57 protein-coding genes (2 of these 57 cut by a window edge) are annotated in these 57671 nt (G+C 43.9%); 9 read left to right on the forward strand and 48 right to left on the reverse strand.

What is annotated here, in order from left to right; translation table 11 throughout:
* From KI210_RS00245 to KI210_RS00345, 21 genes are all read right to left on the reverse strand, one after another.
* Positions 1 to 283: the 5' portion of a stealth family protein gene (locus KI210_RS00245; protein ID WP_212779885.1), read on the reverse strand. The gene continues 719 nt to the left of window position 1, outside the view; 283 of the gene's 1002 nt are visible here — the first part of the coding sequence; it begins with the start codon at positions 281 to 283; the stop codon falls past the left edge of the window.
* 21 nt (positions 284 to 304) lie between these two features.
* Positions 305 to 1603 (reverse strand): glycosyltransferase, encoded by a 1299-nt coding sequence (locus KI210_RS00250; protein ID WP_246487290.1) that lies wholly within the window; start codon positions 1601 to 1603, stop codon positions 305 to 307.
* Between the two features lie 53 nt (positions 1604 to 1656).
* Positions 1657 to 2817 (reverse strand): beta 1-4 rhamnosyltransferase Cps2T, encoded by a 1161-nt coding sequence (gene cps2T / locus KI210_RS00255; protein ID WP_212779887.1) that lies wholly within the window; start codon positions 2815 to 2817, stop codon positions 1657 to 1659.
* Positions 2817 to 3464: an acyltransferase gene (locus KI210_RS00260; protein WP_212779888.1), complete on the reverse strand. Its 648-nt coding sequence runs from the start codon at positions 3462 to 3464 to the stop codon at positions 2817 to 2819. The genes cps2T and KI210_RS00260 overlap by 1 nt, the downstream gene beginning before the upstream one ends.
* 67 nt (positions 3465 to 3531) lie before the next feature.
* Positions 3532 to 4191: a sugar transferase gene (locus tag KI210_RS00265; protein ID WP_212779889.1), complete on the reverse strand. Its 660-nt coding sequence runs from the start codon at positions 4189 to 4191 to the stop codon at positions 3532 to 3534.
* A 22-nt stretch (positions 4192 to 4213) separates the two neighbouring features.
* Positions 4214 to 4984 (reverse strand): tyrosine-protein phosphatase, encoded by a 771-nt coding sequence (locus KI210_RS00270; protein ID WP_212779890.1) that lies wholly within the window; start codon positions 4982 to 4984, stop codon positions 4214 to 4216.
* Positions 4985 to 5018: 34 nt separating this feature from the next.
* Positions 5019 to 5756 (reverse strand): CpsD/CapB family tyrosine-protein kinase, encoded by a 738-nt coding sequence (locus KI210_RS00275; RefSeq protein ID WP_212779891.1) that lies wholly within the window; start codon positions 5754 to 5756, stop codon positions 5019 to 5021.
* Between the two features lie 10 nt (positions 5757 to 5766).
* Positions 5767 to 6624 (reverse strand): YveK family protein, encoded by an 858-nt coding sequence (locus KI210_RS00280; protein WP_212779892.1) that lies wholly within the window; start codon positions 6622 to 6624, stop codon positions 5767 to 5769.
* Between the two features lie 16 nt (positions 6625 to 6640).
* Complete coding sequence (locus KI210_RS00285) at positions 6641 to 7636, reverse strand: LCP family protein (RefSeq protein WP_212780078.1); 996 nt, start codon at positions 7634 to 7636, stop codon at positions 6641 to 6643.
* A gap of 365 nt (positions 7637 to 8001) precedes the next feature.
* The gene (locus tag KI210_RS00290; RefSeq protein WP_212779893.1) at positions 8002 to 9423 is read right to left on the reverse strand and encodes an oligosaccharide flippase family protein; all 1422 of its coding nucleotides are present in this window, start codon (positions 9421 to 9423) and stop codon (positions 8002 to 8004) included.
* Between the two features lie 248 nt (positions 9424 to 9671).
* Complete coding sequence (locus KI210_RS00295) at positions 9672 to 10733, reverse strand: LCP family protein (protein ID WP_212779894.1); 1062 nt, start codon at positions 10731 to 10733, stop codon at positions 9672 to 9674.
* A gap of 184 nt (positions 10734 to 10917) precedes the next feature.
* Positions 10918 to 11847 carry a thioredoxin-disulfide reductase gene (gene trxB, locus KI210_RS00300; protein WP_212779895.1) on the reverse strand — a complete coding sequence of 310 codons (930 nt, stop codon included), beginning with the start codon at positions 11845 to 11847 and terminating at the stop codon, positions 10918 to 10920.
* A gap of 78 nt (positions 11848 to 11925) precedes the next feature.
* Positions 11926 to 12945 carry an NAD(P)H-dependent glycerol-3-phosphate dehydrogenase gene (locus KI210_RS00305; RefSeq protein WP_212779896.1) on the reverse strand — a complete coding sequence of 340 codons (1020 nt, stop codon included), beginning with the start codon at positions 12943 to 12945 and terminating at the stop codon, positions 11926 to 11928.
* Positions 12946 to 12989: 44 nt separating this feature from the next.
* Positions 12990 to 13826, reverse strand: coding sequence for a prolipoprotein diacylglyceryl transferase (gene lgt / locus KI210_RS00310; RefSeq protein WP_212779897.1), 837 nt, complete (start codon positions 13824 to 13826; stop codon positions 12990 to 12992).
* Positions 13827 to 13829: 3 nt separating this feature from the next.
* A complete protein-coding gene (hprK, locus tag KI210_RS00315; RefSeq protein ID WP_212779898.1) occupies positions 13830 to 14789 on the reverse strand; it encodes an HPr(Ser) kinase/phosphatase in 960 nt (319 codons plus the stop codon).
* Complete coding sequence (locus tag KI210_RS00320) at positions 14786 to 15079, reverse strand: hypothetical protein (RefSeq protein ID WP_212779899.1); 294 nt, start codon at positions 15077 to 15079, stop codon at positions 14786 to 14788. Before KI210_RS00320 ends, hprK begins: the two co-directional genes overlap by 4 nt.
* Before the next feature lie 9 nt (positions 15080 to 15088).
* A protein-coding gene (prfB, locus tag KI210_RS00325) for a peptide chain release factor 2 (RefSeq protein WP_212779900.1) occupies positions 15089 to 16205 on the reverse strand; the annotation gives its coding sequence in 2 pieces (ribosomal slippage) (positions 15089 to 16132 and positions 16134 to 16205; 1116 coding nt in all).
* A gap of 135 nt (positions 16206 to 16340) precedes the next feature.
* Positions 16341 to 18740 carry a preprotein translocase subunit SecA gene (secA, locus tag KI210_RS00330; RefSeq protein ID WP_212779901.1) on the reverse strand — a complete coding sequence of 800 codons (2400 nt, stop codon included), beginning with the start codon at positions 18738 to 18740 and terminating at the stop codon, positions 16341 to 16343.
* Positions 18741 to 18870: 130 nt separating this feature from the next.
* A complete protein-coding gene (hpf, locus tag KI210_RS00335; protein ID WP_212779902.1) occupies positions 18871 to 19416 on the reverse strand; it encodes a ribosome hibernation-promoting factor, HPF/YfiA family in 546 nt (181 codons plus the stop codon).
* Positions 19417 to 19496: 80 nt separating this feature from the next.
* A complete protein-coding gene (locus KI210_RS00340) occupies positions 19497 to 20177 on the reverse strand; it encodes a ComF family protein (RefSeq protein WP_212779903.1) in 681 nt (226 codons plus the stop codon).
* The gene (locus KI210_RS00345; protein ID WP_212779904.1) at positions 20174 to 21445 is read right to left on the reverse strand and encodes a helicase-related protein; all 1272 of its coding nucleotides are present in this window, start codon (positions 21443 to 21445) and stop codon (positions 20174 to 20176) included. The genes KI210_RS00340 and KI210_RS00345 overlap by 4 nt, the downstream gene beginning before the upstream one ends.
* Positions 21446 to 21489: 44 nt before the next feature.
* On the opposite strand from KI210_RS00345, the gene KI210_RS00350 reads away from it, so the two are divergent.
* Positions 21490 to 22161 carry a YigZ family protein gene (locus KI210_RS00350; RefSeq protein WP_212779905.1) on the forward strand — a complete coding sequence of 224 codons (672 nt, stop codon included), beginning with the start codon at positions 21490 to 21492 and terminating at the stop codon, positions 22159 to 22161.
* 28 nt (positions 22162 to 22189) lie between these two features.
* Here the strand turns inward: KI210_RS00350 and KI210_RS00355 are convergent, their stop codons facing one another.
* The 14 genes from KI210_RS00355 to KI210_RS00420 all read right to left on the reverse strand — a co-directional run bounded on the left by KI210_RS00355 (position 22190) and on the right by KI210_RS00420 (position 39301).
* On the reverse strand, positions 22190 to 23368 hold the full coding sequence (locus KI210_RS00355) for a glycosyltransferase family 4 protein (RefSeq protein WP_212779906.1): 1179 nt from the start codon (positions 23366 to 23368) through the stop codon (positions 22190 to 22192).
* Between the two features lie 113 nt (positions 23369 to 23481).
* A complete protein-coding gene (gene rny / locus KI210_RS00360) occupies positions 23482 to 25113 on the reverse strand; it encodes a ribonuclease Y (RefSeq protein ID WP_212779907.1) in 1632 nt (543 codons plus the stop codon).
* A gap of 178 nt (positions 25114 to 25291) precedes the next feature.
* Entirely contained in the window at positions 25292 to 26398 is a 1107-nt protein-coding gene (recA, locus tag KI210_RS00365; RefSeq protein ID WP_212779908.1) for a recombinase RecA, read from the reverse strand.
* Positions 26399 to 26563: 165 nt separating this feature from the next.
* Positions 26564 to 27124 carry a CDP-diacylglycerol--glycerol-3-phosphate 3-phosphatidyltransferase gene (pgsA, locus tag KI210_RS00370; RefSeq protein WP_212779909.1) on the reverse strand — a complete coding sequence of 187 codons (561 nt, stop codon included), beginning with the start codon at positions 27122 to 27124 and terminating at the stop codon, positions 26564 to 26566.
* A 30-nt stretch (positions 27125 to 27154) separates the two neighbouring features.
* Complete coding sequence (locus tag KI210_RS00375) at positions 27155 to 28198, reverse strand: helix-turn-helix domain-containing protein (RefSeq protein ID WP_212779910.1); 1044 nt, start codon at positions 28196 to 28198, stop codon at positions 27155 to 27157.
* Between the two features lie 62 nt (positions 28199 to 28260).
* Positions 28261 to 28989 carry an elongation factor P 5-aminopentanone reductase gene (ymfI, locus tag KI210_RS00380; protein ID WP_212779911.1) on the reverse strand — a complete coding sequence of 243 codons (729 nt, stop codon included), beginning with the start codon at positions 28987 to 28989 and terminating at the stop codon, positions 28261 to 28263.
* Positions 28989 to 30227: a M16 family metallopeptidase gene (locus KI210_RS00385; RefSeq protein WP_212779912.1), complete on the reverse strand. Its 1239-nt coding sequence runs from the start codon at positions 30225 to 30227 to the stop codon at positions 28989 to 28991. Before KI210_RS00385 ends, ymfI begins: the two co-directional genes overlap by 1 nt.
* Positions 30224 to 31435, reverse strand: coding sequence for a M16 family metallopeptidase (locus tag KI210_RS00390; RefSeq protein WP_212779913.1), 1212 nt, complete (start codon positions 31433 to 31435; stop codon positions 30224 to 30226). The genes KI210_RS00385 and KI210_RS00390 overlap by 4 nt, the downstream gene beginning before the upstream one ends.
* Before the next feature lies 1 nt (position 31436).
* Positions 31437 to 33875 (reverse strand): FtsK/SpoIIIE family DNA translocase, encoded by a 2439-nt coding sequence (locus tag KI210_RS00395; RefSeq protein ID WP_212779914.1) that lies wholly within the window; start codon positions 33873 to 33875, stop codon positions 31437 to 31439.
* Between the two features lie 2 nt (positions 33876 to 33877).
* Positions 33878 to 34270, reverse strand: coding sequence for a DUF1149 family protein (locus KI210_RS00400; RefSeq protein WP_212779915.1), 393 nt, complete (start codon positions 34268 to 34270; stop codon positions 33878 to 33880).
* Positions 34270 to 34830 carry a tRNA (uridine(34)/cytosine(34)/5-carboxymethylaminomethyluridine(34)-2'-O)-methyltransferase TrmL gene (trmL, locus tag KI210_RS00405; RefSeq protein WP_212779916.1) on the reverse strand — a complete coding sequence of 187 codons (561 nt, stop codon included), beginning with the start codon at positions 34828 to 34830 and terminating at the stop codon, positions 34270 to 34272. The genes KI210_RS00400 and trmL overlap by 1 nt, the downstream gene beginning before the upstream one ends.
* A gap of 53 nt (positions 34831 to 34883) precedes the next feature.
* Complete coding sequence (locus tag KI210_RS00410; RefSeq protein WP_212779917.1) at positions 34884 to 36077, reverse strand: AI-2E family transporter; 1194 nt, start codon at positions 36075 to 36077, stop codon at positions 34884 to 34886.
* Positions 36078 to 36085: 8 nt separating this feature from the next.
* On the reverse strand, positions 36086 to 36466 hold the full coding sequence (locus tag KI210_RS00415; RefSeq protein ID WP_212779918.1) for a PTS glucitol/sorbitol transporter subunit IIA: 381 nt from the start codon (positions 36464 to 36466) through the stop codon (positions 36086 to 36088).
* A 78-nt stretch (positions 36467 to 36544) separates the two neighbouring features.
* Complete coding sequence (locus KI210_RS00420) at positions 36545 to 39301, reverse strand: cation-translocating P-type ATPase (protein WP_212779919.1); 2757 nt, start codon at positions 39299 to 39301, stop codon at positions 36545 to 36547.
* A gap of 191 nt (positions 39302 to 39492) precedes the next feature.
* Here KI210_RS00420 and KI210_RS00425 point away from each other — a divergent pair, with 191 nt between their 5' ends.
* Both KI210_RS00425 and KI210_RS00430 read left to right on the forward strand, forming a co-directional pair.
* Positions 39493 to 40515, forward strand: coding sequence for a lactonase family protein (locus tag KI210_RS00425; RefSeq protein ID WP_212779920.1), 1023 nt, complete (start codon positions 39493 to 39495; stop codon positions 40513 to 40515).
* 21 nt (positions 40516 to 40536) lie between these two features.
* Positions 40537 to 41226: a TVP38/TMEM64 family protein gene (locus tag KI210_RS00430; RefSeq protein WP_246487292.1), complete on the forward strand. Its 690-nt coding sequence runs from the start codon at positions 40537 to 40539 to the stop codon at positions 41224 to 41226.
* A 34-nt stretch (positions 41227 to 41260) separates the two neighbouring features.
* Here KI210_RS00430 and KI210_RS00435 read toward each other — a convergent pair whose 3' ends face one another.
* The 4 genes from KI210_RS00435 to yjbM form a co-directional block, all read right to left on the reverse strand.
* Positions 41261 to 43039, reverse strand: coding sequence for an oleate hydratase (locus tag KI210_RS00435; RefSeq protein WP_212779921.1), 1779 nt, complete (start codon positions 43037 to 43039; stop codon positions 41261 to 41263).
* Positions 43040 to 43145: 106 nt separating this feature from the next.
* A complete protein-coding gene (locus KI210_RS00440) occupies positions 43146 to 44027 on the reverse strand; it encodes an RluA family pseudouridine synthase (RefSeq protein WP_212779922.1) in 882 nt (293 codons plus the stop codon).
* Positions 44014 to 44817 carry an NAD kinase gene (locus KI210_RS00445; RefSeq protein ID WP_212779923.1) on the reverse strand — a complete coding sequence of 268 codons (804 nt, stop codon included), beginning with the start codon at positions 44815 to 44817 and terminating at the stop codon, positions 44014 to 44016. Before KI210_RS00445 ends, KI210_RS00440 begins: the two co-directional genes overlap by 14 nt.
* The gene (gene yjbM, locus KI210_RS00450; RefSeq protein WP_212779924.1) at positions 44814 to 45446 is read right to left on the reverse strand and encodes a GTP diphosphokinase; all 633 of its coding nucleotides are present in this window, start codon (positions 45444 to 45446) and stop codon (positions 44814 to 44816) included. The genes KI210_RS00445 and yjbM overlap by 4 nt, the downstream gene beginning before the upstream one ends.
* Before the next feature lie 78 nt (positions 45447 to 45524).
* Here yjbM and KI210_RS00455 point away from each other — a divergent pair, with 78 nt between their 5' ends.
* Complete coding sequence (locus tag KI210_RS00455; RefSeq protein ID WP_212779925.1) at positions 45525 to 46142, forward strand: CYTH domain-containing protein; 618 nt, start codon at positions 45525 to 45527, stop codon at positions 46140 to 46142.
* An 86-nt stretch (positions 46143 to 46228) separates the two neighbouring features.
* Complete coding sequence (locus KI210_RS00460; protein WP_212779926.1) at positions 46229 to 46843, forward strand: DsbA family protein; 615 nt, start codon at positions 46229 to 46231, stop codon at positions 46841 to 46843.
* Positions 46844 to 46855: 12 nt separating this feature from the next.
* On the opposite strand, the gene KI210_RS00465 is transcribed toward KI210_RS00460, so the two are convergent.
* From KI210_RS00465 to ykzS, 6 genes are all read right to left on the reverse strand, one after another.
* The gene (locus KI210_RS00465; protein WP_212779927.1) at positions 46856 to 47716 is read right to left on the reverse strand and encodes a competence protein CoiA; all 861 of its coding nucleotides are present in this window, start codon (positions 47714 to 47716) and stop codon (positions 46856 to 46858) included.
* A gap of 84 nt (positions 47717 to 47800) precedes the next feature.
* Complete coding sequence (locus KI210_RS00470) at positions 47801 to 48631, reverse strand: adaptor protein MecA (RefSeq protein WP_212779928.1); 831 nt, start codon at positions 48629 to 48631, stop codon at positions 47801 to 47803.
* 88 nt (positions 48632 to 48719) lie between these two features.
* The gene (gene spx, locus KI210_RS00475; RefSeq protein ID WP_212779929.1) at positions 48720 to 49118 is read right to left on the reverse strand and encodes a transcriptional regulator Spx; all 399 of its coding nucleotides are present in this window, start codon (positions 49116 to 49118) and stop codon (positions 48720 to 48722) included.
* A gap of 195 nt (positions 49119 to 49313) precedes the next feature.
* Entirely contained in the window at positions 49314 to 51044 is a 1731-nt protein-coding gene (gene ptsP, locus KI210_RS00480; RefSeq protein WP_212779930.1) for a phosphoenolpyruvate--protein phosphotransferase, read from the reverse strand.
* The gene (locus KI210_RS00485) at positions 51044 to 51310 is read right to left on the reverse strand and encodes a phosphocarrier protein HPr (RefSeq protein ID WP_212779931.1); all 267 of its coding nucleotides are present in this window, start codon (positions 51308 to 51310) and stop codon (positions 51044 to 51046) included. Before KI210_RS00485 ends, ptsP begins: the two co-directional genes overlap by 1 nt.
* Positions 51311 to 51422: 112 nt before the next feature.
* Complete coding sequence (gene ykzS, locus KI210_RS00490; protein WP_212779932.1) at positions 51423 to 51608, reverse strand: protein YkzS; 186 nt, start codon at positions 51606 to 51608, stop codon at positions 51423 to 51425.
* A 192-nt stretch (positions 51609 to 51800) separates the two neighbouring features.
* Here ykzS and KI210_RS00495 point away from each other — a divergent pair, with 192 nt between their 5' ends.
* Both KI210_RS00495 and KI210_RS00500 read left to right on the forward strand, forming a co-directional pair.
* Positions 51801 to 53978 carry an ATP-dependent Clp protease ATP-binding subunit gene (locus KI210_RS00495; RefSeq protein WP_212779933.1) on the forward strand — a complete coding sequence of 726 codons (2178 nt, stop codon included), beginning with the start codon at positions 51801 to 51803 and terminating at the stop codon, positions 53976 to 53978.
* Between the two features lie 120 nt (positions 53979 to 54098).
* Positions 54099 to 54380, forward strand: coding sequence for a DUF1827 family protein (locus tag KI210_RS00500; protein ID WP_212779934.1), 282 nt, complete (start codon positions 54099 to 54101; stop codon positions 54378 to 54380).
* Positions 54381 to 54452: 72 nt separating this feature from the next.
* Here KI210_RS00500 and KI210_RS00505 read toward each other — a convergent pair whose 3' ends face one another.
* Positions 54453 to 55091: an NAD(P)H-binding protein gene (locus tag KI210_RS00505; RefSeq protein WP_212779935.1), complete on the reverse strand. Its 639-nt coding sequence runs from the start codon at positions 55089 to 55091 to the stop codon at positions 54453 to 54455.
* 185 nt (positions 55092 to 55276) lie between these two features.
* On the opposite strand from KI210_RS00505, the gene KI210_RS00510 reads away from it, so the two are divergent.
* Both KI210_RS00510 and KI210_RS00515 read left to right on the forward strand, forming a co-directional pair.
* Positions 55277 to 55420, forward strand: a complete 144-nt coding sequence (locus KI210_RS00510; RefSeq protein WP_212779936.1) for a hypothetical protein — start codon at positions 55277 to 55279, stop codon at positions 55418 to 55420.
* Positions 55421 to 55500: 80 nt separating this feature from the next.
* The gene (locus KI210_RS00515; RefSeq protein ID WP_212779937.1) at positions 55501 to 56250 is read left to right on the forward strand and encodes a nucleoside phosphorylase; all 750 of its coding nucleotides are present in this window, start codon (positions 55501 to 55503) and stop codon (positions 56248 to 56250) included.
* A gap of 31 nt (positions 56251 to 56281) precedes the next feature.
* On the opposite strand, the gene KI210_RS00520 is transcribed toward KI210_RS00515, so the two are convergent.
* Positions 56282 to 57466 (reverse strand): DUF438 domain-containing protein, encoded by a 1185-nt coding sequence (locus KI210_RS00520; protein WP_212779938.1) that lies wholly within the window; start codon positions 57464 to 57466, stop codon positions 56282 to 56284.
* Positions 57466 to 57671, reverse strand: the 3' portion of a protein-coding gene (locus tag KI210_RS00525) for an iron-sulfur cluster assembly protein (RefSeq protein ID WP_212779939.1). It continues 358 nt past the right edge of the window; the window shows 206 of its 564 coding nt (coding positions 359–564); its start codon lies beyond the right edge, outside the window; its stop codon occupies positions 57466 to 57468. The genes KI210_RS00520 and KI210_RS00525 overlap by 1 nt, the downstream gene beginning before the upstream one ends.

Raw genomic sequence — 57671 nt, forward strand, 5'->3', positions numbered from 1 at the left:
TAATTTGTGAATGATCTATAATTGTTACCTTTGAATAGTCTTCATTTAGCCAATCAGGCTTTTGATTATCCGTTACCACATAGACATGATTGACCCAAGGAGCAAACTTTTCTACCCCTCTAAACCAAAATTTAAAAGTTCCCCAATCTCTATAAGCTTTATCTGAACTCATTTTTTTATGCAGATCATCTACATTATTTTCTGCTTGGCCATATTTATTTTTCTTTTCCAACCATATTGGATCAGCACCATCGACCCAAGTTACGACGAAATCAATCTTCATACCAAACACCTTACTTTAAAATTAAACTTCAGCCTTACCATAAAAAACATCAATAATATCTTTACAGTGATCGCCAATCTTATAATTCAAATGAAGATTGACTACACTTTCTCTATATTTAATAAGATCTCTAGGTGAATTTAGCATTTTCAAAATGCTATTGTATAAACTTTTTTTATCTTCAAAAACCCAATCTTTAGGCAATAGATCTTTTGCACCAACATTTGAAGACACTAAGCACGGAGTTCCCTGTAGTAGGGACTCTAAAACAACGAACCCAAAAGTTTCATGCCATTTACTCGGTAAAACAACCACAGACATTTTTTGAATATCATCCTGAAGTTCTTCAAATGGCACAATACCATGGTTAACTACGTTCTTGTTGGTAAAGAATTCATCTTCTCGAATGTCCCCAAAAAAATGTGCTTCAATGTTATCAGATTTTGAAAGCAATCCTGACAAGACATCCTTTAGATCATAAAAACCTTTTTTTTCATCATACGGACCTATGTATGCCAACCTTAACTTTGTAACATTGGAATTTCTATTATTGGTTTTAAACCGATTATCCTTCAATCCGGCATGAGTAATTGAAATTGTCTTACCTTCAACATTTGGAAAATACTGTCTAAAGTAGTCTTCTGCCACCGAACTAACAAAGTGAAACTTGGTAATTTCGGAGAACATTGCCATATAATATTCTCTAAGTTTCAATCTGTTTTTTGCTCTTTCAGGACTCAGCAGTGATTCTTGATCTTCAGGTGATGGAATGCTTGTCTTTGCTGAGCCTCTTAATCTCTTGATTAATTTGGTGTTTTTTACCTGCTTGTATAGGTGGCTCTGCATCACAAACAATTTCTTTGACGATGGGCCTGGCATACAGAGCATACAGTCATAGCTGCATTTTTCGCTTCGAAGTTCTTTTAAGGGAGATTTGCTCAAAGTTTTAGGACATAATCCATAAAAATCATGGGTCGTATAAACCGTCTTTATTTTCTTTGCGTTAAGGTAATCTAAACACTCTTTTGGTAATCCCATCAAGGTATGTATATGAAAGACATCGGGATTAACATTTGCGATAAAATCAGTAAATTCTTTGATATCCCTTTCTTCCATCAATGATTGCTCATCACTAACACCTAAGCCCAGTGTTACAGGTAGCGGATTCTGCATTTCATAAACCTGAAAGTTGAAGTCAGAATTTTCTTTAACTAAATGCAATTTATTTTTTTGAAAAAGACGGATTTTCCCAGGATATAGCAAATAAACTTCGTTCGTTTTTCCTAATTCTTGCGAAATATCAAGGCTATATTGTGGCAAACCGCCTCTTCGGTAAGGCGGTAATCCAAGCGTATACTCAACTATTTTCATTCTTACTGTAAAAATTGGTCCTCGTATCTCTTAACAATCTTTTCCCAAGAATATTCATCTTGGACTCGTTTTTTCGCAGCTTTACCAAAATCATCAATTTGCTCTTGAGTTAATTTAATTGCCTCTTCCAGCAAATTCTTTAGTGAGCCATTTTCTTTTGACCAATATAAAGCTGCATCTTCCCCTACTTCATGATTGAAACCGACATCATAAAGGAGATTCAATTTTGTACTGCCTAATGCTTCAAGTAATGAAGGGTTCGTACCACCTACAGAATGCCCATGCAAGTATCCAAAGGCGTTTTCTCTTATATATTTCAACAGGTCCTTGTCATAAACAGTACCAACGAATTTGACCCGTTTATCTTTATCAAAATGAGTTTTTTCTTTCAGCTCTTCATAGAATTTATTCTTCTCAACATTAGTGATAATAACTAAATCTTGCTTTACATCACTAGCCATAAATTCACGAATCATGGTTTCGTAATTGTTTTCTGGCACAAAGCGTCCAACAATCAAAAAGTAATTGTTTTCCTTTATATCAAATTTTGAAAACCATTCTCTAACTTTGGAATCGTCTTGTGAAAGATTTGACGAATTTATATCTGCACCATAAGCAATGAAGGTAGTATTTGGCTTGTATTTTGCATAAGTGGTTTGAATGTACTTTTCAATATTTTTACTGTCACAAACGAGCAGATCAGCATTTTTTACCATGCCGCCCTCACTAACTTTCCAGTATTTTCTTACCGGTTTTGACCATTTTGCTCTAAGCCATTCATGACCATCTGGGTTAACCCAAACTTCAAAACCATATTTGTGAAACTTAGGAATGTAGCTTTTGATAAAAGGACCGATTCGACAAGCTAAAATATAAATTAAACCATTACGCATGTTGTTAGCCTTAATTTCTTTTAAGGCCCAATCTAAAGCTTTAAGATCATAAAGAATCGCTTTAGCGCCACCAATATTAGGTATATGGATCTCTTGGCAATCTGCCCCATTATAGTCGTAGTGGCGTGTTTCTTTATTAAAAGTCATGCATGCAACATGATACTTGATATTCTTATTTTCTTGTCGGGTTACCAAATTATCAACAAAAGTTTCATAACCACCATATTGGGCAGGAATACCCTTTGAACCAACTATAAATATATCCTTCATTATCTCTCTCTTATTACTCTCGACTTTTTATTATAAACAATACTATTTTGAGGAACATCTTTAGCGACTAGAGTTCCAGCTCCGATTACAGATCCTTTTCCGATGGTGACACCGTCCAGAATTATCACACCACTACCAATCCAGCAATTGTCTTCAATAGTGATACCTTTGTTATTTACACCTTGGTATTTGATATCTACATCTCGATTTGTGAAATTATGATTTTCAGCAAAAAAAGAGACTCTTGGTCCAACCATAACATCTTTGCCAATTTTTATAGGTCCAGAACAGCCAACAAAACCAAAGGGACCAATAGACGAATGCTCTCCCATTTCTAAACCATATCCGATATTACCAACGCCATAATAACTAGAAGGTCTAATTTCAGTATAACGCCCAATCGTCACATTATCCCCAAAATGAAGCCCGTTTGTAGACAAACCATGGATTTCTGAATAATCTTCAAATTTTACATTCTTTCCACAAAATATTGAGGCACGATGACTGATGTGTACAGATTTACCAACAAATATTTTCCCACTTTTGTGTACTCCCAATGTAAAGAAACCCCTTAGCAGTTTCTTAGCGGCATTCTTATAAATAATAATTTTATCTAAACTCTTAACTGATTCGCTAATATTTACCATTCTTCACCATTCATTCATTATCTAGATTAAAGCCAGTTGACTAAAACAGCCAACTGGCTTTAAATTTTTAATACGCACCATTAGGCTTAATAATTACCCCAATAGTTCGTACCAATATCGTGAAATCGTACCAAAGACTTCTTTTCGAAATATATTCAAGATCTAATTCAACCATTTGCTGAAAAGATGCATCGTTACGCAGGGTTACTTGCCAAAGACCGGTACATCCTGGTTCAACTAATAATCGCAATTTATCATAGTCAGTATATTGCGCAACTTCTCTTTCCAGAGGTGGTCTTGGGCCCACCAAGCTCATGTCACCGCACAGTACATTCCACAATTGAGGCAATTCATCGATGCTATATTTTCGAATAACTTTTCCCACTTTTGTTATTCGAGGATCATCTTTCATCTTAAACATTGCACCATCAACTTCATTTTGACTGATGAGTGATTCTTTCATTTTATCGGCACCAACGCACATTGACCGAAACTTCCACATTTTAAATGGTTTTTCCCCTTTACCCAATCTAGTCTGTGAATAAAAAATTGGTCCACCATCTTCATGTTTAATACATATAGCAACTATTAAAAATACTGGAGATAAGACTATTAAAGCAATTGCACTAATAATAAAATCAAATACTCTTTTGAAAAACATATAAATGTGGTGACTATTTACTTCATCTGGATTCAATCCTACATGTCGAGTAGATTTTTGTTCCATTTATACTCCCCCTTAGAGTTAGTTAAAATAGCCAAAAGCGTTTTTTCTTTTTTATTGGTTTCCAATACATTTGAACCGGTTCACCATTAATAATTGCCTTTGCGTTATCCTGATATTCTCTTGCTTTATCGACGCCAAATTCTTTGGACATTTTTTTATAAGCTTGATCAAGTTCATAATCGCGTTTTGCAAGCGCATGAGCATCCGAAGCAAAGGTTACTCCCTGACCTGCTGCAATCAAACGCTCTGTAAACTCCTGAACAGTCTTTCCGAAAGTTCCAACATAAGAACTGGCAGTGATCTGGGTCAAGCACCCGCTATTCAATAATCTTTCCAATTTAGTCGGATCATTGATAATGGCAGTATTCCGCTCAGGGTGTACTATAACTGGTGTGATTCCTCGAGATATTATTTGGAAAATCATTTTTTCCGTATAAGCTGGTACATCTTCACTAGGAAATTCCAACATCATATAGGTGTTGTCTTCATCTGCATAAAGAATATCATCATTATCAATAGCTTCTAGTAAATCACCATTAATACGAACTTCCTGTCCAGGGAAAACCTTTAGTGGAATATTGTTTTCCTCGAGTTTCCGCTTAAACTCTGATGTATACCTTAATACGTCATTTCGATGATTTACGTAACGGCCATTCATATGGTGTGGAGTCAGCAGTGCATATTCAATTCCATTTTCAACCGCAGCTTTGGCTAAACCCAAAGAGGTCTCCATATCAGGTGATCCGTCATCAATACCTGGAAGTATATGGCAATGCAAATCTATATATCCCATTTTCTCCACCTACTGTTTATCCCAAGTGTAACCACTATTTATCCGAAGTGTAACCATAACCATAACCGTAACCGTATCCCGAATTTTTGCCTTTATGATCATTCATTACGTACCCTAAGATATTCGTCTTGCTTAATCTGAGCATGTCGACAGTACGAGCAACATCGTCTTTTCTGGTTTTACCTTCTCGAACCACTAATACAAGGCCATCCAAATGAGCAGATAAAACTTGCGTATCTGGTACTTCTAAAATAGGCGGAACATCCAATACCACAATATCGTAAGCATTTCTCACGCTTTGCACAAAAGTATTCATCCTCTCAGAACTAAGTAATTCTGATGGATTGGGTGGGATAGGCCCACTAGTTAAAATTGACATATTGTCAATTCCTGATTTTTGAATAAAGGTATCTAATCTTATTTGAGAATCATGACTAGATAAAATTGTGGTCAATCCTTGTCGGTTTGAAAGTCCAAAAGTCTTATGTATGGTTGGTCGACGCATATCTGCATCGATAAAGAGTACTTTCTTGCCTTCCAAAGCCCAAGTAACTGCCACGTTTGCTGTAACGGTGGATTTTCCTTCACTTTGGTGGGCTGAGGTAAATGCTACAGTCTTGATTTCATGGTCTACGCTCATGAAATGAATGTTGGTCCTGATAGTTCGAAACTCTTCTGAGGTCGGACTTGTGGGATGAGCTACTGTGATAAGTTTTACACCATTATCGATGCTATCAGTACTAGGTTTTTTCCTAAACCAATCAAATGCCATTGTTCTCCTCCTAAACTCTATGTTTGCTTGAACGCTTTGGCTTCAATGCTGACATATTGCGTACACTATCCTCAAGTTCAATATGAGAAACGACACCTAAATTTGTCAAGCCCATTTCTTGTGTCATAAAGGTATCATCGCGAACGGTAACATCAAATAGTTCTCGTAAGACAATAATTAGAATACTTATTACAAAACCAGCTAACAAACCCACTGCCACATATAATTTAACTCGTGGAGAAGATGGTCTAGTTGGCGCAACAGCTCGAGCGACGATTGTTACATTTTCAACCGACATAATTTGAGCAATTTTCTTCTTAAATACTTTTGCAGTCGTGTTAGCAATCGCTTTGGCCCGCTCAGGGTTAGTATCGACTACATTTATGGAAAAGACTTGAGAATTTTGATTGCTTGATACAGAAATTTCCTTTGCCAGGGTTGCTTTACTTACGTTGTAAGCCTTGCCACTCTGCTCATAAACAGCCTTGGTAGCTTTCTTAACTAATTTTTTTGTACCGTCTGACAAAGTTTTGTATTTTGCCGGCTGAGCTTTTTTAACCAGCTTAGTAGGATGTGCCAACTCACTCTTGGTATCACTCAAAATAACATCATTTTTGATAAGATCCTTGTAGGTTGTAATTACTTGGATACCAGCTTGTTGAGCTTGATAAGCTTGACCGGCATCATTTTTATTAGTCTTTTGGTTTACTAAGACCTGTGTGCTAGCTGTATATTTAGGTGTTATAGCTATCTCAGTATAGCCCCAGGCAAGCAAACCTAAGCCTACTGTCCAGAGGACAATGCTCAAAACATGTTCTTTTAAAAGCGTAAGCAATCTACGCAAGTCGATCGTGTTTTCAGTATTCAATTTAATATTTCTCTCCCTACTCTACTGTTTTGGTTTTCAATCCCAAAGACTTTCTAACCTCATTACTTACTCTTTGGCGCTCACTCTTTGAAACTACTTCAAATGATACACCATCAATATTCGACGTAGTTCCTTGAGCATGGTCCGACTTAATTGTACCTAATGCTGAACGGTAGCTAGTTGCTAATTTGAGCATTGAGTTCAAACTTAGGTCAGTCTGAACTTGCTTAGATACCGAATCCAAAAACTCATTATTGAGCAATGTTCGATAAGAGGCAGATTCCTTAAGCAGCGCCATAACAACCAAACGCTGTCTTTCTTGACGTCCATAGTCCCCTCTTGGATCATCATATCGCATTCGACTGAAGGCCAAAGCTTTTTTGCCGTTCATGTGGTAAGTGACATTTTTCTTAAAGCTATAACCTTCATAGCTAAACGTCAAAGGTGATTTAACGTCAACGCCTCCTACTTGATTGATTGCCTTTTCCAAACCGCCCATGTTTATTAAGCCATATGCATAAATTGGAACACTAAATTCATTCTTAATTACAGAGATAGTTTCATCTACTCCTCCGTAAGTATATGCTGCATTAATCTTTGAAGGGGAATATTGGCTATACCCGGGAAGATTAACCTTCATGTCACGTGGAACGCTGACAATTAATGTCTTATGTGTTTTAGGGTTCAACGTGATCATCATGATCGTATCAGTTCTTCCCTTATAGCTACGCCCAAGCGCGCCGGTATCAGTCCCCATCACTAAAATACTTATTGGCTTTGAGGCATTCATCTGACTTGTCAAACCACTGGTAGTCTTATTTGATTTGTTATACATATTATTCGAAGCATTTCGGACGTTCCGATAAGCCAGAACTCCAAAACAAGCTAACACTACCACCACAAATATTGCTAAGACTCCCAGCCATTTTAGCCAGCGCTTGTGATGACGGTGATGGTGGTGGTGATGGTTTCTATTTATACCACTACTACGTTTTATTTCTTCGCTCACGATTATCTCCCAAAACAACGTTACGAAATCTAACGAACCTATTCTATCCAAAAATTGGTTCAAATTGTCAAGATTCTATCGAATCGAGCAACTCAAAATAGTATACCATGTTTCTTTGATATTTAAATATCAAGTTCAATTTTACTTTTTAAATCAAAATAAATAGTTCAAAACATTTTTAATCCTAAATATGAAATATTGTTCATCGAAGTTTATTACTGCTGCCTTCCTTTTAGCAATATTTTTAGTTATAGATGAACACATCAATTCAAAAAATATTTTTCACAGCTTGATTATAAATAAACTGAAGGCATGAATAAGAAAAATAAAAAAAGTAACTGCATTTTCAGTTACTTTTGAGGTGAAAACTATTTTCGCTTTTTAATAATCTCTTTGGCATAGAATAAAATTTTTGGTCTTGTAATTATTATCATGATCGCATAAACAATTACTCCAATTAGAACTTCAATAACCATGGTAAACAAATTAAAAGTCCATAAGTTGTTCAAGTAAAACACAATTGCAAACATTACCACGCCACTAATAAGATATTTAAAAAAGTCTTGGAAGAGCCGAACAAAATGCAAATCATGTCGAACCATATATAATTGATAACTTGTAACAACCGCCTCTGATAGCACGGTTACTGCCATGCCGCCCTTCAAACCGAAAATTTTTGTAAATGGATAAATGGCAATAGTACTAAAAACCGCAGCTGCCACTAGCGTTTTGGTAAAATCATTTGTTCTTTTTACCGGTAGCAAATACTGGATACCAATTGCATTGGACCATGCAATTAAGACGATATTTATTGCTTCGATCATCATCACAGGTCCAACTGGAGCAAATTTTCTTCCATAGAAAAATGGTGCCAATTTTAGCGAAATTGCTGCCAAACCAAAAGCCATTGGGATTGCAATCAATGAAACAAAGTCAAACGATCTGTAAAGTATTTCCTTTACCTTTTCATGATTTCCCTTTGCAAATTCATTAGAGGCTTTTGGCAAAATTACAGTACCGGTCGCTGTAACAATTGCTAATATAGCTTGAACTATTTGGTCTGAATTATTATAGAAGCCAGTCGCCGTTGCCCCAACTACCACACCAACAACCGTCTTATTAAGCGTCGAGTATAATTTTGTAGCAACTGAGGGGATAAATAGCACAATTGATTCTTTCAAGTGCTTTAACGGCCTTAAGTCCTTTACGTTTACTGGAACCAAAAGTCTTTTTAGCGTTGGCCAAAGGGTCAAATTTCCTAAGAGCAACGAAAAAGCATTAATCAAAATATAGATCCAAGTATCACCAGCGTGCCGCACAAAGACAAAAATGCTGATAAAACTGACTAATTTTACTAGAGTATTTCGCGTTACAGTTCGCTTGAAATCTTCTATCCCAACGTAAAGCCAAGAGATATCAAACATCCCGGCGATAATGTTGACACTTTGCAGCCAAAGTAAAAAGTAATACTTACCGTATAGTTGAGTAAAAATTGCAAAAATCACCAGCGTAATTAGGGTCATTGCGAATTTTACAGACTGAATTTCCCAAAAGGTTTTGGACATTTTATAGCGATCTTTACGGACATATGCAATCTGCCGATCGCCATAATAGGCAACCCCAATACTTGCTATCAAGGTAAACCAATTAATAATTGAAAAGGTGAATGAATAATCTCCATAACCTCTCGGACCCAATACCCGTGAAATGTAGGGAGAAGTAATTAAAGGCAGGATAATTGCTAGTAGCTGGTAGGATGCATTATACAAATAGTTTTTGATAACTCTCACGATGTGTCTTTACTTTCCTTCTTCTCACTAGGTCAAATGACCTAAATCATTAAATTTGATAAACTCAAATAATTATTATAGCCCTACCTTGCACTGAAAGAAAAGAGTATGACTAGTTTAAGAAGCTAGTAAGTACAAATACATGAATTCTTTTCTTAACGAATCGTATTGACTAATACTTTTCAAACAGCACTGTTTTAAAAAAATCTCTAAAATTAAGTCTTAAAAACCTAATTTAGAGATTTCTTTTAGTTTCTCATAACATAACTAGCGGCATTGGCTTTAACTGTAACAGTATTCAAGTCCAGAGCCTTTCTAAGCTCATCAGAAACTCGTTGTCGCTCAGAACGACTAACCACTTCAATTTCCATTACGCCAAATTGTGGGTTATTAGTTTGCTTACTTACACCCTGTGCGTGATCAGTCTTGACATTCTTGTTAGCCTTACGATAGTCCATTCCTATCTTGTACATTTGCCCCATAGTTAGATCAGTTTGCATTTCACTGGAAATGGATTTCAAAAATTCTGAATTTAACAAAGTCGAAGGGGAAACAGATTTCTTCAATAAGGCCACCACGACCCGCCGATCACGTTCTTGACGACCATAGTCTTGTTCAGGATCTCCATGTCGCAATTGGGCAAAGGCTAATGCTTCTTTACCATCCATATGGTAAGACTTGCCTTTAACAAAGTTATATCCCAAATTGCTAAATGTCAGAGGTGAAACCACATCAATACCGCCAACTTGGTCGATAGCTTTCTTTAAACCGCCCATGTTAATTAGCATGTAGCCATCAATTGGTACACTGTAGTATTTATCGATGGTTTTAATGGTTTCACTAACTCCACCCAAAGTGTAGGCAGAATTCATTTTGGTGACGCCGTATTGCTTATAGTCTGGGAAAATAGCATTGGAGTCCCGTGGAATGCTGACAATTGTCGTGGATTCCTTTTGCGGATTTATTGACATCATCATCATGGTGTCAGTTCGACCTTTATAATCCCGCCCTAATGCACCGGTATCGGTTCCTAAAAGCAAAATATTGATTGGTTTTTTCTGCTTCAGTAAATTGTCTAAACTTCTACCTTTGTTGCTCGTAGTTGTCTTAGCAACGGGATTATACATGGTGTTGGTAGCATCCCGCACATTGCGATACATCATTACGCCAATTACGCCAGCTACTACAAGCAAAAGGACAACTATTACGCCAACCCAGCGCCAAATCTTTTTTCTTCGATGATGGTGGTGATGATGGTGTGAATTAGCATTTGTATGCCGCGTTATGTTTGGTTCTTTATTTTCGCTCATAATTCTCCCCAAAGGATTTTAAATTCTAGTAATTATTCAAGTGAATAATTAATCAACTACTAGAGTATAGTACAAAAAATTTCCTAGCACAGTATAACATGAAATCAATGTGTATAAACATCTATTCAATAATTAAATATTCGCAAATAAAAAACGATTGCCGCAGCAATCGTTTGTTTTCTCTTTACTTTACTCGTAATTCTTGCAGGTACTTGTAAGCGCCTTGGCCGGCAATACTGCCGTCGCCTACCGCATTGGAAATTTGGCGCAATTCTTTTGCCCGGACATCCCCGAGGGCAAAAATTCCTGGCACGCTAGTTTCCATCGCCTCATTGGTCTTTACCCAGCCATGGTCATCCAAAATCCCTAAGTGTTCAAATGGCTTGGTTTGTGGCACGGTACCAACATAAATGAAGACGCCGCCGACTTTCAAGATCTTCTCTTCGCCAGTTTCCTTGTCCTTGTACTTAACGCCGGTTACTCGGTTTTCATCGCCGACAATTTCTTCGGTTTGCGCATTCCAGACAAAATTCATCTTATCATTGGCAAAGGCCATCTTTTGCAAGGTCGGTTGAGCCCGCAATTGGTCGCGCCGGTGCACCACGGTCACGCTCTTAGCAAGTTGGGCGAGGTAGAAGCCTTCTTCAATGGCTGAGTCGCCGCCACCAATAACGGCAATGTCGTCGCCTTTAAAGAAAGCCGCGTCGCAGACCGCACAGTAGGAAACTCCGCGGCCTGAATATTCTTCTTCGCCAGGCACGCCCAGCTTCTTATGGTCGCTCCCTGTTGCAATAATTACTGCTGGTGCCGTATATGACTCAATGTCCGTCGTGACGGTCTTCAGATTGCCATCAACCGTCACACTCTGCACATCGCCATATTCAAAGTCTGGTTCAAACTTCTTGGCAGTTTGATACATTTTTTCGGCCAATTCTGGGCCCTTAATTTCGCTAAAACCCGGATAGTTGTCAATTGCATCAGTATTGTTCATTTGACCGCCGTAGGGGCCGCGATCAAGCATCAGGACCTTCAAGTTGGCCCGGGCTGCATAGAGAGCAGCCGTCATCCCGCCAGGACCGGCACCAATAATAATTACGTCATATTCTTTGGTCATGCTAAGCACCTCTTTATTAATCTTACTTTTAGTAAGTAATATGTTACCCCATGCTGGGAATAAGTGCAAGAGTTTTGCTTACAGACGAATTTCAGGCTTAGGACTTCTGCCCATCATTTGCTTGATTTCTTCATCTACATCGGCATTTTCATAGCAAACCCGGTAAACCGCTTCGCTGATTGGCATGTCGATATCTTTTTCTTGAACCAGTTCATGAACGGCCTTGACAGTCGTTGCACCTTCAACTACCTGTCCCATGTGTTCAACGATCCAGTCAAGGTGCTTGCCTTCGCCTAATTGCTTGCCGGCACGCCAGTTCCGAGAGTTGACGGAAGTACAAGTTACGATCAAATCACCAATCCCAGACAAGCCACTGAAAGTTTGGGCTTGCGCACCAAAGTATTTCACGCCCAAGCGGGTAATTTCAGCTAAACCACGAGTCATTAAAGCAGCCTTGGCGTCATCGCCGTAGCCCTTGCCGACTAAAATTCCGGCCGCAATCGCAATTACGTTCTTAACTGCTCCGCCGACTTCCACACCAATTAGATCATTGTTAGTGTAAAAACGGACGTAATTGTTTGAGAAGAGCTTTTGCACGAGCTTGGCGTTTTCTTCATTCGTTGAAGCACAAGTGATTGCCGTCAGGTCCTTTTGCGCAACATTTTCAGCGTGGCTTGGGCCAGAAATTGCGACAATCTTGTCGGTGTCGTTAGGATAAATTTCTTCAGTCAAAATGTCGCTAATCAGCTTCTTGCTGCCGGGTTCAATCCCCTTAGTAGCAGTTACTAAAAGCGGCTTGGTACCAAGCTTGTCCAAGATCGGTTTAACATTCTTAGCAACGATTCTAACTGCCTTGGTTGGCAAAACAAACAATAATAAGTCTGCGCCTGTAATAGCCTCTTCCAAGTTGCTGGTTGCTGGAACGTTCTCGTTTAATTTCCAGTCTTTCATGTAATGACTGTTAGTATGATGCTGGTTGATTTCTTCATTAACAGCGTCGATGTTGCCGTAGAGAACCACATCATTGCCATTATCTGCCAACATTGAGCCTAAAACTGAGCCCCATGAACCGTTACCTAAAACTGCAATTTTTGTCATAATTTTTCTCTCTATTCTTTCTAGTAAAACATTACTGTTCTATTTTAATCCCTACTGTAAGGATACTTCAAACCGCTGCCGTCTAAATACCATTTCGGCTTGACCACCTTACGCCGATATATCCACAAGGCTAGCGCACCGAAGAAGAGCACCACGCTTAGGGCTTGCGACACGCGGATCGTGCCAAACAGCATCAAACTATCGGTCCGCACCCCTTCTACAAAGAAGCGCACGACGGCGTACCACATAACGTAGGTCATAGCGACCTCGCCCTGCTTGAATAAATGCTGGCGGTGGCGCAAGGACAAAATGATGATTAGTCCCAGCAAATTAAGCGCCGATTCATACAAGAAGGTTGGCTGATAGTAAGTACCGCCAATTTTCATTTGCTGAATTATGAAGTCCGGCAAATGCAAGCTCTGCAAAAAGCTGAGACTTGTGGCAGCACCGTGGGCTTCTTGGTTGACAAAGTTGCCCCAGCGGCCTAAAACCTGCGCCGCCATCACGCCTGGCGCAATAATGTCCAGCATTAAAAATGTCGGCAGCATCCGCTTGTAGCAAAATACCACTAAAACCAAGAGACCAGCAATCAAACCGCCATAAATGGCGATCCCGCCGTTCCAAATCGCAATAATTTGGCCGGGGTTTTGGGAATAATACGGCCACTCAAAAATGACATAGTAAATTCTTGCCCCCACATAGCCCAGTGGCACCATCCACAACAGGAGGTCAATAAAGTCGTCAGCAATGATCTGACGCTTTTTTCCCTCGTTGATTGCCATCCAAGTGGCCAGCAAAATGGCAAAAGCCATGTTGACGCCGTACCACTTTACGCTCAGGTTGCCGATTTGAAAGGCCACCCGATTAATTACTAATTCCATTGATTACTTCGTTCCCTTTGCTTGATTTTTCTTTGAATTATCGGCAATCATCTTGGTTAGGTTGTCGTCAAATTTTTGCGTAGCATCATAGCCCATCTTCTTGGCCCGGAAGTTCATGGCAGCTACTTCAATAATAATTTCCAAATTGCGGCCCACCTTAACCGGAATGGTAACTTGTGGCACTTCTACGTTGCAGATTTCCATGGTATCTTCATTAAAGCCTAGGCGGTCATAGTTGGCTGATTGGTCCCAATTAACCAGGTTAATTACCAGCTGAATTTCAGCTGAATCTTTCACCGCTCCTGCCCCAAACAAGTTCATCACATCAATAATGCCGATCCCGCGGATTTCCATCAGATGCTTGAGAATTTGCGGAGCTTCGCCGACAACCGTTTCATGGTCTTTTTGGTAAACATCCACCCGGTCGTCGGCAATCAAGCGGTGACCGCGCTGAACCAGGCCAAGGGCGGTTTCGCTTTTACCAACGCCACTGGCACCGCGCAGCAAGATCCCCATCCCTTTAATTTCAACTAAAACGCCGTGGATCGATTCGCGCTTGGCGAGTTCTTCACGCAGATATTGCGTCAGCATCCCGGAAAGATAGGTCGTGCTCTCACCCGAAGTTAAAATCGGGATCTGGTGGGCTTCAGCTGCCTCTTTTAATTCTTTGGGAATCGGCAAGCGGCGTGAAATCAAGAAGCACGGCGTCTTGGGGGTGCACATTTTTTCAAACACCTTAACCAAGGAATCATGATCTAACATGGCCGCATAAGAAATTTCCGTCCGGCCTAAGAGCTGAATTCGTTCGGCCGGATAAAAATCAAAGTAGCCGGTCAATTCCAGCCCTGGCCGATAGATATCCGACACCGAAATGCTTTTTCCTTCCAAGTACTCCTGCCCTTGGTAAACATGCAAGACATTGTTATCTGCAATCAGTTGCGATAAAGTTACGGTTTCACTCATTTTTTCGCCTCATCATCATCTACATCTTTAACATGCACGTCGCGAGCCTGCTGACGGCCATCATCTGGTTCATCCGGATCATTCAAGTTGAAAAAATCATCAGGCGTTAGGTTCGGCTTCTTAGTTTTGCCCATTTTAACGCGGATCCAATAAATCAACCAAATAATCAGGCCTGCCACAATAATAATCGGCAACAGATAAAGTGCCACTTGGACCGCCAAGCCGATCAGTGCCAAGATTACGATTGCCCCTGCGATTAAGAGGAGCCATTGCTTCCAATTTAATTTCATATACGTCACCTAGTCAGGATTTTCCTGGCTTAATAACCATTGCAAATAAGCGTAAATAAAGCCATCCAGTTTGCCATCCATCACGCCGCTGGTATCAGCTGTTTCATAGCCGGTCCGCAGATCTTTGACCAAATTATAGGGGTGAAAGACATAGCTGCGGATTTGACTGCCCCAGCCGATTTCTTTTTGCTCACCCTTAAGCGCGGCCTTTTCTTGCCGCTTCTTTTCTTCTTCCAGGTGGAAGAGCTTAGCCCGCAGCTCATTCATCGCGGTTTCTCGGTTCTGCAATTGCGAACGCTGGGCTTGACTGGTAGTCACAATACCTGTTGGCAGGTGGGTGATCCGCACGGCACTAGAGGTTTTGTTAATGTGCTGACCACCGGCACCGCTGGAGCGATAAACATCAATCCGCAAATCCTTCGGGTCGATGGCGATTTCGATTGAATCATCTACTTCTGGAATAACTTCCACCGAAGCAAAGGAGGTATGGCGCCGCTTATTCGAGTCAAATGGCGAAATCCGCACCAAACGGTGGACGCCATGCTCGCTTTTTAATAAGCCATAGGCATTGGCGCCGCTGATTTTAATTGAAGCACTCTTTAGGCCTGCCTCATCCCCGGCTTCATAGTTGTTCAATTCGAACTTCAAGCCTTTGCTTTCGCAATACCGCTGATACATTCTTAAAAGCATCTGCGCCCAATCCTGGGCTTCAGTGCCGCCGGCACCCGGGTGAATTTCCATCAGGGCATTATGGCCGTCATATTGGCCCGACAAGAGCAGATCCAATTCATAATTGGCAAAGGCTTCCTCTAGCTCCTTTAAGCTATCAGTCGCTTCTTGGGCTAAGTCAGGATCAGCTTCTTCCGTTAGCAGTTCAACCATGGCCGCTTCGTCAGCCAATCCGTCCTGCAATTTGCTAAAAGAATCCTTCTTCTCTTTGAGCTTGTTGGTTTCATTGATCAATTCCTGTGCAGCTGCTTGATCATCCCAAAAGCTCGGTTCAGCCATCTTATGCTCATTTAGGGCAATGCTTTCAGTAATGGCATCTAAGTCAAAGAGACCCCCTAAAGTGGTCTAATTTGGCTTGCAACTTAGTTAGTTCACTTTGAATTTCGCTTAGTTCCATAATATATCCTCTCAAACATATAATCTGACCTTATCTTATCAAAAAATAGCGGACAAAAACCTGAATGATGGAAATTTTAGCAAAAAGAAAAAAGTCTGGGGCTGTTCCCCAAACTCTTCTAAATTTTGCCATTAATTACCGGGTTAAGTTTTCTCTGATTTCAGCCTTTAAGAACAGACGGGTAACGTCAAATTCAATGTTGGAAATCATTTCTTCAAACATCCGGTAACCTGAATCTTGATATTCAACTAATGGGTTCAATTGACCATAGCCCCGTAAACCAATTGATTGCCGCAATTGGTCCATGGCATCGATGTGGTCAGTCCAGCGTTCGTCAACGACCCGCAGGATTACCACCTTTTCAAATTCCAGCATTTGTTCTGGATCATTAAAAACTGAGGCCTTTTGGTCATAGTTGCGTTCAGCTTCTTCATATAATTGCTTCTTCAAATCAGCAGCTGAGATTTCCTTAAAGTCAATCTTGTTGGTAAAGTCTTCCGAAGCAATCGTTGAACTGATGAAGTCGCGCAAACTGTCGATCCGCCAATCTTTCCGATCGCCGTTAGTGAACATGTCGACTTGACTGTCGATTGTCCGCTTGATCATTGGCATTAAGACATCTTTCAAAGACTTGTCTTCTTCAATGACCTGCATCCGTTCACCGTAGATGATTTCCCGCTGAATCCGCATAACATCATCGTATTGCAGGGTTTGCTTACGCGTGTCGTAGTTGTTGCCTTCGACCCGTTTTTGGGCACTTTCAACTTGGCGGGTAATCAAACGACTTTCAATGACCTTGTCGTCATCGTTATCGCTCAAGCGGTCAAGGAAGTCCTTCACCCGATCGCCCCCGAAGCGCTTCATCAAGTCATCTTCTAGTGACAGGTAGAAACGAGTTTCACCAGGGTCACCTTGACGACCTGAACGACCACGGAGCTGGTTGTCAATCCGGCGAGATTCGTGTCGTTCAGTCCCGATTACGGCTAAACCGCCTAATTCTTTTACGCCAGGCCCCAGCTTGATGTCAGTACCACGACCGGCCATGTTGGTGGCAATCGTAACGGCCCCGCGTTGCCCCGCGTTCATGATGATGGCAGCTTCTTTGGCGTGGTTCTTAGCGTTCAAAACGGCGTGCGGAATGCCGGCTTTGTCCAAAAGCTTGCTCAAAAGTTCTGAGCTTTCAATGGCAACCGTACCCACCAAAACTGGCTGGCCTTTTTCATGACGCTTGGCAATATCAGCAACAACGGCGTTAAACTTGCTTTCCAAAGTTGGATAGAGCACGTCCGGGTTATCAATTCTGGCAATTGGCCGGTTAGTTGGAATAGTGATAACTTCCATGTTGTAAATTTCACGGAATTCTTCTTCTTCCGTCTTGGCCGTCCCTGTCATCCCGGAAAGCTTTTTGTACATTCTGAAGTAGTTCTGGTAGGTAATCGTAGCTTGGGTCTTGGATTCTTCTTGAATCTTGACGTTTTCCTTAGCTTCGATGGCTTGGTGCAGCCCATCTGAGTAGCGCCGACCTTCCATTACCCGACCAGTGAAGGAGTCAACGATCAAAACTTCACCGTTTTGGACAACGTAGTCGATATCCTTCAGCATGATGTAGTTAGCCCGCAAGGCTTGGTCAATGTGGTGAACCAGCTTTTGGTTTTCAACATCATACAAGTTTTCCAAGCCAAAGTGTTCTTCGGCCTTCTTAATTCCTTGCCGCGTTAAGGAAATGGTCTTGGTTGGCCAGTCAATCTTGTAGTCGCCGTAATCCTTGGTGTCATCGGCATCATCGTCTGACTTGTCTTCAGTCAATTTCTTGACAAAACGGTCGGCTCTAATGTAATCACCAGTTGCTTGTTCAGCTTCACCAGAAATAATCAATGGCGTTCTGGCTTCATCGATCAAAATTGAGTCAACTTCGTCGATGATGGCATAATTCAATGGTCGTTGAACCATTTGTTCCTTATAAACCACCATATTGTCCCGCAGGTAGTCAAAACCTAATTCGGAGTTGGTTGAATAAGTAACATCGCAATTATAAGCTTCACGCTTTTCATCAGGGGTCATGCTGTTTAAGTTCAAGCCGGTACTCAAACCTAACCAGCGGTACAATTGCCCCATTTCGCTTTCGTCACGGCTTGACAAGTATTCGTTAACCGTAACTACGTGAACGCCTTTGCCTTCTAGCGCATTCAGATAAACTGGCATGGTAGCCGTCAAGGTCTTCCCTTCACCGGTCATCATTTCGGCAATGTTACCGTAGTGCAGCGCAATCCCACCCAAAATTTGGACGTGGAATGGGTACAAGCCCAATACGCGCTTAGCGCCTTCACGGGCAACCGCAAACGCTTCTGGCAATAAGTCGTCGAGCGTTTCGCCGTCCTTGATGCGTTTTTTGAATTCATCGGTTTTGGCTTGCAGTTCTTCATCTGAAAGCTTGCTCATTTCGTCAGCATGAGCTTCAACCTTATCTGCAATTTTTTCGAATTTCTTTAGTTCTCGCTTATCAGCGTTATAGATTTTCTTTAAAATGTTTGCCATTCAATCGGTCCTTATTGTCGTAAAGTCTAAAAATACAGGCTAATTTTATCATAAATGCCGAGAAAAATAAAACCTTGCCCGGATTCGGACAAGGTTCATTAATCATCAGTTTGCTTTAGTAAATTACAATTTATTCATTCGTTTCAATTAAGCCATATCGGCCGTCGTTTCTGCGGTAGACAACGCTGGTACCGTTGGTTTCAGCGTCTTGGAAGACGAAGAAATCATGTTCCAACATGTCCATTTGCAAAATTGCCTCTTCCGGATCCATCGGCTTCAAGTTTACCTGCTTGTTGCGCACAATGTCAAAAGCTTTGCTTTCTTCCTTTGGTTCTTCCGGGGTTTCAACAAAGAAATCCTGCAGACCCTTTTCACGACTCTTGCGGTTTACCCGCGTCTTGTACTTTCTGATTTGCCGTTCCAGCTTCTCAGATACAAAGTCAATACTCCGATACATGTCATCGGTAGTTTCTTCAGCACGCAAAACCAGGTAAGGCAAAGGAATCGTAACTTCAACTTTGGCTGTGTGATCACGGTAAATCTTTAAGTTTACGTGAGCGATCACATCTTGGTTCAGTTCAAAGTACTTCTCGAGTTTCTTCAAACGCTTTTCAACATAGTTTCTTAAAGCATCTGTTACTTCGACATTTTCTCCACGAACATTGTACTTTAACATATAAGATTCTCCTTTCTCCGCTACGCGGTTTTTCTTTACACCTTTATTATACCAAATTAGTGTAAGCGTTTCACTGAAATCTAGCGACAAATTGTGAAAGACTTGATTTTAGCGCTTGGAAAAGCTCTGCGTAAGCAGTCGCGAGCGTGATAAAGCGTGCGACCGGTAGTATAAATGTCATCCAGCAATAAGATTTTGCTGATACTTCTATTGTAAATAGGATAGTTTACATCTGCAAGCACAAAGCCTTGCTCAGCCTCTAGGCGCTCCTGCCGGCTGCGCATCCCCTGGGCACCTTGACCGGGGATTTTGGTCAAAAGCGGCTTTAAGGCGTAATTGCCAAAAATCGCTTCAATTGTGTCAAAGCCCCGCTTAGCTTGATGTTCCGGCGAAGTCGGAATCGGCACCAAAAGCCAGTTTGGCAAAGGCGGCAAGAAGCTGGCTAAAACCTGGGCGAGTTGATAGTCGCCGTACCTTTTATATTGCACCATCAAGTCGTGCATGGCCTGGTCATAATGATAAAGGCTGCAATTAACCAGCAAATCGCCGTCATAGATTTGCTCCCAGCGCTGGCAATCGCGGCATAATTGGGCCGTCTGTTGACTGCGACCGCAAGCCGGACAGCGAATTGGCCCAAGCGGCTGAAACAATTTTTGACAATGGGGACACAAAACTGCTTCATGAAAAGCCTGAAAGGAAAACAGCCTGACTAAATCAACTGGCGGCAGAAAACAATTCCCACATAAAAGGCACACTCTCATTGATTCATCTCCTGGATTTCCTGCATGGCTTGCCGAATATTATGGGTATAGCGATGGTAACAAAATAATACCAAGCCCGTCGGGTCATCACTCGCCCGTCCCACGCGGCCAGCAATCTGCACCAAGGAACTAGCACTATAGATGCGGTCATCAGCTGCTAAAATTATCACCCACACATGCTTAAAAGTTACGCCCCGCTCTAAAATTGTCGTCGTCACCAATATTTCTAATTCGCCCCGGCGAAATGCCTCAACCTTGCTAAGTCGTTCCGGATCAGCCGCATGAACTCCGGCAAGCTTTAGCTGAGCAAATTGCGGATCAGCCTTGATGGCGGCCAAATATGCTGGAATTTCGGTAATTTTCGGCACAAACAACAATAAGGGGTGACCAGCTTTTATTGCCCGGGAAATATGCTCCGCTAATTGCGGATTAAGTCTGCCATGGTTGAGATATGGCCTTAAAAATAGCTTTTCCCTGGGCACAGGCAATTTTTGCCCGTGAAACCGGCGCTTAAGCGTTAATTTGGCGACTTTGCCTTGATTAATCTCTGCTAGCAAGTCACTGGTTGGCGTAGCCGTTAGGTAAACCGTGACGCCCGCAGTTTTGACGGCATTTTTGGCACCAAAATGCAGCATGGGATCACCAGCGTAAGGAAACGAATCAACTTCATCAATAATGAGCAAGTCAAAGGCCCGGTAAAATTTTAACAACTGATGCGTGGTCAGCAAGGTTAATTGCTCACACCCTGGTTCTGCTTCTCGCTTGCCGTGATAGCAGCCCACCTTGATTTGGGCAAAAGCCTCCGCCAGACGCGGATAAAGTTCATTAATCACGTCAATTCTTGGAGCAGCGACAGCCGCCCGCTTGCCATCTGCTAGACAAGCTGCCAGCAAAGGAAACAGCATTTCGGTTTTGCCAGCCCCGGTTACAGCATGGACTAGCGTGGTTTTACCCGCATGATAGTTGTTAACCAATGCTTGACTGATTTTGGTTTGATGCTTGGTCAGCTTCCCTTGCCAGGTCAAGGGCGCGGGATTTTTTGGAAAAACTGCTGTTGCCAAATTGCGCACTAACACCTGGTCTTCACTCACTCGTCCGATCCCCAGACAGGAGCGACAATATCGCTTTCGGCTCGGCAAGTAGGCTAAGAGCTGACTGCCACAACGCTGACAGCGATCAGCTTGAATTGCTGGAACTTTTTCACAAGTGCTAATTGTGGTAATATCCTCTTGATTAGCCAACCATTGGCGTCCAATTAATTCATCCATAAAAACCTCCTCAAGAGTAATTACGCAAAAAAGGAAAATTTTTCATGAATCAAGAAAAAAATTATTTAACCCTCAAGGAAAATGGTCAACATGAACTGGTCATAAAAAAGAGTCGCTTCATTGCTAGTCTTGCTAGAACGACGTCCGTTGATGAAGCCAAGGCCTTTATTCAAAAAATCAGCAAACAATATCACGACGCTACCCACAACACCTATGCTTACACCATTGGGCTTAATGACGAACAAGTTAAGGCTAGCGACAATGGAGAACCTTCCGGCACTGCGGGCGTGCCAGAATTAAAGGCTTTGCAGCTAATGGGCTTAAAAGATGTGACCGTGGTGGTAACGCGCTACTTTGGCGGGATCAAACTAGGAGCTGGCGGTTTAATTCGGGCTTACTCAAATTCTGTCACCGAAGCCGTGCAAAAAATCGGCGTTGTTAAACGCGTTCGCCAGCAAAACGTAAGTTTTGAACTCAGCTACAAGCAATACGATCTGGTCAACCATTATTTAACTGAACACAATATAGCAGTTGCGTCTACTGATTACGGCGCCGCAATTACCATCGAGGTCTTTTTAGATGAACCTGCAGTAGCTGCTTTTGAACAGGATCTGCTTAATTTATTGAGCGGACAAGTTGCATTTAAGAAAGGTGCGCTTAAGTATCGCGAAGTTCCTGTCGAAGCTCACAATTATCATGAAACTGACCTGGATTAAAAAATGGAGTTCCTACGGAACTCCATTTTTATTTGGTTTCGTCCTGTTTTTCTTTAGCTGGCTTCTTCGCCTTTAGTTGTTCGGGCTTCTCATCACCCAAATGCCAAACCTGGACCTTAGGATCGACAACCGTGCGCTGGTTGATCAGTTTTTGGATCAGATGCAGGATCGGTTTGTATTTATCGCCAAGCAAGCCGATCGATTCCACAAAAATTTCCAGGCCAATAATCAAGGCAATGCCCAGTGGCCAGATCCCCCAATTCGGTGAGAGCAGCAACAAGAGTGAAAAGAAGGAAAAGATTAGGGAAATCGCATAAATTACCAAAACCGTCTGCCGATGGGTCAAACCCATCCGCATTAATTGGTGATGCAGGTGGTGCTTGTCAGCTTGTGAAACTGGTTTATGGTTCAGTTTGCGCCGAATCATGGCATAGATGGTATCAGTAATTGGCACGCCCAAAATAATGATCGGCACCACCATGGAAATAAAGGTGATATTCTTTAAGCCTTTCAAACTCAAGACCGAAATCATAAAACCAACATACAAGGCACCCGTATCGCCTAAAAAGATGCGGGCTGGGTGGAAGTTATAGGGCAAGAAGCCTAACAAGCAGGCTGCTAGCATAAAACACATAATCGGCACGTAAATTTGCCGGTTAGGAATAAAATAATAAGCCACAATGCCCATGGTGGTCAAAGAAATCATGGACACCCCGGTTGCCAGCCCGTCCAGCCCATCAATCAGGTTGACAGCGTTGGTGAGGGCGAGAATCCAAAAGATGGTAATGGGAAAACTCCACCAGCCTAAATTGATCACCTGATGAGACAGGGGCACATTGATTTCATTCATTTGAATGCCTGCCAGGAAATAAATTACCAAGGCAGCCAAAAAAATCCCCAGCATTTTTTGCCGTGGCTTAAGTTCCAAAACATCATCAATCATTCCAGTCAGGATGATAATACTGGAAGCTAGTAAAATAGAAAATGTTTCATGGGTCGGAAATTGTTCCCGAAACAAGATAAACGTGCCAATATTGAAAGTAACAAAAATCCCCAGCCCGCCGATGGTAGGCATCGGTTTCTTGTTTACCCGCCGGGCATTAGGATTATCAACTGCACCTAAGACAAAAGCCAGCCGCCGAATAAAAGGCGTGATGGCAGCTTGGATAATCACCAAGAAAAAAAGTTCAACAATAATCTTAAACATATCATGCTGCTTTCTACATTTTATAAAGCATATTATACAAGTTGTGGATATTGAGTACAAACCCGAAAATAAACAAACAGAGCCTCCAGCTAAATGCTGAAAGCTCTGTTAATTTATTTAGCAATGGTAACTACCCGTTTTTCACGGATTACCGTAATCTTGATATTTCCTGGGTAATCAAGTTCTTTTTCAACTCGTCGTTGAATATCCCGGGCTAGAATAATCGTCCGGTCATCGGAAATTTCCTCAGGTTTAACCATTACCCGTACTTCACGTCCCGCTTGAATTGCATAAGCTTGCTCCACTCCTTGGTAGGAGTTAGCAATATTTTCAAGATCAGTTAAGCGACGGATATAGTTTTCAAGACTCTCGCTGCGTGCTCCCGGCCGGGCTGAGCTAATCGTATCAGCTGCGACTACTAAGTCGGCAATAAACGATAGCTTCGGCACGTCGCCGTGGTGTGCGGCAATTGCATTGACCACTAAATCAGGTTCACGATATTTCCGGGCTAATTCAACCCCGATTTCAACGTGAGAGCCTTCAATATCATGATCGATTGCTTTGCCGATATCGTGTAATAATCCCGCGCGCACTGCCATTTTTTCATCTAGACCAAGTTCGGCCGCCATGGTGCCAGCTAATTTAGCCACTTCAATTGAGTGGGCCAGCACATTTTGACCGTAAGACGTCCGGTACTTGAGTCGCCCTAACATCTTGACCATTTCTGGATTCATGCGATGAATCCCCAGGTCCATCAGGGCAGCCTCCCCGGCTTCATAAATATCGTCATTGACTTCCTTGCGGGCCTTATCCACCATCTCTTCAATACGAGCTGGGTGGATTCGACCATCCTTAATCAAACGCTGCATTGCCCGTTTAGCAATTTCCCGTCTGATGGGATCAAAGCCTGATAAAGTGACCACCTTTGGCGTATCGTCAATAATTAAGTCGATTCCCGTCAAGGCTTCAAAGGAACGAATATTGCGCCCTTCACGGCCGATAATCCGCCCCTTCATTTCTTCATTAGGCAAGTCAACAACTGACACCGTCGTTTCTGCTACCGTATCAGCAGCAGAACTTTCGATTGCGTCAACAAGCACTTGATGAGCAAAATGGTCAGCTTTAGCTTGAATTTCTTCATTGCTGGCCTTAATCAGCTCGGCTCGTTCTTTGACCAGGTCTTCCTTTAAATTATCCAAAACCAGCTTTTTCGCTTCTTCAACGCTCAAGCCCGCTACCTCCAGCAGCTTCTGCTTGCGCTCTTCAATCAGCTTTTCCGCCTGGCTTAATTTGGTCTGTAAACTAGTTTTTTGGTCTTTTAATTGGTCTTCCTTGTGGGAAAGTTCGCTTGCGCGTTCATCTAGCAGCGAACTCTTGTGATCTAAGGTATCAGACCGTTGCTGCAGACGATTTTCCTGGCGCGATAAATCGCTGCGCTTTTCGTTTAATTCATTTTCGGTCTCTTGCCGGTAGTTGCGGATTTCCTCTTGGGCCTCTAAAATCTTGGCCTTTTTCGTATTTTCCGCTCCCTGCTTGACGGCTGCAGCGGCCTGCTTTTGGGCCTCCACCTCAGCCTCAGCAGCTGCTACTTGCGCCTTAGCCTCACTGATGAGGTGGTCGGCATCATTTTTGGCGTTGGCTGCTTGGTTTTCCCAAACCTTGCGCCGATAAGCGTAACCGCCCCACACTCCCAATAGGATTGAAACAATAGCAATGGCGACGAGCTCAAATAAATTAATATTCATATTTCATCGCCTTTTTATTTTCTAGTTAAACATTTTGTAGAATTATTCACACCAACTTTAATGATAAATAACTGTTACAGACATGTCAATGAAATGCAAAAAAGGATCGGTGTTATGTTACCACTGTAAAAAAATAAAAACCCCGGACTAAAATCCGAGGTCTAAGTCAATATTTTGATTACTTTTTACTGGGGTTGGGGCTTTTGTCGCCGGCGTCAGCTTCATCCTTAGCTTCCTTGGCAGCTTTAGCTTCTTTAATTTTGGCAGGATCTTCCTTTTCCTTTAGTGAAGCTTCATCAATGCCAAAGGCCTGACGCACTTGCGTTTCAACTTCTTGGTAAATATCAGGATGCTCTTCAAGGTAGGCCTTGGCATTTTCCCGTCCCTGACCAATGCGGTCATCGTGGTAGGAGTACCATGAACCAGCCTTTTTGATAATATCCTTATCCGCAGCCATATCAAGCAATTCGCCTGATTGGGAAACGCCTTTACCGTACATAATATCAACTTCGGCAACCTTGAATGGCGGTGCTACCTTGTTCTTAACCACCTTAATCTTGGTCCGGTTACCAATCACGTCGCCGCCTTGCTTAATTTGTTCAGCCCGGCGAACTTCCAGCCGAATAGTTGAATAAAACTTCAGTGCCCGGCCACCGGGAGTGGTTTCCGGGTTCCCAAACATGACGCCAACCTTTTCCCGAATCTGGTTAATAAAGATCGCAATCGTCTTGGTCTTAGAAATTGTCCCTGACAATTTACGCAATGCTTGCGACATCAGCCGTGCCTGGAGCCCAACGTGCGAGTCGCCCATTTCGCCTTCAATTTCGGCCCGGGGTACCAGTGCCGCTACGGAGTCAACAACCACAATGTCAATCGCACCGGATGAAATCAAAGTATCAGCAATCTGCAGGCCTTCTTCACCCGTGTTTGGCTGCGAAAGGATCAATGAATCAATATCAACCCCTAAGGCTTCCGCATAAGCTGGATCCATGGCGTTTTCGGCATCGATATAGGCAGCCGTCCCGCCACGTTTTTGTACCTCAGCTACGGCATGTAAGGCAACCGTGGTTTTACCTGATGATTCAGGTCCATAGATTTCAACAATCCGTCCACGGGGATAACCGCCCACGCCCAAGGCAGCGTCAAGCGCGATTGAGCCAGTCGGAACCGTCGAAATTTGGGTATCCACTTTTTCGCCCATGCGCATAACGGCACCTTTACCAAAGTTTTTTTCAATTTTTTTGAGTGCTGCATCTAAAGCAGCTTGTTTCTCGTCTTTGGCCATTTAAATGTCCCTTCTAAAATTTTTCTCGAGGTAATTATACTTGTCCTTGATCCGGAGATGCAAATTTTAAGCCATAAAACCCCACTAAAGATTAATACGCAAAAAAGCTGAATTTTTCATATTTTTTTGCAAAAAAAGAAAAAGAGGGCAAACCCTCCGTTTCTCTTACATTGAGCCTTTGAAAACGTCCCAAGAACTGTGGAAGTAGTCATATCCAGAGTAAATGGTAAAGATTAAAGCTACCCACAATAAAATTGTGCCAATGTGGAAAAGATCGCCGCACAACAAGAAGATGATTGACAGCATTTGGCAAGTGGTTTTGATTTTACCTGGCATTTTGGCTGCCATGACCTTGCCATTGTTTTCCACCACGATCAACCGCAAACCAGTAACTGCTAATTCCCGGCAGACAATTATGGCAACAATCCAAGCTGGGGCCAAGTCCAATTCAACTAAGAAGATGAAAGCCGTCATGGTCAACATCTTATCAGCCATTGGGTCGGCAAACTTGCCGAAGTTGGTTACCAAGCCGCGTGCCCGGGCAATATGGCCATCAAGCCAGTCGGTGTAGCTGGCAATTGCAAATACTACTGCTGCGATCACTAAATTCCAGTAAATTGTTGAACCGAAAACCTCGACTTTGGCATCGCCACCAAAAATCACAATCAACATAAAGACCGGAATCAAGATAATACGGAAAACTGTCAATTTGTTAGGTAAATTCATTTTCTAGCCTGCTCCTCTTACTCTTACTATTTATCTGCCACCATTATTGTTGTTGGTGTTACCGTTGTTGTCATTATTGCCATTGTTATTGGCATTTGCACTGCTGCTTGAACTCGATTGAGTTTGCGATGAAGAACTAGTTGAGGAAGCACTTGAAGAGCTGCTTACACTAGATGAGTAAGAAGATGAGCTGTAAGTGCTGGATGAGCTAGTTGTTGAATAAGTGGCTGAACTTGATGATGAACTGCTTGAAGCCTTGGCATTCTTGCCAATCAAGAGCGTTAGCGTCAAGCTGCTGCCACTAGCAGTATATGGTACCGCCTTGCCGGCAACCGTTACCTTGGTACCAGTGTCGTAGCTCAAAGTAATTTGCACATTTTCAGTCCCCTTAGGGATATTCATGGTGTGCTTTTCGCCAGCAGACAACGTTTGCGAATACTCAGTTGAGCCATCAACGGCAATCGTGACTGTGGTGGCGTAATCTGAACTTGCACGGACAACTAACTTACGGTTGCTGGACAAGTTAAGGATCCGGTATTGATTGTCGCCCAAGTCCTTAATTTGCACGGCCTTCTTCGTCGTCTTTTTCTTTTTGCTTGAGGAAGAGGATGACGTTGAAGATACGGTTACGGAATTGTCCCCGTTATTGGAAGAACTGCCGCCCCGACCTGAGAAGTTGGCATAAGCGACATAAATTACCAAGATAACGACGATGATGCCGACGCCAATGCCGATCCGTGGCAAATAGTTCTTCCATAAGCCACTCTTGTTGTTAGTGGTCTCGCGAACTTCTTCACTCTTGTTGTCGATTGAATTTTCGACATATTCTTCAGGGTCGGTTTCTGGTACCTCTTGATGGTAGTCAGCCAACAATTCTTTACCATCGAGGCCGACAATTTGTGCATATTGTCTGATAAAAGCTCTAGCATAGAAATCGCCGGGCAAGCGGTCAAAATCGTTATTTTCGATCGCTGTTAAATATCTGCTTTGAATTTTGGTGGCTTTTTCCACGTCTTCAAGCGATAAACCCTTGGCTTCTCTAGCTTCGCGTAATTTTTGTCCGATATCTGCCATATTAACCTCTTCAATTTTGAAATAACAACATAGAGTATAACATAAATCTGATCAATTAACCGCTATCTAAGCCAACCTCCAGCAATATAAATTGTTTGCCCTGTTAAATAATCACTGTCTTCAGCCAGCAAATGGTCAACCCACACTGCAATGTCGCTGCCCTTGGCTAAGCGGCCGGCGGGAATTTCGGCCTTGACCGCAGCTAATTCAGCCGGTGAAAAAATGGCATTCATCGCACTAGCTACGGCCCCTGGGGCGATGACATTGACGCTCAAACCGCTAGCCGCCGTCTCGCGGGCATAGCTTTGGGCAAAAGCTGACAAGGCAGCTTTTGAAGCAGAATAGACCGTTTCCATCGCACTGCCTTGACCGCCATAAACGGACCCCAAATAGACAATCCGGCTATGCGGTCGCGCCAGCAATTGCTTTTCTAATAATTTGGTTAATTTGATCGGTGCGTGCAAATTGACCTGAAGTACTTGGTCAATTGCTGCTAGTTCCTGGTCGCCCAACAAGCCATATTTGGTAATGCCATGAGCAAAAACAGCCGCATTAACCGGCAGCAATTGCGCGACAAATGCCGTTAGCGCAGAGTCGCTAGCTGCCAAATCCAACTGGATGGGCAAAAAATCCTGTTCCGGGTATTGGTCAAACAATTCCTCAGCTAAAGCTTGGGCCCGCTCGCCGTGCTGGTTAAAATGCAGGTAAAGCGACCAGCCGCTAGCAGCCAACTGGCGGCAAATGGCGCTGCCGATCGTGCCGGTCGCACCAAAGACAATCGCCCGGCGCATTACTTGACCCCCTTGCTTTTAACCAAATAAGCCGAGCCAATTTGCCAATCATGCGTCAAATCTTGCACAAAAGTCACATAATCAGCAAAACTCAGCTGACTAAGCTTTTCCATTAAGTCGTACGGATTCTCGCCGTCAAGACTGGCTTCAGCCAATTCAATGGCTAAAAAGCTTAAATCATTGTAGCCGCGTGCCGTTCGTGCTAACCAGTTTTTCTTTTGCAGGGCAAAAAATTGTTGATCAAATTCGCCCATCAGTGGTTCGGCCAAGACTTCTTTGATCTTATGAATCACGGTTTCAGGCTGACTGCTGAGCCCCAAAATCGTAAAGTAGCTGCCTTGTCTGCTGTAATCCACTGAAATCTGCAAATCGTTGTCGAGCAAGCCAGCTTGACTGACTTCTTCAAACCAGGGACTCATCACACTTAGTTTAGATTCTAGCATGATCTCCACTAGAATTTGAGCTAGATCAAGACTGCCTAAAACTTTCTTAAAGTTTGGCAAAATTCCAGCTAGGCCTAAACAATTGCTGCGAGTTGGATAAGGAACCCGTTCATCCCCTAGCTGACCCGTCGTTTGGGTATGATCATAGCTACCAGGTTTGGGAGCAAAGTACTGGTCGCTTAATTTGTGAACTTGGCGAAAAATCGTTTTGACCTGGTTAGCCGAAAAGTCGCCCACCGCGATGAAATGCAATTTGCCCGCCAGGTAATTTTCTTCATATACCTGTTTCAGGCTGGCAGGCGTGATCTGCATGATCGTGCGCTTAGTGCCAAGCGCATCCATGGCGGCTAGCCCTTGGCCGAATAATTGCTGCTTTAAGCTATCGCCCACCCACCACTGGGGGTCATCTTGGTACATGGCCAATTCTTGGGCAATGATCGGGGCTTCTTTAGCAACATTGCTGTCAGTAAAATATGGCTCGCCCACTAATTCAAACAATAAGTCAATAATCTTGGGCGCATGACCAATTCCGGTGGCGTAGAACATGGTCTCGTTGCTGGCAGTAAAAGCATTGGTGTCTGCTCCTAAAGCCTCGAAGCGGTGTGAGATATCGCCCGTTTTTTTGGCAAACAGCTTATGCTCTAAAAAGTGGGCACTGCCCGCCAAAGCCTGCGGGTCGCTGGCTCCAAAGTCCACCATAATTCCGAAAAATTGCTGTTCAAAACCTGGGCGCAAAACAATTTCAGCGGAAAAACCAGACGGAAAAGTACGCCGGTGAATTTTAGGTACTATCATTTCAATACATACCTTTCATTAAAGAAGATGCTGCTGGCTGCTTGCTGCAGCTTAGTCTTGGTCAGCTTTTTCAAAGCTTGGGTCCGGTCGAAGTCACCATAGCCAGCCAACAATTGGTTGCGCAGCAGCTGCTGCAAGGACCATTCTTGCCGGTCTTGCAAAATCAGCTCGCTATTAAGCATGCGCCGTTTAGTCTGGGCTAACAGGGCTTCGTCAATTTCGCCCTTGGCAACAGCCGCAATTTCATTTCGAATGATCTCCTCGGCCTGCCCTGCTAATTTCGGATCAAGGCCAGCATTGATTAAGAACAATGAATTATTGCCATAGGCCGTACTGTCAATTGCATAGGCAGCCCCTAATTCTTCACGGACTTTAATAAACAATTTGGAACTTTGGTCGCCAGTCAGATATTCGCTTAAAACTTTTAAAGCCAGCTGCTGGTCAAAACCGGTATCGGTCATGCCATAGCCCAACAAGAGCTGAACTTGCATATTGCCCTGATCATCCCCAAAGGCTATGTCCAAGGGATCGGCCTTGATAACTACATCTTCTGGCTTAAACGGTTTATAAAAACCTGGCCAAATGATAGCATCTTCAAGGCCCTTTTTAATGGCTGCTGGCGATTGCGAATTAGCTAGAAAAATTGTGGGCAGGCTGGCTACATTTTCCACAAAGCGTTGCAAATCGGCAGAAGTAGCTTTTTTAATCTGATCAATGGGACCGATAAAGCTATAAGCATACTCGGGACGCTTTTGATACCAATGATCGAAAAAGTTTTTATAGGCTAAATTAGCCGGCTCTTGCATGGCTTCATGCCACTCCGATAAAAGCTGCCGCTTAGCCAAATCAAGCAGCTGCTGGTTGAACAAGGGCTGCTGGACCAAACTGGCAAAGATGGCCAGGCACTTTTTATATGAGTAATCCGGATCCAAAAATTCGATCGGTTCAACCATGCTGCACCAATAACCAATCAGCAGCTTGTTGCCAAAGACCATGGGATTAGCTTCAAACTGCATCCCATACATTTGGGCTAGCTTGGTTTGTTGCTGCTGAATTGAGGGAAAACGTTCCGTCGCCAATAACTGGCAACGCGTCAATAGGTTTGCATAAGCCAAATTATGCGGCGTCAGCGGCAGGCTGACATATATGCCTAACAGCGCCGTCGAAAACTTGTCATTTCGACTTATCACAAGATTAGGTTTATCCATCTTAACCATTATTCCTTTCATCATCTGGCGGAGGCAGCAAAACTTGTCTTGGCTTTGACCCTTCTGATGGGCCGACAACGCCTTTAGCTTCCATCTCATCAACAATGCGAGCCGCCCGATTATAACCAATGCGGAAACGGCGCTGCAGCATTGAGACGCTGGCTGCTTGCTGCCGGCGAACGAGGTCAACGGCCTGGTCATAGTATTCGTCATCGCTTTCGCCACTAGCTTGGTCGTTTTCGCTGGTCTCCTGGGGAATCATTTCCTCATCGTAGGTTGCTTCTTGCTGGTCTTTTACCCAAGCAATAACTTGTTCAACCTCATCGCTCGAAATATAAGCACCTTGAATTCGTTCCGGCTTGGAAGCGCCAATTGGCATATAAAGCATGTCCCCGTGACCAAGGAGCTTTTCCGCCCCCGTTTGGTCCAAAATTGTGCGCGAGTCAACCCCGCTGGAAACAGCAAAAGAAATTCGCGAAGGAACATTGGCCTTGATCAGGCCCGTAATTACATCAACGCTCGGCCGCTGGGTTGCCAAAATCATATGAATCCCGGCAGCTCGTGCCATTTGGCCCAAACGTACAATTGCCCCTTCAACGTCGTGACCGCCGACCATCATCAAGTCGCTCAATTCGTCAACAACGACCAGAATATAAGGCAAGATCGGCATGACCGGCTGGTCTTTATTTTCATTATTGGCCTTGGCCTTGCGGTTATATTCTTCCATATTGCGTACGCCACCAGCCGCAAACAGCTTGTAGCGCCGCTCCATTTCTTTCACTGCTTTATGCAGCGCATTAGCTGCCAATTTAGAATCGGTAACCACGGGAATTAATAAATGCGGAACCCCGTTATAAACGCTAAGTTCCACCATCTTAGGGTCAATTAAAACCAATTTGACTTCTTCTGGACGAGCCTTCATCAAAATCGAAGTCAAAATCGTGTTAATTGCGACTGACTTACCTGAGCCAGTCGACCCCGCTATCAAGAGGTGGGGCATTTTAGTCAAATTAGCTGAGACCACGCTGCCAGAGACATCCTTGCCTAGCGGCACGGTCATCGGGTCTTGGTGGGACTTTTTATCTTGGTGAATCATGACATCCCTAAAGGACACCACGCTGGTATTGCGGTTAGGAACTTCAATCCCGATATAAGGCTTGCCCGGGATTGGGGCTTCAATTCGGATATCCTTAGCCGCCAAAGCCAGTGCCAAGTCATCGGCCAAATTGACAATGCGGCTAACCTTGACTCCAACGGCCGGCTGGACTTCGTAACGGGTAATGGTCGGGCCCAAAATTGCCCGTTTAATAATTACTTCAACGCCAAAACTCTTAAAGGTCTTCTGCAAAATTTCGGTATTTTTGCGAATTAAGGCCTTGTCATCGCCCTGGTCGCTCTTAGGAATCGGCGCCAATAGATCGATTGGCGGTTTTTTATAGTTTTTAACCACCTTGGCGCTAGTCAATTCGCCATGGTCGACCTCGCCTAAAGCCTGCATTAGTTTGGCATCATCAGCTTGAAAACTGTGAGACTTAGGCAATTTTTCCGGATCATGGTTAATGCTTTCTTCAGGAAGCGGCTCCGGGTCGGGTGGCAGCTGAATCTCGGGTTCCGGCGGAAGGTCAGTCGGCAAGGGAGCTGGTTCAGGATCAGGGGCTGCAGGCGGCTCATTGCTATTTTCAACCGGCACGTCTGCCTGCTCCGGCTTTTTATGAGAAAAGTCATCCGTATCTGGGAGCTCCATGTCCTTTTTAAAATGGGCCGTCACGGACGGTTTATGATCATGGGCATATTCGGTTAGATTATCCTTGAGCTTGCTGCCAGCTGCCTTGTTTTTGGCGATAAAAAGCTGACTAATAAACTGAAAGCGATGGAGCAAGGTCTTAAATTTGACATCAAAGAACATCAAAATTCCTACTACGAGGGCCGTCCAAGTGACTACCAGGCTTCCCGTCTGGCCCAAAATGGGGTAAAAAATGCCATAGATGACGCTGCCCAACAAGCCGCCCCCAACGCTTTCGGTGACGCTGGCGCGGCCAAATTCTTCACTCATAGCAAACCAAAAAGCATTGGTAAAGTTGGCATGAACTTTCTCTTGGGAAAAAAAATGCGCCGCCAACAAGACCAAAATGGCCAGCAAGGCCATCACCAGGCCGCTGTTGCGCTTGAAGCCAAAATGGGGCGGTTGATTATAAATCAGCATGACAGCCCCAAACAAGACAAACAAGGCACTAGCCAGCAAGTAGGCATCCCCGAAAAACAAGCGCAGCAAATTGGCGGTCTGCGCTCCCAACCAGCCAAAATGAGAAAACGCCAGTCCACTGATGGCTAAGAGCACAATTCCGCTAATCGCCCAAAAAAGACTCTCCTCTTTCTTTTTGCGGGGAGTCTTGCGTTTGCTAGTAGTTTTTTTGGTCGTCTGCTTTTTCTTGCGCGCCATAATTAAAAGTTAGGGGTAAAGTTTAATTCGACTGGCGTTCCAAGGGCTACTTGCGTGAGTTGGTAAGTTAAGGTTTCAATGTATTCAACTAATGGTCTTGACAAAAGCTTGTAGTCTGAATCTGCCAAGTCTTGGCCATCGCCATCGTAGTCTTTCATGAACACGATCTGGCTAATAATGCCGGAAACCGTGAACTCGCCGGGTTCTGCTGCCACTTCAAAGACCACTGCAACTTCAAAATAGCTGCCAGCTTCGGTTTCAGCGGCTATCTCGGCATCATCGGCTAATTGGGCCTTGCGCATTGCAACATTAACTTCGTTTTTAACAACCGGATCATCATTCATATCGTAGTGAAATGAACGGACGATGACAGGGGTTTCTTTCTTAAATTCCATTATTTTTCTTCTCCTAAATCACGTTCATACCGGCCTGGTCGGTTATAGTCATCCTTTAGCTTGTCATTGGCGTAATGATGACTAGTCTCTAGGTGCGGGAAGTTTTGCTGACGGAGTGCTTCAAACAAGACAATTGCGACTGAATTGGATAAGTTGAAGGCCCGAATATTGTCAGACATCGGAATCCGCAAATTGCGGTCATAATATTCGCGCATAAAGGTCTCCGGCAGACCGGTGGTTTCCTTGCCAAAGACAAAATAGTAATCCTTAGCCTTATCAGTATAACTGATATCGGTGTAGGAGGTCGAAGAGAACTTCGAAATTAAATACATTTCACTATTTGGCCCCAGCGTCTTCAAAAAGGCTGCCAGGTCATCATGGCGGTGGATTTCAACTTTTTCCCAATAATCTAGCCCCGCTCGCTTCATATGACGGTCATCAAGTTGGAATCCTAAAGGTTCGATTAAGTCCAATACGGTATTGGTACCAGCACAGGTCCGCGCAATATTGCCCGTATTGGCTGGCATTAATGGTTCATATAAAACCACATGATTTGTCATCTTTATCCTCCTTATGAAAAAGGCGCTGAGCTCACACCCGCGCCTCAATAGCTTTATTTTTGCTTGCTTGTCTGTTTATTGTTGCCTGTTTTGGCGACTTTGGCCTCGGGAACTGAGTCCTCAGGATAAAATTCGCTGACTGACCGGTAATAGTGGTAGCAGCGAGAGACGATAATTTTCAAAATTGCATAAGCTGGAATTCCGAAAATCACGCCCCACAGGCCGGCAACGGCACCTGCACCCAATAACACCAAAATTGTCGTAATGGGATGCATGTTCATCTTATTCCCCACAACCAAAGGACTGATCAAGCGGCTTTCAATCGTCTGTTCAATCGCAAACACGATGATGACGTTAAAAAGCATCTGCAGACTAGTCATTGTAGCCACGATCAAAACGGGCACAAAGGCAATGAAAGTCCCAAAGTAAGGAATCAGGTTCATAAAGCCGGCCAAAATTGCGAAGACTGAGCCATATGGCAAACCGACAATATTATAGCCGATCGCAAACATCACGCCAACGCAGAAAGCCACGGTAATTTGCCCCCGAACGTAGGACGAAATCGCCTCATTCATTTCATGCAGCAGGTTGCCAAAACTGTCCTGCCATTGTTCAGGCATGTATTTAGTCAAAAATGGCCCAAATTTTTTGCCGTCTTTTAACAGGAAAAACAAAATGAAGGGAGCCGTCAACAGCGTCGTGCCAATCGCCGTCACTACGGAAACGGCCGAAGACAAACTGGTGAAAGCCGAATTGATCGCGGTTTGACTAGACTTAGCCAGCGTCTTTTGAAAATTGGTAAGCATCTGCTGCAAGTTGCTCTTCACGCTGTATAAACGGGGATCGCGCAGCATTTTGCGGACCGCCTTCACGCTGCCATCCCAGATCGAAGGCCAATTTTTCAGCAGTTGATTAATTTGGTTTTGGATGACCGGAATCAAACTGTTGATGACCCAAACCAAGGCTAAAACCACCAGCAAGAACAAAACCACGATCGTCACGACCCGTGGAATTTTGAATTTTTCTTGGAAAAAGTCAACCACTGGCTCCATCAAATAAAATTGCACTACCGCCAACACGATTGGCGGCAAAACGGCTGAGATAAAACTCCAAACCGGATTGAGCATGAAAGAAATTTTATTGAAGACAAGCAGGACCAAGAAAAACAACAGCAAATTGATCATCGCAATGCTGAAGCGGTTTGAGAGAAACCAACGTTGAAACCAGTTTTGATGTCGACTTCCCATATTACCTCCTACAGGTGTTCGTAAACGATTTCGTCATCTACCCGAAATTCAGGTAAATCTTGGTCAGCGGCTTTTTCTAAATAAACGCTGTTGGCAAGCGGCGCTTTGGGCAGCTTGCGACCAAAGAACAAAGTTGCGTGGCCTAGGGCCTTCATGTTTGATTCCACCATTGGGCCGACGTAGTCAGCAACAAAAGTTTCGCCATCAACCGTAATGGTGTCGCCCTTTTTAAAGACAAAGCCATTGACCGGCGTCTCTTGATCAAACTTTTGAATGACGGAGACTGAAGCCAAGTCGTCGTTGGCGCCGTCACCAAACAAAATTACCATGCCATCTTTGTTTTCAACGGCTTTTTCGCCGATTTGTTTAATTGTTGCATTCCATTTCATAATTCACACCTCTTAATCATTAATTTTAACATAACAAAACCGCTTAGCTAGGCTAAGCGGTCAGATATTTGCGGAAAATTAATTCCATTGTTTGTGATAAACCAGCCACTTGCGTCCTTCTTCCAGCAATACCAGTGGAATTGGCAGGATGAAGAGGACTAACCAGTCTTGCCAGCCTAAAGTGGTGGTGTTGAAAACTGATTGAATTCCTGGGGTAACCGTCAAAATGAAGTAAAGAATAATTTCAAAGACGATTCCGTACCAGATATTCTTGTTGGAGAACAAGCCCTTCTTAAAGACGCTGGTCTTGTTGGTCCGGCAGTTGATAACGTTGGCAATCTGAGTAAAGACAATTGCCCCCAGAACCATGGTTGTTGCACGGATGTAAACAAAACCATTCGCAGCCAAGGCATGCATAGGCCAACCATTTTGATAGTTGACAAAGAAGTAGGCACCCATCGCAATAGCGGCTGAAATCAGGCCGTACATCAAGAAAGCTTTCAGCAAAAGCGGCCTAGTCATTAGGTGCTCGTTTCGGTCCCGCGGCGGCTGACTCATGACGTCAGGGTCGGCTGCTTCTGCCCCTAAGCCTAAGGCAGGAAGCATATCCGTCCCCAAGTCAATGGTCAAAATCTGCATAATCGTCAATGGCAAGGGAATTGCCCCACCAGAGAATAGGAACAGAATTGATGGGAAGGCTTCGGGAACGTTACTCGTCAAGATGTAAGTCAAGAATTTCCGAATGTTGGCGTAAACGGCCCGGCCTTCTTCAATGGCGGCGACGATTGAAGCAAAGTTGTCGTCAGTCAAAATCATGTTGGCGGCATCCTTAGCAACATCAGTCCCCGTCATCCCCATGGCGATACCGATATCAGCTTTTTTCAAGGCAGGCGCGTCGTTCACGCCGTCACCGGTTGAAGCTACGACTTCGCCGTTTTCCTGCAAGGTTTTAACAATCTTGTACTTTTGCTCTGGGGCTACCCGGGCAAAAATTACTTCGCCCTTCAAAGCCTCGCGCAGTTCGTGATCGCTCATGGCTTCCAGTTCGTTACCAGAAATAACCCGGGCTTGGTCGCTAGTTAAGCCAATTTGCACCGCGACGGACTTGGCAGTCAATTTAGAGTCACCAGTGACCATGATGATCCGAATCTTGGCCTGGTGGCAACGTTTAACGGCATCGTAAATTTCTGGCCGTGGCGGGTCGCTCATCGTGGTTAAACCAACAAAGACCAAGTCGCTTTCAGCTTCTTCAATTGACATCTTTTGCAGATCATCATTCTTAGGGATGATCTTGTAAGCCATGGCCATTGAACGCAAACCTTTAGCTGCGTAATCAGCATTGACCCGCTTAGCGTGTTCCCGCTCATCAGCCGTCATTGGCCGCACCTTGCCATCAACCATGACCTGGCTGCATTGCTTGATGGTATCTGAAAACGAACCTTTGGTCATAATAATGGCTTCGGTATCGTTCCAGCGGTGAATGGTTGACATCCGCTTACGTTCTGAATCAAATGGCAATTCGCGCAGGCGCGGATATTTGACTAGCAGCCGTTTGATATCAAGTCCAGCCTTTTGGCTCATGATCACCAGCGACGCTTCCGTTGGCGTACCTAAAATTTTAGGCTTGCCGCCATCTTTAGCTGGCTCAACTTCGGTATCGTTGTCCATGGCAGCGATTTGTACCAGGCGGTGGAGGTCAGGATTTTGCTCGTAGAAAATCCGTTGCCCGTTCATTTCAATTTGCCCATTATTGACATAACCATCACCAGTGACTTTAAAGGTGTTCTTTAAAGTCCAAATGTAGTGGATGGTCATTTGGTTTTGGGTTAAAGTTCCCGTCTTATCAGAACAAATAACCGTCGTTTCGCCCAAAGTTTCAACCGAGTTAAGCTCCTTCACCAGGGCATGTTTTTTAGCCATTCGTCTAACCCCTTGGGCTAAGCTCAAGGTAACGGTTGGCAGCAATCCTTCCGGAATAAAGGCAACGATCATCCCCAAGGCAAAAATGAAGGCCTTGGCAAAGGGATACTTAACGATAAACAGCGCTGCAAAGAAGAAAATGACCCCAATCGTCAAGGCAATCAAGGTGATTTGCTTGGTCAAACGACTTAATTCTGCCGTCAGCGGACTTTCCGTATCTTCTTCGTTTTGCGTCAAACGCGCAATCTGACCAAACTCCGTCTTCATCCCAGTGGCATACGCAATGGCGCGGCCATTGCCGGCACTACAAATCGTCCCAGAATAAAGCAAATTGCTTTCAGCATATTTGCCCTCGCCGGGATCATATTTTAGGACCTTGGACTCAGGGACAGATTCCCCCGTCAAGGCACTTTGATCAATCTGCATGGAGGTAGCTGAGATCAAGCGGGCATCGGCCGGAATCGCATCCCCGGCCTGGACAATGAAGACATCCCCTGGCACCAGGTGCTTAGAATCGATCTGCTTCTTTTTGCCGTCCCGCAAGACCTGCACATAGGTCGGCAGCATTTGGTTTAGGGCATCGGTAGCGCGTTTAGCGGCCCGTTCCTGCCACCAGCTGAACAAACCATTGATAATGTTAACCAGCCACATGGCGATGCCTAGTTCCACACTATCGGACAAAATGGCGATCAAGCCGGCAACCCAGAGCAGGATCGCCATCATGCTGGTAAAGTTTTTCAAAAATGCTTTCCAGCCGGCTTCCGCCTCAGCTTTTTTAATTGTGTTAGTCCCGTATTTTTGCAAACGTTTGGCCGCTTCAGCGCTGGTCAAACCGTTTTCACTGGACTCCAGATTTTGGTAAACTTCTGATATGTCATTAGCGGCATAAAGTTCACGTACTTTATTTTCATCCATAAGAACAAAAATCCTTTCGCTTTTCCTCAAAAGTTTCAGTTTTTTATCCAAAAAAAACCAGACACCTTACTCTAACACTTTTTGAGAAAAGGGGAATAATTTTTCCCGCAAAAAGTTGCACTCGGGGCAAACGGGTCCTAGTGGTATACTAAATTGATAAGAAATATGCATTAATTATTAGGAGGTTTTCTATGAAGGTTCTTATTGGTGGCTATACCAAACACGCTTCTAAAGGAATTTATGAATTGCCTTTGTCCACCCAGCCCCAACCGGTTCTGGGTCAAGCCCAATTAGTGGCAGAAGTTGGCGGGCCAACTTACTTCCAAACAGCAGGAGATTTACTGTTTACCATTAACAACGCCGGTGACCAAGGCGGCATTTCGCTGTTTAAGCGGCATGGCGATCGTTATGAAAAACTAGCAGACCAGCTAACCCCCGGTGCTTCGCCAGCTTATCTCGGCATTAACCCAAAAGCCCACCTGCTCTATACGGCCAACTACCATACGGCAGTTTTGTCCATTTATCGCTATAGCGAAAATAGCCTATCATTAGTTACGACTTATACTGCTAAAGCAGAAAGCTTGGGGCCGCGGCCAGAACAAGTTGACGGCCCCCACCCACACTTCTTTGACCAAACGCCGCAAGGCAACTTAGTGGCCTGCGATTTGGGCAACGATAGCGTTACTTTCTTTAGGTTTGATGGCGAACAGCTAACCAAGGCTGCGGTTTACCACAACGAAAGCGGCTTTGGAACGCGGCACATTCGCTTTAGTCCAGATGGCCACTACTTCTATGTAGTTGGCGAATTATCCAGCAAAATAAACGTGGTCAAGTTCAACGAAGATGATTGGACTTTTGAAAGCTTGGGCACCTACTCAACCATCCCAGCCGACTTCCATGAACATAACGGTGCAGCGGCCTTATATTTATCTCGCGACGGCAAATACTTGTACGTTTCAAACCGCGGTCACAATTCTTTGGCCGTCTTTGCCGTTGAAGCTGACCAAAATCTGCGCTTAGTGCAGCGCGTTTCCGTTTTTGGCGACTTCCCGAGAGACTTCAATTGGAACCAGGACCAAAGCTTGGTGATTGTCGCTAACCAAAACTCGAATAACGCTACGCTCTACCGCCGGGATGCTGCTAGCGGCATGCTCACGCCGCTGCAAAAAGAAGTCGCAGTTCCTGAAGGTACGCGCGTCTTGTTTGAAGCTTAGCCAGCTGAAAGGACGCAAGTCATGACCAAAAAACGCTGGGTGCGGATCGGCTTCGGAGTTGCTGCCTTAGTGGTAATTGTGCCTTTTGTCGCTAAACTTATCCACAACTATCAAACCGAGATCAACCTGCTGCTCCACTATCAGCCTGGCAGTCAGGCCGAACTTTTGGCAATGATTCGCTCGCATGGTTTTGAAAACAAAGTCATCCTTTTTATCCTGGATACCCTCTGCGTAGCTGTACCGGGGATGTCTAATGGGGTCTTTGCAATTTTAAATGGCGTCTTGTTTGGCAAGGCGGTCGGCTTTTTAATCAACTGGCTGGCCAGCTGTCTGGGGCAGCTCTTGTTAATTGGCGTTTTGTATCGCCTCTATGATGCTAAGCAGTTTCAAAACCAAAAATTGGTTAAGCTGCTCAAGCGGCAAAAATACCCCTTGCTCTGGCTGACGCTTTGCTATATGGTGCCTTTCATCCCCAGTGCGACGGTTGCCTATGCCAACATTATCTTGGTAAAAAGTCGCGTAAAACAGCTTATTCCGATTTGCTTAGGAATGATCCCATTTGCCTTTCTCTATGCTTACGGGGGCGATTCGCTGCTCAAGATTGACGCTTCCAGTGCAATCTGGGTGATTGGCGGTATCCTGGTTGTGGCAATTGGCGGCTGGATCTTTCTTGAACTCAAAAAACATCGTGAAAGTTTCAAACAAATTTAAAAGGTCATTTCCAAATTGGAAATGACCTTTTTGCTTAAATTAATTTCGCTTCTTTGAGGAGTTCCTCAACCCAAGTTTTCTTAATTTTCTTCATTCCGGCATTAACGGCTAGTTTTTCTGGCAATGGCAAATCTTGCTCGCTCAACTTCTTCTTGTCGCCCAAGTAGTAGACGGCCCGCAATAATTGCCGAATGTCGTAAATTGAGTCGTAGACTTCTGGTACGCCCCGGTCGACTTTAAACAAGGTGTAGACTGCTTCCATGGCCGTTCTAACCGAATATTCGGTCGTAAAGACGGTGTCCCGCGTTGGTGATTCGGCAAAGTTGCCTAAGAAGGCCAGGTTTTGACTGCCTGCAGGAACAACATCTGGCCGGTCGCCTGGTTTACGCAGCATGAAGTAGCTGGTGACATATGGCATGTAAACCGGCACCGTGTTGGTGTTTGGTTCACTAGCATCAGCAGCAATTTCGCTCTCTGGTACGCCCAAATGGTACAGCAGTTCTTCCGCAATTTCGCGTCCGCTGCATTCAGTTACCCGCTTGTGGATATAATTCCCTTCAGTGTCAGAATACAGGGCATAAATCCAAACGACGATTTCATCAGGATTTTGGCTCTTGAAGTGCGGCTGGCGGTGAATGGTAAAGCTTAAGCACCAGTTAGAGTCGGTAACAGTGATAATCCCACCAGTGTTCACCTTGCCATCGTACAAACTCCGCTTGGTCAAGCGTTCAAAGTAAGGTGCCAATTTACGGTTTTCCAAAGTCATCGTGGCCGAAACGAACCAGCTGCGTTCTGGCAGGTTTTCACAAAAGACATCCGGATGACCGAAACTTGGATCTTGAGCTGCCAGATTTTCCCATAACTTCCAGCTGCCGCCCTTTTCATGGGTAATTGGTGCCGGATGGTCTTGGTCGCCGTAGGTCGAACTTTCGACAATTGAGCCTGGAGTAACAAAGACATAGTCGTCGCGACTTAAGACAATCTCAGCTTGTTCTTGTTTAGCTAGATCCGTGTAAACGATCTTCTTGGCAATCTTTTGACCATCTTCGTGATCAACCACCACATTATCAACCCGCATGCCGTATTCAAATTGCACGCCGTGGTCCTTTAAATAAGCTAGCAGCGGCTTAACCATGGAATCATATTGGTTGTACTTGTTGAATTTCAAAGCCGTGAAGTCCGGCAAGCCATCAATGTGGTGAATAAAGCGCATCGCATAACGGCGCATTTCAATTAATGAGTGCCATTTTTCAAAGGCAAACATCGTTGACCAATAAGTCCAGAAGTTGGTCTTGAAAAAGTCATCGCTGAACCAGTCGCCAATCGTTTTGCCAACTAGCTCTGCTTCTGGCGTCATGATCAGCTTAACAATTTCTTGGCTGCACTTGCCCAAACCATACTCCCCATCATCGGGAACCTCATTGCCGCGATTATAAATCAAGCGACAGTTTGATGAGTTCGGGTCCTGTTTGTCTAACCAGTAATATTCATCCAAGTAGCTGGCACCAGGAATTTCCAAACTTGGAATGGAGTGGTACATGTCCCACATACATTCAAAGTGGTTTTCCATTTCGCGTCCGCCCCGAACGACAAAGCCTTGAGGCAATTTGGTACCATCAAGCGAACCGCCGGCAACGTCTAGTTCTTCCAAGACGTGAATATGGTCCCCGGGAATTTGGGCATCCCGCACCATAAAGACGGCTGCTGACAAGCCGGCTAGGCCGCTGCCCACAATATAAGCCGATTTATGATCAACGCCGGCTGGTTTTTTTGGCCGCGCAAAGGCTTCATAATTACCATTTGAATAATACATATATAGGCCCCTTTTCCGCAATATTAAGTATACATGTATATTATTAATCCTACACCTTAATTATAGTGCTAGCGCTTTCAGCTTGCAATCTAAAAAAAGACTCAGCTTATAGTAGTTGAGTCTTTAATGCCTGCATATCAGGCGGATCAGGAATTTTGATGGTTTGGGCTTTTCCCGTAAAAGGATCAGGAAAAGCAAGATAAAAACAATGCAAGGCTTGTCGCGGAAAGGCGTCCCTGGCGCCATAAAGCGCATCACCATACAGGGGATGGCCCAAATAAGCCAGATGAACCCGAATCTGGTGGGTGCGGCCCGTCAACAAGCGCAATTCTACCAGGCTAGCCGAGGAATTAGCAGCCAGCACCTGGTATTCCGTTAAAGCCCGCTTGCCACTTGGATCAACATGGCGTTTGACGCCGGTTGAAATTTTGGCAATTGGCTGATCAATCAGGCCACTGGCTCCAGCAGGAAACTGGCCATGCACCAGGGCGTGATATTTTTTGATAAATAAATCCTTATGGTAGCGACTAAATTGTGCATGGGCAATGGCGTTTTTCCCCACCAAAACCAAGCCGCTCGTGTCACGGTCCAGCCGCGTCACAATATGAGGTTTAGCTGCCTGGTGAGTGCGCTGAAAATAGCCCAAGAGCCGATTGACCACACTATCGCCGTCTTCATAGCGGGACGGGATGCTTAAGATGCCAGCGGGTTTATTGACAACTAAATAATTAGCCGTCTCCAGGACAATTTCAATTGGTGCAGCAGAAGGCTTTAGCCAATGATTTTCCTTCTCCCGTCCTGGCAAAAAATAAACCGTATCGCCAACCTGCAAACGGTAGGTCGTAAAGCGGCGATGATGATTAACTATTATCATGCCACCCTCGTGTTTGGCTTTAGCAATAGCTTGCTTAGAAAGGCCTTGCTGGCGCAAAAATTTGCCCAAATTTAACGAATCGCCTTTAGTGACTTGATACTTAAATATTTGCATGAGGCATTCCAATAAAAGCGTCTTGCACGCGCGTCCAAAAATGGTGGTGACCAAAACGATCAAAATGAATCTTATGGTCACTGATCCGGTAGACAATTTTGTTGATGCCGCTAGCATCTAATTGCTTGCCATCAACCGTAATTACGATATCGTCAGTAGATTCAAATTTGACCGTAATCCACTCTTCAGGCCCAATGACCATGGGCGAATGCAGGGTCCGAAAGACCTGATTATTTAAAGACGCAATCTCAGTCATTTGCAAGGCCCGCAAATTAGGCTGGATGATGGCCCCGCCCAAGGACTTGCTATAGGCCGTCGAACCCATCGGCGTAGCGACGCACAAGCCGTCTCCCCGGAAGTTTTCAAACAGAGTTCGGTCAACAAAGACGTCTGCCTCAAGGGTTTGCGCAATTCTTCTAAGGGTGGATTCGTTAACCGCCAACTGGGTCTTTTGCCCTTGGTCGGAAAATAAGCTTACTTCCAATAAGGGGTAAGAAATCGTATCCGCCTCTTTGCGCGCCAACACCTGCACCATTTTATCGATGTCAAAATTCCGCCAATCGGTATAAAAACCTAAGTGACCAGTATGGACGCCGATAAAGCGAATTGAGTCGATCTGATCAATGTATTTATGCACCGCTGAAATAAAGGTCCCATCGCCGCCAACCGTAATCACTACGTCGGGGTATTTATTGTCAATTGGCAACTCGTAACGTTTCAGCAATTGCATTAAATGCGCAACCACCTGCAAGGTTTTGGGCTGGTCGTTGTGGACAATTCCTACTTTCATTCTTTTTCCTTGCCTTTATTCTGCGTAAATACTCGCTGGGCTTCTTGTACTTCATCTTTGATGGAATTCATTTCTTCGTCCAGCTGGTAAGCTGCTTCAGCCGCTTTTTTTAGTCTTGCGGAAACATCATCCGGATATTCGCCCTGGTACTTATAATTCAAAGTATGTTCAACCGTGGCCCAGAAATTCATGGCTAAGGTTCTCACCTGAATTTCCGCAATTAAAGTTTTCGGACCCGTAGGCAAATATACCGTATAATTAATGACCATGTGGTAGGAACGGTAGCCGCTGGGCTTGGCATTTTGGACATAGTCGCGCTCTTCAATTACTTCCATGTCGTCACGCGCATGGATCAAATCGACCACCTTGTAGATGTCGTCAACGAATTGACAGACAATCCGAATGCCGGCAATATCCTGCATATCCGTCTCGATAACGTCAGGAGTGATGACCCGGCGGTTCATCTTCTCCTTAATCGAGTCAACATTCTTAACGCGCCCAACCACAAACTCGATTGGTGAATGTCCACCATCAACCAGGAAGCTCTGGCGCAAGCTGCGGAATTTAATTTTAAGTTCGCGGACGGCTTCTTCATAAGGCCATAAAAAAGTATCCCAATCGATCTCCATAAACTTGTCCTTTCTTAATTCACTTAAACATTCTACCATAGAATTAGGATTTTTAGATTAGAGGAGGACTTGCTCGTAATGAGTCAAAATCTTGAAATTGAAGCTAAAATTTTGTTAACCAAGCCAACATACCAAAAAATTCTCAGTTCCTATCCGGTAAAAGCGAGCTTTAACCAGCAAAACTTTTATTTTGAAACGCCTGATAGTCAAATTCGCCGCCACGGCTGCAGCTTGCGCATTCGCCTATATTCCGACCGGGCCGAAGCCACGCTAAAGGTGCCTGATGAAAATCCGCAACAAGCTGTTTTCCATGAAGCCCTCGAAATCAATTCTCTCCTAGACTTGGCAGTCGCCCAAAAACTCTTAAAGCAGGCTAAAGCCGGTCAGGCAATTAACTTTCCGGGTCCCGTGGGCGACTATTTAAAGCAGCACTTTGCCAATTTTTATGAACAGCTGCGCCTGGCAACTTGGTCAAAAACCCTGCGCAAACTGCTTAGCGGTCCCCATGATACCGAACTGACCCTGGACCAGACCCAATATCCGGACAGCTTTCTTGACTATGAGCTCGAAATCGAAAATAATAGTCCTGAACAAATAAAACAGGTCCAGACCGAGCTGAAACAAAAATTCGGCTTTACGATTAATAAAGCAACTACCAACCAAAGCAAAATTGGTAGGGCTTTTATTCATAGGTAAAGCTTGCCAGTGAGCAAAGTAATTGTTTCTGCTTTTAGGTTCTGCTAAAGTAACAGTAATCTCATTGAATCAAGGAGCGAAGCAGGATGTTTGAACTGTTTCTTTTCATCAATCCAATCGGCCTCTACTGCTACGATGTAGAGCAGCAACTGCGCAAGGCAGAGGACGAGTTGGAGATCACAACTAGTGTCCATTATTTACCGATTTTAACTACGCAGACCATGAGCAGCGATATCTCAAGACGGCGTTGTGCCAGCCAAATGTTGAGTAAGCCGACTGCCTATAGCTTGATTGCAGAAAACGTGCTGCATGATTTTCATGCCATCAAAATGGCTTATGGCAATAAAAAAGCTCGTCGCTTTTTATATACGATTCAAGGCATTCTCGCCGACGATGGCCTAAGCTTTCAGGATGGCTTGCCCCGAAAAATTGCGGAATCACTCGGCATTGACTGGGCCAGCGTGGAATTGCTCAGAAGCAGCAAATACATTGAAGATTCACTAGCAGATGATTTGAAATTAGCTGACCAATGGCAAATTCGCAAAACCCCATCAACGGTAATTTTTAATGAAGCTAACGACGACAGCGGAATCCTTTTGGAAGGAAAATTTGAATATGCCGACTTGACCGATATCTTTACCCAGAAGTCGCAAGCAACTTGGCAAGACCAATATCCGGTACGCCGTTTACGCCTGATCTAGAAGTTTCCTTTTTTAAGGGGCTTCTTTTTTTCGCAAGAATTGACTAACGCTATTGCTTGTCCCCGGGCGCCGAAATTTGCTAAAGACCTTATCTGGCAAATCTTCAATGCTCATTCCTTTTAAATACAATTCTTCGCCAATTTTTAAACCAAGTCGCGTTTGGCGACGCAATTGATCATATAAGTAGGCTTTTTGCTGCTGGGCGTCAAGGGGATAGGTCTTAGCTGGCGCTTTAAATTGCCAAAATTCTCCTAAGCCCTGTTCGTCAATCGCAAAACTGGCGCTTTGCCAGATCAAGCGATTGCGAATGGGTTCTTCTAACACATGGTGGCGCAGGTACAAGCGCTGCTTTTGACTATCCCCTTCCAAGTAATAGTCACCCCAGACCTCGTTATGGCGAAAGTAAATTAGCTGACTTTGCTTCAAGGTAGCTTTTAAATAATGGCGCCGGCCTACGATCCAAATATCCTGAATGCCCAGCCGGCGATAAGTCAGATGGCGCCGGCGATATTCGCTTAAGCTCAGGGGCGCACACTGAATTTCAAAGGCCAACTTGCTGCTAGCTAAAATATCAGCTCGAACTTCCCCATCAGCTAAAACTGCCTCAATCTTGCTCGGCCAGCCACAAGCCGCCAGCGCCGCTTTCAAGCCCAATTTCAATTGCAAATGCTCGGCTTTTTCACCCGTCATAGGAGTATTCTTGGGCAAGTGATAAAAAAAGGCGCTCCGCTTTTGTGCCAGTCCCAAGAGCACCCGTTTATGACAGCGCGGGCAGCGATAATTATCGCGGTTTAGCGGTTTTCGCCCGCTTCTGACCAATATTTCCTCGCTTTTAGCCAAAACCAATTTGCCAGCAAGCAATGCTGCATACATCTTGATCCCCCCCTTCTAAAAATAAGTACGCAAAAAAGAGCCGTTTTTCACGGCTCTTACTTAATTTTAGAAAAGCTTAACTTTTTATTTTTTCTTCAAAAAGTTCTCGCGAATCTGCGCCATCGCATTAGCGCTAAACAAAACTTGTCCCTGCTCCTTAGCCTGCTTGGCCACTTCGCTTGCCACCACATTACCAAATTCCAGGGCAATCGCCCAAACTTCGTTCGGTTTGAGCACGCGATACTCGTCATCAACGAAGGCTAAATCCATATAGTACCGCCCTTGACATAAGTATAAATTAGCAGCTAAGTCATCAACCTGCAATGTGGCTGCTAGGTCGATCACATCGGCTAAGTCTTTGAAGACAAAGGTTGCATTAGTCGTGTCATAAGCAATGCCACTTGTTCCCAGGACCGCATCACGGTAATGTTGCCAGGCTTGATTCACCATGGTATTTTCTGGACGATGGCGTCCCAGAACTGAAGGGCTATCAGCGCGTTGATCTAGCGAATCGTCCTCATCATCGTCATCTTCTTGATTTAGCGCCTGGAGCCAATCCAGCAAGCGATCGGGTGTACTCTGATCGTCTGTTTCATCATCATTATCATCGTCGTTATCAGCAAATTCCAAATCAGGATCGTTTAAGTCAAAGGTTGGCAAGCTGTTGTTCTTTTGCGGGTCAATCTTGCTAATCAGCAAATCCAGCCCACCATTATTGGAAATTACCTGGAAGCTAACTGGTTGCTCGCTTTTGAAGGTGTGATCAGAGTCAACTTCTCTCAAAATAGAATAGAAAAAGTCTTGGATGTTTGATTTATTTCCCAATAAATCCAGCATCTTCACGCCGCGTTGGGCTAATTCGCGCTTTTCGATTTGAACTCTAATGGTATTTTCATCAATATGTTTTACGCGCAAAGTTGACGCCTCCTTAACTCATAGTAAGTTCATTATAACGAACTTCCCCAGAAAAAGAAAAGCGTTAGCCGAAACTAACACTTATTCTTTATAATCCTGCAATCTTTTGGGCTTCTTCCAATTCCATCCGCCGAACGTGTCGCGGCAAGAACCGACGAATCTCATCATCCTTATACCCTACTTGCAAGCGTCGATCGTCCATAATAATTGGACGACGCAACAGGCCTGGATTCTTTTCAACTAAGCTTAACAGTTGATCAATTGACATGTCATCCAAGTTGACCTGCAACTTTTTAAACGCTGCGGAGCGAGTAGAAATTATTTCTTCAGTTCCATTTTCAGTTAAACGCAGAATTTTCAACAATTCCTCTTTGGATAAGGGTTCAGTAAAAATATTCCGTTCTTTGAAAGGAATGTCGTGTTTGATCAACCATTCCTTAGCCTTGCGACATGATGTGCAGCTTGGAGAAATAAATAAGTCTACCATATAATCACACTCCTTGGATAACCACTGTTATAATATATGGTTATTATAGCACACTGCTAACATATTGTAAGCAGTAATTTACATTTATCCCTGTCTAACTACACTATACGCCTAAACACCTGTTATTAAATTGATTATTTGTTAAGTTTTTCTAAAGAAACAAAAAAGCCCGGTAAACCGAGCTTTTTTTAAATATTACTTGCTGTATTTTGCCATAAAGTCAGCAACTAACTTTTCATTATCTTCGTTAGTAGTTGATTCATTAATAGCCTTATCAGCTAAGCCTTCAAGATCCTTGGTGTTGATCTTCTTCATTTCGCTTCTAATCCGCAAAATTGAAGTTGCTGACATTGAGTATTCATCCAAGCCCATTGATAACAGAATTGGGAACATAGTTGAATCACCAGCAGCTTCACCACACATACCAACCCAAATGCCAGCCTTGTGAGCTGAATCAATTGTGTGCTTAATTAAGCGCAAAACTGATGGGTTGTATGGTTGGTAGAGGTAAGAAACATTGTCGTTACCCCGGTCAGCAGCCATCGTGTATTGGATCAAGTCGTTAGTACCGATTGAGAAGAAGTCAACTTCCTTAGCAAATTGGTCTGCCAAAATAGCAGCTGCCGGAACTTCGATCATCATCCCAACTTGGTAATCACCGATCTTAACGCCTTCTTTAGTAAGTTCATCATGAACTTCCTTCAAAAGAGCCTTAGCTTGGTGCAATTCATCTAAAGTACCGATCATTGGGAACATGATGCAAAGCTTGCCGTAAGCTGACGCACGAAGCAAAGCCCGTAATTGCGTACGGAAGATTTCCTTGTTCTTCAATGAAAGCCGAATTGCACGAACACCCAAGAATGGGTTCATTTCGTCTGGTAAGTCCCAGTAATCGAGGTGCTTGTCACCACCGATATCCATCGTCCGGATAACGACTGGCTTGCCATCCATGCCTTCGATAACAGCCTTGTAAGCTTCAAATTGGTCGTCTTCTGATGGGAAGTCCTTTGAATCCATGTACAAGAATTCAGTTCTGTACAAACCAACTGCTTCAGCACCGTTAGCCTTAACACCTTCCATGTCATTTGGCGTACCAATGTTAGCAGCGATTAAGAACTTCTTGCCATCAGCAGTAACTGAAGGTTGATCCTTCAACTTTTGCCATTCAGCCTTTTGCTTCAAGAAAGCTTCACTCTTAGCTTGGTAATCAGCAACTTGCGCATCGGTTGGGTCAATTACGGCGTCACCGTTAAGACCGTCAACTACTAATGTTTGACCGTTCTTAACGTCACTAGTAATCGTTTCAGTCCCAACAACAGCTGGCAATTCTAATGAACGAGCCATGATAGCTGAGTGAGCAGTCCGACCACCAATATCAGTAATAAAGCCCTTAACAAACTTCTTGTTAAGTTGTGCCGTATCACTTGGAGTTAAGTCGTGAGCCACAACGATAACTTCGTGGTCAATGGTTGAAGGGTTTGGCAATTCCTTGTTTTGCAAGTGAGCCATAATCCGCTTTGAAACGTCGCGAACGTCAGCAGCACGTTCTTGCATGTAAGGGTTGTCGGTCATCCCTTCAAAAATAGCGATGAAGTTTTGAGCAGTTGCATCTAAGGCAGCTTCACCATTAATCTTTGAGTTCTTAATTTCATTTTCGATGGCACCAGTGAATTCTGGGTCGTTCAAAATCATTAAGTGAGCATCAAAGACTTGTGATTCTTCTTCGCCTAAAGTCTTCTTAGCAGTGTCACGAATAGCTTCAACTTCTTCAGTTGAGTCCTTAACTGCCTTTTGGAAACGGGCAACTTCGGCATCAACGTCACTAATCGTGGTCTTTGAGAATGACAAATCAGGCTCTACCAGAAGATAAGCAGGAGCAACGGCAATCCCGTCACTAGCTGCGATTCCGTTTAAAGTCTTTGTCATTATTCAGCTAAACCTTCTTTAGTCATAGTGTCAGCAATTGCAGCAATTGCGTCCTTTTCGTCATCACCGTTAGCAGTGATGGTAACATCAGCACCTTGGCCAACACCAAGTGACATAACGCCCATGATTGACTTCAAGTTTACAGACTTGCCATTGTATTCCAAGTTAACGTCTGAGCCAAACTTTGAAGCAGCTTGTACCAACAAAGTAGCTGGACGAGCGTGAATACCGGTTTCTGCAATAATGTGAAATTCGCGTGATTCCATCGTAAATGTATCTCCTTATAATTCAAAATCAAACTGGTAATTAATACCCATCGGATACTAGATTATCATGTTTTTTCACGTAAAACAATAATAATGTAACAGTTTTCATTATCTATTCACTAGCATTCTTGCGATGATAGATAATTTTACCGCCATGCAGGGCACGACCCGTGATGTCCTGCCGCTTATCGTAATCACGTAAAACTCGCTGAAATTCATATGCATCTTTCGGTTCTATCAAAAATTCCTTGCGAGTACCATCGACGATTTCATCGAGGATTTGCAGATAATCTGTCATACCAGTCACCTTTCAAAACAATACTGATATTTTAACACAAAATTATTTACTTTGAGTAAAAATACGCACTATTTTTGAAATTTTGGAAATTTTAGCTTACAAAAAATTAGTGTTCTTAAGTCTTAGCACTTGACACTAATGAGTGCTAATCGTAAAATTTAGTTAACTTGAAAAAGAAAGGCGGTAACAATCGTGCTTTGCGAAAATTGTCATGAACGTCCAGCTTCTATCCATTTATATGCAAAAGTAAATGGTCAAAGCCGCGAAATCAATTTATGCCAAGTTTGCTATCAGCAATTACGTGCAGAACAAGGAAATAATAATATGAATAATAACGATAACGAAATGTTTGGAGATATGGAAAACTTTTTCAATTCTTTGAATGGAAATGGACAAAATCCTAATTTCCAGCAAGCGCCGCAAGGACCTAAGGGACCAAATCGCGGGGCCGGCAAGAGTCTGCTCGATCAATACGGGACCGATCTGACCGAATTAGCTAGAAAAGGCAAGATCGACCCTGTAATTGGCCGTGACAAAGAAATTGCCCGAGTAATTGAAATTTTAAACCGCCGGACTAAAAACAACCCAGTTTTAATTGGTGAAGCCGGTGTCGGTAAAACCGCTGTGGTTGAAGGCTTAGCCCAGCAAATTGTGGACGGATCAGTTCCTGCCAAGTTACAAGATAAGCGGATCATTTCATTAAACGTGGTCTCACTAGTTCAAGGTACCGGTATTCGCGGGCAATTTGAACAACGGATGGAACAACTGATTCGGGAATTGCAATCTCAATCCGATATCATCCTCTTTATTGATGAAATTCACGAAATTGTCGGTGCCGGCAACGCTGAAGGCGGAATGGATGCCGGCAACATTATCAAGCCTGCCCTCGCCCGTGGCGAACTGCAATTAGTAGGTGCAACCACCTTAAAAGAATACCGGGAAATTGAAAAAGACTCCGCCCTCGCCCGCAGATTCCAACCGGTCGAAGTCAAAGAACCATCAATTGATGAAACGATCAAGATCCTCAAAGGTATCCAAAAGCGGTATGAAGACTACCACCACGTACAATACACGGACAAGGCAATTGAAGCTGCGGTTAAGTTGTCAGCCCGCTACATCCAAGATCGTTTCTTGCCGGACAAGGCAATCGACTTGATGGACGAAGCTGGTTCACGGATGAATCTGACTATTCCCTATGTTGATAAGGAAAAGATCCAAGAACGCATCAAGGCTGCTGAAGACTTAAAGCAAGAAGCCTTAAAGGCTGAAGACTACGAAAAAGCTGCCTACTACCGTGATCAAATTGAAAAATACGACAAGATGAAGGATCAAAACGTGGATCCTGACAAGTCGCCAAAGATCACGGAAAAGATCATGAACAAGATTGTCGAAGAAAAGACCAATATCCCGGTTGGCGATATCCAAAAGCAAGAAGAAGACAACTTGCAAAACCTGGCTAGCGACCTGCGCGCTAATGTCATTGGCCAAGACCAAGCCGTTGACAAGGTTGCCAGAGCCATCAGAAGAAACCGGATTGGTTTCAACAAGTCTGGTCGGCCAATTGGCTCCTTCCTCTTCGTTGGACCTACTGGGGTTGGTAAGACGGAGTTAGCCAAGCAATTAGCCAAGCAAATGTTTGGTTCAGCCGATGCCATGATCAGATTCGATATGTCAGAATACATGGAACAATATTCTGTTTCTAAATTGATCGGTTCCGCTCCTGGCTATGTGGGCTATGAAGAAGCAGGTCAATTGACTGAACAAGTGCGCCACAATCCGTACAGCTTGATTTTGCTGGACGAAATTGAAAAGGCTCACCCAGATGTTTTGAACCTCTTCTTGCAAATCCTTGATGACGGCCGGTTAACCGACTCGCAAGGCCGGACCGTTTCCTTCAAGGATACGATTATCATCATGACGTCAAATGCCGGTCAAGGCATCAAAGAAGCCAGCGTTGGTTTTAACGCCGACAATGGGCCAAAAGATGGCGAAAGTGCTAGAAGCGAAATGACCAGCTTCTTTAAGCCAGAATTCTTAAACCGGCTCGACGACGTGATCGAATTCAACCCACTCTCTAAGGAAGATCTGCTTAAGATTGTTGACTTAATGCTGAAGAAGACTAACGACATGATTGCCGACCAAGGCCTGCATGTTGAAGTCACCCCTGCCGCTAAGTCAATCTTAGTTGACGAAGGTTACAACCCTTCAATGGGTGCACGGCCCCTGCGCCGGACGATCCAAGAAGAAATCGAAGATCAAGTTGCTGACTATAAGCTAGATCATACTGATGTTAAGAACTTCCTAGCAGATGCTGAGGATGGCAAGATTAAAATTACCGCTGAAGAACCTGCTACCAAGCCAGCAGAATAAGCAACTTAAGCGTAATTTCCAAAGAAAGCGGAATTTCTCCGCTTTCTTTTTTCATTATCACCTGCTAATAAGTGTATACTAGACTTGGTAGGGGACGATTAACAGGAAACAGGTGACACTATGCACTTAATTGATAACACAAATAGCCATGCTGACTTGGTTCAAAGTCAGCTCAACACTACTGATGCTAATTACGTTAAAGTGTATTCCCTCGGCAATACCGCGGTAATTTACACTGAAAGCGCCAAAGCCATCGGTATCGCACTTGAAAATCATGACCGCCGGGTTCGTGAAGACGAAATTGAATTTGTCGTCAAGCGCCTGGCTGCCAAGTACGAAGGGTCATATACCTTGACTGTTGATAAAAGCAGACATGTGGTGGAAATCCACATTGATAAGTAAGAAAAAAGACTGGATCACAAGATCCGGTCTTTTTTTGAGAACAGGTAGATTCAGTTTTAAAAAAATTTTTGATTAATAAAAGCTTGGCTTGGTCCAAGCAGTGTCAGGTTCGCCAATCCCCAAATTTGCTTGGTGGTAATCAGCTTCACCTGTCAGCAATTGGCTGGCAAATTTCGCCACTGCCTCCCGCGTAATTTGAGCTGAAGTGTATGGTTCACCCTTTTGGGTTACTTCCACTTTGGTGTTGGCTGGATTATTGTAGAGCCAAGTAGTCCGCAAAATTACATAGTCCAAGTCGGATTTTTCAATAATGTCAGCCGCTTCAACTAAAGGCGTTTGCCATACTAAACCAGTATTTGTCCGGTACCACTTTTGGAATGGACCACTAACTTCTTGATATAAGTCAGGAATTGACATTACGACTAAGCGGTTTACCTTAACTTCCTTTAAGGCAGCTGACAAAGTTTTAGCAATTTCTGGCGTAACTACGAAAGCCACAAAGACCCCATCAGTCCCAGCGACAGCTTCTTCAACCTCGCTTTGGTTTTTCAAATCGCCGTCGACAAACGTTACCCGGTCACCAGCATAACTGGCCAAACGCTGCGAAGCATGATGACCAAAAAGCACTAGGTCGGCATCGGTATTTTTCAACAAATAATCTGCCGTCATGCGACCAATTTGGCCGGTCGCAGCTAAAATTGCATATTTCATGTTTTTTCCTCCTTAATGATTCGTTGTCACTACTATACCGAGAAAAAGTAATGGAGAAAATTACTTCTTATGCAAGCGAGCATACGCAACATACATACAAAAAAAGCCTGAGCTTCTTGCTAAAAATATTTGCTAGCGAAAAAGCGCCATTGCCGGTAAAATATTTTAATAAGGAGGACCCCGTTATGTGTGAAAGTGTTGAAGAATTGGCGCGGATGATGGAAACCAGTCAAGTGGGTTCTGATTCCTATCTTGTGGCTAAGGCCCAATTAATTCGACTAGAGGAAATGACTGAGGATTTGCTAGTCGAATATAAGGAGCAATTTTAAACAGCCTTCAATCATCGGTCGATGGTTAAAGGCTGTTTTTGTGTGTTATACTTTTGGAAAAAATTCTTAAGGAGAAGGATATGAAGTTCTTATTACAATTTGATCCAGCTTCACCGGCTATTATTAATGCCAAGGATGAAGAACCATCGTTAAGTTTGCCCAAAAAGTTGCTCTTTGCCTTTGTGGAAAAAACAGCCATCGATGATTTTTTGACCGAAGTTCCCCACAAAATTCTGGGAAAGTTTGAGACAATCAGTTTCTCCCCTAATATCTATCAAGTTTGCATCAATGATGATATTTTCTGTCTTTGCCAAGTTCCTCTAGGGGCACCAGCGGCTTGTCAACTGCTAGACTTTTTGCATGCGCATGGCGTTCGCCAAGTATTAGCAGTGGGTTCCTGCGGGAGTCTGGTGCCCATGCCTGAAGGCAAACTGCTCTTAGTTGATAAAGCCTGGCGTGACGAAGGCTGTAGCCGTTTATATCAGCCGGACAGCAACTATTTTGAATTGTACTCTGCTTGGCAGGATCAGGTTAAAACCGCACTTAATTTGAATAAAGTTGCCTATCAGGACGTAACCACTTGGACGACTGATGGCTTTTTTAGAGAAACAAAAAGTAAGGTAACTACTATGATGCAAGTGGGCTGCCAAGTTGTTGAAATGGAGTGTGCTGGGTTGATCAGCGTTGCAAAATTTTATCACTTTGATTTTGCCCAAATTTTGTTTACGGCTGACAGCCTGGCAAATTTAGAACATGACCCGCGCAACTGGGGTAAAAAAGCCAACCAAAGCATCTTGTCCATCGTGTCGCCAGTATTGGCTAAACTATAAAAGCTCGAGCGTTTTACTCGAGCTTTTTGAATTATTCTGCATATTTCGTAACGTCTTCAACTACTTCCAAGCATCCCAAATAGTTGCCATTGGGATCTTTAACGGCGAAGAAGCGCTCCGAAATTTTCTGGTCATTTTTCTTAAAGACGATTTCCAACTGGTCCTTTTTCCCTTGTCTAAAAGCTTCTAAAATCTGCTTTACCTTAGGAATTGCCCATTGCGGGTGGCAAGAGTAGACGTCATTGCCCAAGGCGCTGTTAGAATGAGGAAAAACTTCGCTAGCGCCACCAAAAAACTTCACCTTGTCGTCCTTATCCACATAGGTTATTTGGAATGGCAGCAAGGCTAAAATGCCGGTTAATTCTTCCAAATTCAAACTGCCCCGAGCAAAGTTCAAACTAAGGCTCGTCAAATTGCCCACTGACAAGGAACCTGTCGCTTGGGCCGGCTTAGCCTGAGCTTTAGGCTGCCAATTCATGGGCTTTTGAATCAAAGCATAGCCGACACTGGCCTCATCCCGCTTTACCTCGCCCCAGTCGGCGGGACTTGCGACTTCATCAATCATCGGCAGCATGATTTCTTCTTCTTTAAAAATCATTTCTAAGACTTCATGACTAGTCTTTTTTACCAGCTCGGTCAATTTAGCCTTATCAACTGGATCTTCCTCCAGCGCCGTCTGCGTTTGTTTGATGAGGTCTAAGATATTATCGTCAACTCCCCACATAACTTGTGGCGGTGCCGTAATGCCGTATTTAACCATGATCGGAAACATCGACATTTCTTTTCGCTTGTAGTGCTTTTTGATTTGTCCCAAATCTTTGACTTCTTGCTGCAGACGCGCAACGGCTGTTTCATCGCCTTGTTCCCATTTGTGGAAATCCGGCAGCAAAGCGTCGTTAATTAGCGACTTAATGACAACATTTTCCAGCTTAAAGGTGTGCACTGGATGACCAGGAATTGAGAAATCAGGATTGCCTTGAGTTTCTTTAATATTGCCCTTAAACACTTCGGCATGAACATTGCACAAATATTGAATTTGGCGCGGATCAAGGCCATTGGCTATCAAGGCCCGTTCGGCAGCGGTAATTTCAGAAACATCGACTTGATCAAAAGATTCCGCAAACATTTTCTTGGCCGTCGCTAAATCGCCACCGTTTTGAATGTAATGCAAGATTTTAACAATTGCATCTTGCCGCTCTTGACTCAAATTTGCCATTATTCCACCACCTTGTAGCCTTTAGCCTCAAAGGCTTTTTTTATGTCCTCTAAGTTTAACTTCATTGCTTGTGCTCCTAAAGGAATCGTCATCACGCGCCCGACTGTTGTGAGCAGGCCCGGGATCTTAATTCGCGTAAAGCCACAATCATACATAATTTGCACAAAGTCAGGATATTTATCGGCAAGCTGTTTAATTGGTGCGG

It is taken from the genome of Lactobacillus corticis (assembly GCF_018327645.1).
GTDB classification, from domain to species: Bacteria; Bacillota; Bacilli; order Lactobacillales; family Lactobacillaceae; genus Lactobacillus; species Lactobacillus corticis.

Coding starts and splice junctions, on each gene's coding strand:
- cps2T (WP_212779887.1), bottom strand. CDS start 2,817: ATGAAGGATATATTTATAGTTGGTTCAAAGGGTATTCCTGCCCAATAT.
- KI210_RS00260 (WP_212779888.1), bottom strand. CDS start 3,464: ATGGTAAATATTAGCGAATCAGTTAAGAGTTTAGATAAAATTATTATT.
- KI210_RS00265 (WP_212779889.1), bottom strand. CDS start 4,191: ATGGAACAAAAATCTACTCGACATGTAGGATTGAATCCAGATGAAGTA.
- KI210_RS00270 (WP_212779890.1), bottom strand. CDS start 4,984: ATGGGATATATAGATTTGCATTGCCATATACTTCCAGGTATTGATGAC.
- KI210_RS00275 (WP_212779891.1), bottom strand. CDS start 5,756: ATGGCATTTGATTGGTTTAGGAAAAAACCTAGTACTGATAGCATCGAT.
- KI210_RS00295 (WP_212779894.1), bottom strand. CDS start 10,733: ATGAGCGAAAATAAAGAACCAAACATAACGCGGCATACAAATGCTAAT.
- trxB (WP_212779895.1), bottom strand. CDS start 11,847: ATGACCAAAGAATATGACGTAATTATTATTGGTGCCGGTCCTGGCGGG.
- KI210_RS00305 (WP_212779896.1), bottom strand. CDS start 12,945: ATGACAAAAATTGCAGTTTTAGGTAACGGTTCATGGGGCTCAGTTTTA.
- lgt (WP_212779897.1), bottom strand. CDS start 13,826: ATGGAATTAGTAATTAATCGGGTGGCCTTTCAAATCGGCAACCTGAGC.
- hprK (WP_212779898.1), bottom strand. CDS start 14,789: ATGAGTGAAACCGTAACTTTATCGCAACTGATTGCAGATAACAATGTC.
- KI210_RS00320 (WP_212779899.1), bottom strand. CDS start 15,079: ATGAAATTAAATTGGAAGCAATGGCTCCTCTTAATCGCAGGGGCAATC.
- secA (WP_212779901.1), bottom strand. CDS start 18,740: ATGGCAAACATTTTAAAGAAAATCTATAACGCTGATAAGCGAGAACTA.
- hpf (WP_212779902.1), bottom strand. CDS start 19,416: ATGTTAAAGTACAATGTTCGTGGAGAAAATGTCGAAGTAACAGATGCT.
- KI210_RS00340 (WP_212779903.1), bottom strand. CDS start 20,177: ATGAGAGTGTGCCTTTTATGTGGGAATTGTTTTCTGCCGCCAGTTGAT.
- KI210_RS00345 (WP_212779904.1), bottom strand. CDS start 21,445: ATGGATGAATTAATTGGACGCCAATGGTTGGCTAATCAAGAGGATATT.
- KI210_RS00350 (WP_212779905.1), top strand. CDS start 21,490: ATGAATCAAGAAAAAAATTATTTAACCCTCAAGGAAAATGGTCAACAT.
- KI210_RS00355 (WP_212779906.1), bottom strand. CDS start 23,368: ATGTTTAAGATTATTGTTGAACTTTTTTTCTTGGTGATTATCCAAGCT.
- rny (WP_212779907.1), bottom strand. CDS start 25,113: ATGAATATTAATTTATTTGAGCTCGTCGCCATTGCTATTGTTTCAATC.
- recA (WP_212779908.1), bottom strand. CDS start 26,398: ATGGCCAAAGACGAGAAACAAGCTGCTTTAGATGCAGCACTCAAAAAA.
- pgsA (WP_212779909.1), bottom strand. CDS start 27,124: ATGAATTTACCTAACAAATTGACAGTTTTCCGTATTATCTTGATTCCG.
- KI210_RS00375 (WP_212779910.1), bottom strand. CDS start 28,198: ATGGCAGATATCGGACAAAAATTACGCGAAGCTAGAGAAGCCAAGGGT.
- ymfI (WP_212779911.1), bottom strand. CDS start 28,989: ATGCGCCGGGCGATTGTCTTTGGTGCGACCGGCACGATCGGCAGCGCC.
- KI210_RS00385 (WP_212779912.1), bottom strand. CDS start 30,227: ATGATAGTACCTAAAATTCACCGGCGTACTTTTCCGTCTGGTTTTTCC.
- KI210_RS00390 (WP_212779913.1), bottom strand. CDS start 31,435: ATGGATAAACCTAATCTTGTGATAAGTCGAAATGACAAGTTTTCGACG.
- KI210_RS00395 (WP_212779914.1), bottom strand. CDS start 33,875: ATGGCGCGCAAGAAAAAGCAGACGACCAAAAAAACTACTAGCAAACGC.
- KI210_RS00400 (WP_212779915.1), bottom strand. CDS start 34,270: ATGGAATTTAAGAAAGAAACCCCTGTCATCGTCCGTTCATTTCACTAC.
- trmL (WP_212779916.1), bottom strand. CDS start 34,830: ATGACAAATCATGTGGTTTTATATGAACCATTAATGCCAGCCAATACG.
- KI210_RS00410 (WP_212779917.1), bottom strand. CDS start 36,077: ATGGGAAGTCGACATCAAAACTGGTTTCAACGTTGGTTTCTCTCAAAC.
- KI210_RS00415 (WP_212779918.1), bottom strand. CDS start 36,466: ATGAAATGGAATGCAACAATTAAACAAATCGGCGAAAAAGCCGTTGAA.
- KI210_RS00420 (WP_212779919.1), bottom strand. CDS start 39,301: ATGGATGAAAATAAAGTACGTGAACTTTATGCCGCTAATGACATATCA.
- KI210_RS00425 (WP_212779920.1), top strand. CDS start 39,493: ATGAAGGTTCTTATTGGTGGCTATACCAAACACGCTTCTAAAGGAATT.
- KI210_RS00430 (WP_246487292.1), top strand. CDS start 40,537: ATGACCAAAAAACGCTGGGTGCGGATCGGCTTCGGAGTTGCTGCCTTA.
- KI210_RS00435 (WP_212779921.1), bottom strand. CDS start 43,039: ATGTATTATTCAAATGGTAATTATGAAGCCTTTGCGCGGCCAAAAAAA.
- KI210_RS00440 (WP_212779922.1), bottom strand. CDS start 44,027: ATGCAAATATTTAAGTATCAAGTCACTAAAGGCGATTCGTTAAATTTG.
- KI210_RS00445 (WP_212779923.1), bottom strand. CDS start 44,817: ATGAAAGTAGGAATTGTCCACAACGACCAGCCCAAAACCTTGCAGGTG.
- yjbM (WP_212779924.1), bottom strand. CDS start 45,446: ATGGAGATCGATTGGGATACTTTTTTATGGCCTTATGAAGAAGCCGTC.
- KI210_RS00455 (WP_212779925.1), top strand. CDS start 45,525: ATGAGTCAAAATCTTGAAATTGAAGCTAAAATTTTGTTAACCAAGCCA.
- KI210_RS00460 (WP_212779926.1), top strand. CDS start 46,229: ATGTTTGAACTGTTTCTTTTCATCAATCCAATCGGCCTCTACTGCTAC.
- KI210_RS00465 (WP_212779927.1), bottom strand. CDS start 47,716: ATGTATGCAGCATTGCTTGCTGGCAAATTGGTTTTGGCTAAAAGCGAG.
- spx (WP_212779929.1), bottom strand. CDS start 49,118: ATGGTAGACTTATTTATTTCTCCAAGCTGCACATCATGTCGCAAGGCT.
- ptsP (WP_212779930.1), bottom strand. CDS start 51,044: ATGACAAAGACTTTAAACGGAATCGCAGCTAGTGACGGGATTGCCGTT.
- KI210_RS00485 (WP_212779931.1), bottom strand. CDS start 51,310: ATGGAATCACGCGAATTTCACATTATTGCAGAAACCGGTATTCACGCT.
- ykzS (WP_212779932.1), bottom strand. CDS start 51,608: ATGACAGATTATCTGCAAATCCTCGATGAAATCGTCGATGGTACTCGC.
- KI210_RS00500 (WP_212779934.1), top strand. CDS start 54,099: ATGCACTTAATTGATAACACAAATAGCCATGCTGACTTGGTTCAAAGT.
- KI210_RS00505 (WP_212779935.1), bottom strand. CDS start 55,091: ATGAAATATGCAATTTTAGCTGCGACCGGCCAAATTGGTCGCATGACG.
- KI210_RS00510 (WP_212779936.1), top strand. CDS start 55,277: ATGTGTGAAAGTGTTGAAGAATTGGCGCGGATGATGGAAACCAGTCAA.
- KI210_RS00515 (WP_212779937.1), top strand. CDS start 55,501: ATGAAGTTCTTATTACAATTTGATCCAGCTTCACCGGCTATTATTAAT.
- KI210_RS00520 (WP_212779938.1), bottom strand. CDS start 57,466: ATGGCAAATTTGAGTCAAGAGCGGCAAGATGCAATTGTTAAAATCTTG.